We start from the raw sequence: 57,671 nt of genomic DNA on the forward strand, positions 1-57,671 counted from the left end.
GTAGGGTGGATTGGAAATAAATACGTCCACTTTGATGCCTTGAGCTATCACAGGTTCAAGTAAATCTCCATGTAAAAAATGAACGTCTGCACCGAGCGCTTGTTGATTCCGTTTTGCTACCGCAAGTGCTTCTTGTGAGATATCAGTCGCTGTGACAGATAGTGATTTTTTTTCGAGAGCCAGCGTAATCGCAATGGCCCCGCTTCCTGTGCCAACATCAACTGCTTTGAGCGGCTGATCGGGCGGGAAAACGTCACCTGCCAAATCCAGCGCCGCCAGAACAACTTCTTCCGTTTCAGGACGAGGGATGAGAACATGCTTGTTCACCTCGAAAGGACGTCCGTAAAAGAATTCAACACCCGTTAAATGCTGAACAGGAACACCCGCCTTATGCTGTGTCACAAATTTGCTGAACAGTTGATCTTGCTCCTCAGGCAGCGCATCATGAAATCGTGCAAGAAGCTCACTTCTGCTCCAGCCGAGCACATGCATCAACAGGAGTTCTGCTGCATTTTGGTCTCTTCCAGCTTCCGTTAACAAAGAAGAAGCCCATTTAAGGGCTTCGAAGATTGTTCGCTCTTTATTTTGCATCTTGAAGTTTTCTTGCTTGGTCTTCCATAATTAGTGCATCAATGACCTCGTCAAGTTTTCCTTCTAAAATTTGATCAAGCTTTTGAATCGTCAAGCCGATGCGGTGATCTGTTACACGGTTTTGCGGGAAGTTGTACGTACGGATACGCTCTGAACGATCCCCTGTTCCAACCGCAGATTTACGTGTTTGATCGTATTCAGCCTGTGCTTCACGCTGGAATTTATCATAAATTCTCGCACGCAGTACTTTCATGGCTTTTTCTTTGTTTTTAATTTGTGATTTCTCATCCTGACAGGACACAACAACACCTGTTGGAAGGTGAGTTAATCGAACAGCAGACATGGTCGTATTGACACTTTGTCCGCCAGGTCCGCTTGATGCAAATGTATCCACACGGATATCTTTTTCATGGATATCAATTTCAACTTCCTCAGCCTCAGGTAATACAGCGACTGTCGCAGTAGATGTATGGATCCGTCCGCCTGATTCTGTTTCTGGAACACGCTGCACGCGGTGTGCACCATTTTCAAACTTTAGTTTGGAGTATGCGCCTTTCCCGCTGATCATAAAGATGATTTCTTTATAACCGCCTGTGCCAGTGACACTTGCTTCCATGACTTCCGTTTTCCAGCCTTGCATTTCAGCATAACGGCTGTACATACGGTAAAGATTTCCTGCAAAAAGAGCAGCCTCTTCTCCACCCGCTGCACCACGAACCTCCACAATAACGTTCTTATCGTCATTCGGATCTTTCGGGATCAGCAAGATTTTCAGCTCGTCTTCTAAACGTTCCGTTTCTTCTGTGAGCTCTGAAATTTCTTCTTTGACCATGTCGCGCATCTCGGCATCCAGCTTTTCTTCGAGCATTGCTTTTGCATCATTCAGCTGGTCGTATGCCGCACGATATTGTCTATATACCTCAACAGTTTCTTGAATATCGGATTGTTCTTTCGAATATTCACGAAGCTTCTTAGGGTCGTTCACCACTTCAGGGTCACTTAAATATTCATTTAGCTTTTCATAGCGTTCTTCAATTGATTTTAAACGGTCTAACATGGTCTTCACCTCTGTTTTGTGCGTAACAGTCTAATTATAGTATAGCGGGGTATGACAGTCAAAAAAATTTCCAAAACAATTGAATTCCTGCAATTTTTCGCTAGAAAACACGATCTTTGGCGATTGGTTACTTGTTTTGTCTAACGTGAAGGAACAGGTCCTCCTTAAAGAGAATGGTACTTATAATTGAAAAAAGGGAGGGCATTTGCTTTGAATACAAATGAGGTTGCAAAGGAAATTGGTGTTTCTTCAAAGACGATTCAGCGCTGGGTCAAACAGCTCAACATCCCTGTCGCCCGGAATGAACTTGGACATTATGAATTTCATGAAGATATTGTACAGCTGCTCAAAGAGGTCAAACACCAAATGAGTGAAGGTGTGATCCTCCAAGATATTCAACTGCCAATCCATAAGGAAACCGTTCGTCAATCAGCACCTGCTGCCGAAGCTGATATCTCTATACAGCGGATTGAAGCATTAGAAAAACAAGTGAAAACGCTCATTCAGCAGCAATTACATGTCACTGATGTAGAAGATCGCCTGCAAGAGCTTGAACGGAAATTGGCTAAAAAGGCAGATGAAGGTGTATCGTATCAGCTGCTTCAGCACCGCAGAGAAATTGAAGACTTATCCACAAAATTTGACCGCCTTGCCGCAGCCTTGAAACAACCGTCACAAGTTGAAGAAAAAAAGGAAATCGCACACCCCGACATCAAAAAAAAGCGTGTATTCTTCCCTTTGTTTCATTCATTTCGCTAAGAAAGGCTGCCTCGTTTGGCAGCCTTTCTACTATATTATACGGTAAGTGCAATAATGATCGGTAATGTAATGAGTGACATGATGGCACTGATCACAAATGCGGATGCAGTTTCCGCCTCTTGTTTTTCAAATCGTGTTGCGATCATTGCTGCAACAGCTGAACCTGGGAAGGCAACAAGCAATACAGCTTTTGTAATTTCATCAGCCGAAAGACCCATAAGAACAGCAATAAAATACATAAGTAATGGTTGTACTGCTACTTTTAGCAATGCAATACTGAAGGCTGGCAAGCTTAATTTAATTTTGCGGATACCAACAGTGACACCGACTGCGAATAATGCCACACCTGATGTGACGCTGCCAATTTCCTCTAACATTTCATGTCCGATTGCAGGAAGTTTAAATCCTAAAAGAACAAGAATGATACTGGCTAACGGTGCAAGTGCAAGCGGCTCTGATAAACCGTGCAAAATTGCTTTTGTCGTCATTTTTAGGAAGCTTTCGCCTTCTTTGGCTTTTCCTTTTGTTTTTTCACCGACAGTTGATACAATTATTGCAATTGGATCAAGCAGTGCATTTACAACTATTCCGGTAATCGCAATCGGAATTGCAACCTCTTGAGCTCCAAATAAACTGCCCAAGACCGGAATCCCCATAAATGCAAAGGTCGGTTGTGCTGAGTTTAACGAGAAAACAGAAGAATCTGTTAAATCATATTTAAAAGCAAATTTCGTAACTAAAAGGATAATGATATAAAAACCAACGATTCCGAAAATCAATGCAACGAAAAATGGTATTTGACTATAGAATTTATCTTTTGGTGTTGACAGAATACTGGCGATAAAGTGCGCTGGTAAAGCATACTTTGTAACAAGTGTACTTACACCTTTTGCAGATTTAGCGTCATAGCTGCCAAAGTTCCCTGCGAACCAACCCAGCGCGATAACAAAAAAAATCGGTGCTAGGAGGATCAAAATATTTAAAAAGTCCATCTTACTCTTCCTCCTTAAATCCTTTACATGTTTCTGATTTATTGCGGCATTGCTTAGATTACCCGAAGCAATGCCGCGTTACACATTTTATTATGCTCTTACAATTTTTTTATATTCAGGAATCCACATTGCGTCTTTCACAGCTTGTTCGATGTTGTCAGGCGTTCTTCTAGCGACACCATCTTTAATTGCTGCTTTCGCTACTTCAACAGCCACATGAATTGACACTTCTTGCAATTTATCAATACTTGGAAGAAGACCAGCACCTGGCTTCTCATGATCAACCATTTCAGCAATTGCATTCGCAGAAGCAACGAACATGCCTTTTGTGATGATTTTTGATTCTGTTACGATTGAACCAAGACCAAGTCCAGGGAAAACGAACGCATTGTTTGATTGGCCAATTTCATGTTCAATTCCGTTATACTCAACGTTTTCGAACGGGCTTCCTGTTGCAACAAGCGCACGGCCGTCAGTCCATTTGAATAGATCCTCTGGCACTGCTTCAGCAAGCGGTGTCGGGTTAGACATTGGCATGATCACTGGACGCTCTGTATGAGATGCCATTTCTTTAATGATTTCTTCAGTGAATGCGCCGCCTTGACCAGATGTACCGATAAGGATGGTCGGCTTCACTCTGCGAACAGTTTCAGCAAATGAGATTTGTCCTTTTTCATCGCGTGCCCAGCCTTCTACTTCATCAGAAGTACGAAGGTATGGTTTTTGGAAGTCAAGCACTTCATCTTCAAATTGATCTGTTAGCAATCCTCTGTAGTCTAATGTCCAGAATGCATTGTTTGCTTCTTCTTCTGTTAGACCTTCAAGAACCATTGTGTCACGCATTTGATCTGCAATTCCGATACCAGCTGATCCAGCTCCGAAGATAACAACACGGTGATCTTTCAATTGAGTACCAGTTTTCTTGACAGCTGCAAGAACACCCGCTAAAGTAATGGCACCAGTACCTTGAATATCATCGTTGAACGTTAAGATGTTATCGTTGTATTTTTTCATGATGTTACGCGCATTTTTGTTTCCAAGGTCTTCCCAGTGAAGCAATGCTTTCGGGAAGAATTTAAGTGCTGCTTTCACATAAGCATCAATGAATTCTTCGTATTTTTCACCTTGTACACGTTTGTGATGGTTCCCGATGTATAATGGATCATTCAATAATTTTTCATTGTTTGTTCCAACATCTAATACAACTGGAATCACGCGGCTAGGATCAATACCTGCTGCAGCCGTGTAAACAGCTAATTTACCGATTGCGATGTTGATACCACCAACACCCCAGTCACCAATTCCAAGAATACTCTCAGAGTCAGTTGCAACGATGAGGTCAATATCTCCAGCAGTTGCGTGCAAGTTTTCAAATGCTTTCTCGATTCCGTCAATGTCGTCGATTGAAAGATAGACACCATGAGGTCTTCTGTATTCATGGCTGTATTCTTGGATCGCTTCACCAACAGTTGGTGTGTAGACAACTGGAAGCATTTCACGAAGCTTATCTGTTAGAAGCTTGTAGAACAATACTTCGTTACGGTTTTGCAAATCACTTAAGTATACGTTTTGACGAAGGCGATCCGGCTGAGCTAGAAACTGCTTGTACGCTCTCTCCGCTTGCTGTTCTAAAGTTAGAACCGTTGGAGGAAGTAAGCCTTCTAGTCCAAGCTCTTGTCTTTCTTCTTCAGAGAAAGCAACGCCTTTGTTCAACGTTGGAATCGATAATACATCTTTACCTGTCAAAGTGGTTTCGAGGTACCCTTCTTTTGTTTTCTTCACGTTGTTCATCAAAAACTACCCTCTTTCTAAAATATAAATAAAGTGAACTATTAATCCAAAGAACGACTAAGGAGAAAAATCCTTAATCAAAAAAATTATGACAAGAAATCGAACTTTTCGTTTAAATGCTTTACACTACAGTTAGTCATTTTATGCCTGCTTATGACAAAACGCAAGCGTTGAAAATTAGATAATTTAATCGTAGTGTTATTTAATTTATTTAAGTACAAATGATGGGTGTTCAGCCAAAATCTCAAAAAACGAAACACAGCGGCATTTGCTATTTTTTTATTTGTCAAGTGTTGTACCAACATCAAGTCTTGGTACTTCATGGTGATGTCTGCATCGTGCTTCGTATGATTCCTGCGCACCTACTAAAATAATAGGATCATCATAGGATGCGGGTTTACCGTCGATCAAGCGTTGTGTTCTACTCGCTGGGGAGCCGCATACCGAACAAACTGCTTGAAGTTTTGTTACAAGCTCTGCACTTGCCATTAAATGCGGAACAACACCAAATGGCTCTCCTCTGAAGTCTTGATCCAGGCCTGCAACAATGACTCGATAGCCTTGGTCAGCCAATTGAGTGACAATATCAATGATTGTCTCATCAAAAAATTGCACCTCATCAATGCCAATGACATCGGTTTTTTCTGATATGTGCGTTATTATGTCTTTTGGTGAGGCTACTGCAATCCCATCTAATGATGAACCGTTATGTGACACAACTGAGCTTGTACTATATCGGTTATCAATCGATGGTTTGAATATTTTTACTTCTTGTTTGGCAAAGGTGGCCCTTTTGGCTCTCCGAATCAATTCTTCCGACTTTCCAGAAAACATACTGCCGCAGATGACTTCAAGCCAACCGCTTTGTTTCATCACATACATAAGGTCTTCTCCCCCGTTTTAAAGTTCCATCAATCCACGTAAAAAAACAGGCAAGAACGGATTCCTGCCTGTTTATTGTATCTATTATTACTTAAGACCGTATTTTTTGTTAAAGCGGTCAACACGTCCATCAGCAGAAGCGAATTTTTGACGGCCTGTATAGAAAGGATGGCACTCAGAGCAAATCTCGATGCGTACCTCTTCTTTTACTGATCCAGTTTCAAACTCATTTCCACAAGCGCATTTGACTGTAGCTTTTTTGTAGTTAGGATGAATTCCTGTTTTCATCTACTGTCATCTCCTTCCGCCCTGAATCCAATTCGGAAACAGAGTTAATATCTCAGAAATAAATTCTGAAACGCACATGATAAAATTATAACAGTGTGAGTCTATGATTGCAAATGTATTTTTTCAGGGAAGCTATCTTCTTGATGCAGACATATTGGCTTGTTTCCATTCTTGCGTTAAAATATCGAAAAATTCTTGGTTTGTCTTTGTTTTTCTCATTTTGCGCATGAACTTCTCAGCGAAGTCAGGTGTATCTGACATCGATTTTCTCATTGCCCATAGACGATCAAGATGCTCTTTTGGCACAAGCAGTTCTTCTTTTCTCGTACCAGAACGACGAATGTCGATCGCAGGGAAAATTCTTCTTTCGGCCAAAGAACGGTCCAAATGAAGCTCCATGTTTCCAGTTCCTTTAAACTCTTCATAAATCACGTCATCCATACGTGATCCTGTATCAACAAGTGCAGTAGCTAAAATCGTCAAGCTTCCGCCTTCTTCAATGTTACGCGCAGCACCAAAGAAGCGTTTTGGACGGTGGAAAGCCGCAGGATCAATACCGCCTGAAAGCGTTCGGCCGCTTGGCGGAATCACAAGGTTGTATGCACGAGCAAGTCTTGTGATGCTGTCCATTAAAATGATGACATCCTTTTTATGTTCAACAAGACGCATAGCACGCTCTAAGACAAGCTCTGCTACTTTAATGTGGTTTTCCGGTACTTCGTCAAAGGTTGAACTAACAACATCCCCTGCAACAGAACGTTCAATATCTGTTACTTCTTCTGGGCGTTCGTCAATCAAAAGGACAATCAGCTCTGCCTCTGGGTGATTTTCAGAAATGCTGTTGGCAATTTCTTTAAGCAAAATGGTTTTCCCAGCTTTAGGCGGTGCAACGATTAAACCACGCTGCCCAAATCCAACTGGCGCCATCATGTCCATAATTCTAGTAGACAGGTGATTAGGCTGTGTTTCAAGAATCATTTGACGGTCAGGAAATAGCGGTGTGAGTGCAGGAAAGTGAACACGTTCCTTTGCTGATTCTGGGTCGTCCCCATTTACCGCTTCTACATGAAGGAGGCCATAGTAGCGTTCATTCTCTTTTGGAGGTCGTACCTTTCCAGACACTTTATCTCCATTTCGTAAATCAAAGCGCCTGATTTGTGAAGCTGAAATATAAATGTCTTCAGAACTTGGGGAGTAGTTAATCGGTCTTAAGAAACCAAATCCCTCAGACTGAATAATTTCAAGAACCCCTTCCATAAATAAGAGATCCTCTTGCTCAGCGTTCGCCTTTAAGATGGCAAAAATTAATTCTTTTTTTGTTAGTTTGCTGTAATAAGAGATTTTGTATCGCTTTGCTAACTCATACAGCTCTTTTAATTTCATATTTTCCAAAGATGAAATCGATACATCTTTCAATATGGACACCACACTTTTCTAGTCAATGTATTTCTTTACAAATGCATGACCATTGTATTTGATTAGCTTTTAATTCCGTTGTTGTTGGAATGACCTCGCTCTGATGGTAACGCTCCCACTCGTTTTATCGTGAAAGATAGGAACAATGTGAAATAGAGCTTTGTCAACATAGAGAAGGATAATGAGTATATCGTCATGATGCGGCAGTATTTAAACTTGTTGAAGCTTAAAAGAAGTAAATTCGCAGGAAATTTCGCAGCACTCTTTAGTTTTACCTCATTTGCAGAGAATATTCAACTTTTAAAAGAAAATGATATATATTTGACACCTATATGAAAAGCGGGTAATGAATACCCGCTTTCAGATTACGGACGAATGACAAGATTCGGTTTTTTCTTTAAGCTGTGTCTGCCGTCTACGAAACGAACCGTACCTGATTTCGCACGCATGACAACACTATGTGTTGTTCCAACAGAGCCTTTGAATTGAACACCTTTAAGTAATTCGCCGTCCGTTACACCTGTCGCTGCAAAAATGGCGTCATCTCCTTTTACGAGATCTTCCATTCTGAGGACTTTCCCAACATCCAGCCCCATTTTCTCACAGCGTCTCAGTTCTTCTTCACTTTGAGGAAGAAGCTTACCATGAATTTCACCACCAAGTGCCTTTAATGCAACAGCTGAAAGGACACCCTCAGGCGCTCCGCCTGAACCAAATAGAATATCAACACCTGTGTGATCAAATGCTGTATTAATGGCTCCTGCAACGTCACCATCGTCGATCAGTTTAATTCTTGCTCCTGCTTCTCTCAGTTCAGCAATAATTTTCTCATGTCGATCTCTGTTTAAAATCGTTGCAACCACATCTTCAATATCTTTGTTTTTTGCTTTTGCAACAGCGCGAAGATTATCAATGACAGGCGCTTCAATGTCGATGCAGCCTACCGCTTCTGGACCTACTGCGATCTTATCCATGTACATATCAGGTGCATTCAGCAGGTTGCCATGATCTGCAACTGCAATGACAGCTAAGGCATTCCAGCCGCCGCTTGCCACAATGTTTGTTCCTTCTAATGGATCAACAGCGACATCCACGCGAGGTCCATATCCGTTCCCAAGCTTTTCCCCAATATAAAGCATTGGTGCTTCGTCCATTTCTCCTTCGCCAATGACCACTGTTCCCTTCATCGGAATGGTGTCAAATACATCACGCATTGCACTTGTTGCAGCATCATCCGCTTCGTCTTTTAAACCTCTTCCCATCCAACGGGCAGATTTTAATGCGGCTGCTTCTGTCACCCGTACTAGTTCCATCGATAAACTTCTTTCCATTTTTGTCCAAATCTCCTCTCACAGTCAAAGCCTTATGAATTTTGAAGTTCTTCTATTTCTTGGTCATTCAGCTTTTCGCGCCAGATGGTTGCACCCAAGCCTTCAAGCTTCTTCTCAAGCAAACTATATCCTCTGTCTATATGTTCAAGCCCTGTGATTTCGGTCACACCGTCTGCCATTAATCCTGCGACAACAAGACAAGCGCCTGCACGCAGATCACTTGCTTTGACCTTTGCTCCTTGGAGCTGGGTTTGTCCGGTAATAATAGCAGATCTTCCTTCGACCTTCATGTTTGCACCCATTCGACGCAATTCGTCAATGTGCTTAAAGCGTGCTGAGTAGATCGTATCTGTGACCACACTCGTGCCTTTCGCTTTTGTTAACAGCGCCGTCATCGGCTGCTGAAGGTCAGTCGGAAAGCCCGGATACACAAGGGTTTTGATATCGACAGGCTTGAGTCCTTCGTTTCTGCCAACGATCAGCATCTGATCGTTGCTCGTTTCAATGGTGAACCCCATTTCTCTAAGTTTCGCCGTAATTGATTCTAAATGAGTTGGAATCACATTATCAAGTACAACTTCATCTCCCATCGCTGCACCAGCTATTAAAAATGTTCCTGCTTCGATGCGGTCAGGAATGATTGAATGCTTACAGCCATGAAGAGATTCTACACCTTCGATACGAATGACATCAGTCCCCGCACCTTTGATTTTGGCTCCCATGCTTGCAAGCAGTGTCGCTACATCAATAATTTCGGGTTCCTTTGCAGCATTTTCAATCACTGTTTTTCCTTCAGCCAGTACGGCTGCCAGCATGATGTTGATCGTCGCACCTACACTGACAACATCAAGATAAATCCGGGCTCCGACTAATTTTTCAGCGCGCAAATAAATCGCACCCTGCTCGTTTGTCACCTCGGCTCCAAGTGCTTCAAAGCCTTTGATATGCTGATCGATCGGCCTAGGTCCTAAGTGGCATCCTCCTGGCAGTCCAATGACAGCCTGCTTAAATCTGCCCAGCATGGCGCCCATTAAATAATAGGATGCACGCAGTTTCTTCACTTTTCCATTAGGAAGCGGCATACTGATCATGGAAACAGGATTCACAACCATTTCACCTTTTTCAAAAGTGACCTTTCCGCCAATTTCTTCTAACAGATCCCGTAATGTGTCGATATCTGATATATGCGGAAGGCCTTCAATGGTTACTGGAGAATCAGCGAGAATCGTGGCAGGAATCAGTGCCACAGCACTATTTTTCGCACCACTAATATGTACGGTCCCGCGCAAGGGATCACCGCCGGCAATGTTTAACTTTTCCATATTTGTCTCCCTTCTTAAAGAAGATCACTGCTGGAGTTATACTGATTGTGGATGTCGCGCTTTAAAAGGTCTTGTCCAAAATTTAGCCAATATCAAGAGAAAGAATACAGGTTAAACGAAATTTGTCGGAAGAAAAATAATCGAAGCTTTGCGAGGCTGTGATGTTCTCTTCTTTGCACAAAACATTTCTTAGCGTTTATAAGGAAAACTGCGGCAAACGAGAGACGATCCCGCCTGCCACAATCATTTATTTATTCCAGTCTGCTAAAAATTGCTCAATGCCTGCATCCGTTAATGGGTGTTTCGTCAGCTGCTTGATGACTTTCAGCGGCATTGTGCCGATATGAGCACCTCTAAGCGCAGCTTCTGTCACATGCTGCGGATGACGAATAGATGCAGCAATGATTTGTGTATCTAATCCATGAACATCAAAAATAGTTTTCACTTCGCTGATGAGATCAAGACCATTTTGGCCAATGTCATCTAAGCGGCCAAGGAATGGAGAGACATACGTCGCACCAGCTCTAGCTGCAAGAAGTGCCTGGTTTGCACTAAAAATCAAAGTGACGTTTGTTTTAATTCCAAGGTCTGTTAATGCTTTGACAGCTTTAAGGCCATCTGTAGTCATTGGAATTTTAACTGTGATATTCGGTGCGATGGCAGCAAGCTCTTTTCCTTCTTCAATCATTTCCTCTGCTTTTAAGGAAATCACTTCTGCACTGACAGAACCTGATACCACGTCAGTGATTTCGCGAAGGCGGTCGTGGAATGAGACGTCCTTTTCTTTCGCTACTAAACTAGGGTTTGTTGTGACGCCTGCTAAAATGCCAAGCTCGTGCGCCTCTTTAATATCTTCAATATTCGCTGTATCTACGAAAAATAACATAACTGTGCCACTCTCCTATCAATAAATTGTCTGAAATGTAAATTTGATTGCGCTTTCTCAAGATATGGAGAAAACCGCCTGTGACTCAGGCGGCTTTCGGTTCTCATCAAATTATGCTTGGTTAGAAGAACCAAATTCGCGCATTTTGCCGATAACAGTCGCTTTAATTGCGTCACGAGCTGGTCCAAGATATTTACGTGGATCATACTCTTCTGTTTTTGCAGCAAGTGTTTCGCGTACTGCTTTCGCAGAAGCAATTTGGTTTTCAGTGTTTACATTGATTTTTGCTGTACCAAGTGAAATTGCACGCTTGATGTCAGCAGTTGGAATACCTGTTCCGCCGTGAAGAACAAGTGGAAGACCAGTTGTTTTACCAATTTCTTCCATTTCGGCGAAACCAAGGTTTGGTTCACCTTTGTATGGACCATGTACTGAACCTAATGCAGGTGCAAGGCAGTCAATACCAGTGCGTTCTACAAGCTCTTGGCACTCTTTTGGATCAGCATAAATAACGCCTTCAGCGATGACGTCATCTTCTTGCCCACCAACAGTTCCAAGTTCAGCTTCTACAGACACACCATGGAAATGTGCAAGTTCAACGACTTTCGCCGTTGTTTCCACATTCTCATCGAATGGATGGTGAGAAGCATCGATCATGACAGAAGTAAATCCTGCATGAATCGCTTTTGCACAAGATTCAAAGCTTGAACCGTGATCTAAATGAATCGCAACAGGAACTGTTACATTATATTCTTCGATTAACGCTTTAACCATTGCGACAACTGTTTTGAAGCCGCCCATGTAGCGTCCTGCTCCTTCAGATACCCCTAAGATAACAGGAGATTTCTCTTCTTCAGCAGCTTGTAAAATCGCTTGCGTGAATTCTAAGTTATTTAAGTTAAACTGTCCAACAGCGTAACCTTTTTCCTTTGCGTCTTTCAACATTTCTGTCATTGAAACTAAAGGCATGATGAAAAATCCTCCCTATGTAGCTAATTTGCTTGCTAAAAAAAGCTCTCCACCCTAGCATGACCAGAATTTCTCGCCATATGTAAACTTTCAAAGTCAGATCGCTTTCTTCTTCTTTTCTAGAATACCAATTATTCGACAAATCGGCAACAGAATGAATCGATTCAATCATTTCCATCTAGCCATTTGTTTCAAGCGGCAGATATTCTTTAACAGCATCTCGGATTTCATCAATATCAAAAGGCTTAGCAAAGTGCGTCAATGCACCGAGTTCTTTGGATTCTTGGATCATATCTAATTCGCCATAAGCTGTCATAATGATGACACGGATGTCTTCATCAATTAATTTCATTCGTTTTAAAATTTCGATACCATCCATTCCGGGAATTTTCATATCAAGCAGGACAAGGTTCGGTCTATGGTTTTTCACAATATCTAATGCCTGAAGTCCATTGGCAGCTTGAAAGGTTTGATAGCCTTCTTTATGAAACACTTCATTCAATAATATTCTAATACCGTACTGATCATCGACAATTAATATTTTCTCATTCATCTGTTACACCCCATTGCTTTCATTTTTCGCCATAAAAAGAGCTGTTGTTAAATAATTCTGTTTGATTTTCACATTTCCTTTAATTATAATTGTTTACTTTACGACATTTTCTGAGCATTTTTCCTAATATTCTCTTTATATTCTATTATAAAATGATCTGACCGAAGGAGGAAATGAGTCTTGTTAAAAATTTTTACGACCCAGTTATCAGGTATTTTTTCACGTATTGGAGAAAAGCAGGCTGAAGCGATTGAGGACGGTGCACGCCTTCTTGCACAAGCTGTGGTCAGTGGACATGCCGTTTATTTTCACGGAAAGAATGAACTGGCTGCTGTCGCCCTAGAGGCATCTGAAAGCAAGGAGCCGTTTCCCGGTGCGAAGGTACTGCCCCTCGATCAAAAGGAGCGCAGCTTACTTCATCCAAGTGACAGGGTGCTGCTATTTTATTCAGATCCAGAAGATCAAGAAATTCAATCTCTTGTCAAAGAACTGCACGAACAAGGTACGCCCGTTGTTGGTGTAGGCCCGGTACAAAAGGAGCCGTCCACAATTGAAGAGCACTGTGATGTCCACATTGATTTCCAGCTCAAGAAACCGCTTGTGCCCGCTGAAGATGGGACAAGGTCTGGTTATCCAGCTTTAATGACCTGCTTATACGTCTACCACGCTCTATCGTTTACTGTGAAGGAAATCGTTGAGGAATATGCATAAAAAAACTGCCGAGAAGTGATATTCTCGGCAGTTTTTTGTTTTATTTTGATTCAGATGCTTGAAGTGAAGCACCAACGAAATCTCTAAATAACGGCTGTGGTCTTGTCGGTCTTGAAACGAATTCTGGATGGAACTGAGAAGCAAGGAACCAAGGGTGATCCTTCAGCTCGATAATTTCAACAAGACGTCCGTCTGGACTTGTACCAGAAAAGACAAAGCCTGCTGCTTCCATTTGCTGTCTGTATTCGTTATTAAACTCGTAGCGATGACGGTGGCGTTCGTAGACCACTTCGTCATTGTATGCAGCAAATGCTTTTGAGTCTTCATTTAATTTACAAGGGTATAGACCGAGACGAAGTGTTCCGCCTAGATCATCTACATCCTTCTGTTCTGGAAGAAGGTCAATGATTGGGAATGCTGTTTCAGGATCAATTTCCGCTGAATGAGCTCCCTCAAGGCCTAATACGTTTCTCGCGTATTCGATAGATGCCACTTGCATTCCTAAGCAGATTCCGAAGAATGGCACGTTGTTTTCACGGGCATATTGCGTAGCAATGATTTTCCCTTCTACTCCGCGGTCTCCGAAGCCTCCAGGAACAATAATACCGTCAACATCTTGTACGAAATCAGCGATATTCTCTGCTGTCACTTCTTCTGCATTGATCCACTTAATTTGAACATCTGCATCAAACGCATAACCAGCATGACGAAGTGATTCAACGACTGAAATATAAGCATCTTGCAGCTCAACATACTTCCCTACAAGACCAATTGTGACTTGTTTCGAAAGGTTTTGCACTTTATCAACAAGCGCTGTCCACTCCGTCATGTCCGCATCTTGGCAGTCAAGTTTCATATGTTCACATACTAGCTTGTCCAGCCCTTGTTTTTGTAAATCAAGCGGAATGGAGTATAGCGTGTCCGCATCTTGACATTCGATAACAGCTTTTGTATCAATATCACAAAACAGCGCAATTTTGTCCTTCATATCTTGCGTCATTGGCATTTCCGTTCTGACCACGATGACGTTTGGCTGAATACCAAGACTGCGAAGTTCTTTTACACTATGCTGTGTTGGTTTTGTTTTCAATTCACCCGCTGCACGGATGTAAGGAACAAGGGTACAATGAATGTACATCACGTTTTCACGGCCGATGTCACTCTTCATTTGACGAATGGCTTCAAGGAATGGAAGGGATTCGATATCCCCTACTGTTCCGCCGATTTCTGTAATGACCACATCTGCACCCGTTTCTTTTCCGGCACGGTACACGCGGTCTTTGATTTCATTTGTAATGTGGGGAATGACCTGTACTGTTCCACCTAAGTAATCACCGCGGCGCTCTTTCTTCAGAACAGTAGAGTAGATTTTACCAGTTGTGACGTTGCTGTACTTATTTAAGTTAATATCAATGAAACGCTCGTAGTGACCTAAGTCAAGGTCTGTTTCAGCACCATCATCTGTGACAAAAACCTCACCGTGCTGGTATGGACTCATTGTCCCTGGGTCTACGTTGATGTATGGATCGAATTTTTGAATGGTGACATCCATCCCTCTATTTTTCAGAAGGCGGCCTAACGATGCAGCCGTGATTCCTTTTCCAAGTGAGGAAACAACTCCTCCTGTTACAAAAATATACTTTGTCATTTCGTATGCTCCTCTCTTTTTTACCCTTGCATGTCTACACATGCACAGCTTCATCCTTTTTAGAGTGTATCCCTAAATCTCTTGAAAAATAAGAAAGCTCCCTTTCAAATAAATGAAAGGGAGCGTAAATGAACGTATCTTTACGTACTCTTTTTTAGAGAGCCCAAAATACATACTACATAGTTCGCTCTCGAAAGTCAAGACGGTTTTGTCCTGTTTTGAAGACCGGTTTGAGAGGGTTATTTGTCTTCCTCATCATCGTCTAAATCGTCTTCATCAATCTCCGTTAAGCCGTCATCATCTTCATCATCATCTTCGTCGAAGTCTTCAAGATCTTCTTCAATTTCTTCATCATCGTCTAGGTCGAGATCATCGTCGTCTTCAACAAGATCAAGGTCTTCTTCAAGCTCGTCGATTTCTTCTTCCTCTTCGATCTCATCGAAGTCATCTTCAACGACAGCTGCTTTTGATTTTTTCTTTTTCGCTTTTGTTTTCACAGCTGGCTGAACTTCTTCTTCGATTTGATCAACTGGATACCAGCTGCGAAGTCCCCATCTCTGATCACCTAACGAAATAAAGCGGCCATCTATATTTAAGTCTGTATAAAATTGAGCAAGTCGATCATCTAGATCGGATTTTTGTATTCCTTGCAAACGGACAATTTCATCTATTAACTCGGAAAACGTAATTGGTGTTTTACTGTCTCTGAAAATTTCATAAGCAAGTTCAACTAAAGACATTTGTTTGAGCTGTTCCTGTGAGTATTCTTTCAAACTCAAGGTCAGACACTCCCTTTCTATTACATGTATGTATCCATTTATCAGTGAAATAATAAGTACTTATACCTTATTCTTACGACAAACCATACCTCTCATTATAAACAAATTAGGGGAGTTTATGCCACCTTTATTGATGTTAATTTTTGATTTTTCTCACGGGGAGCACCTAGAGTGTGTACGGTATGCTTTTTGTCGTTCAGTTTTTTCTCGTCTATTTTAAAATGGGATGTTCTGTATGAGTGAGACAACGATAGGAATCGTGAATAACATTCCAGCAGACATGAGTACGATTAGTTTTCTGCGGCTGTTTTCTTTTTCTTCCTGCTTTTTTGGAGATTTCGAAAGCTCCGCGGACACCATGATCCAGATCACCATCGTGACGATTGCCAAAATGCCCATAATTGTTGAGTTCATCATCATAACCTCCATATTGATATTTTCCCTAATTTTAACATAACACGATGGTGAGATGGATGAACATTGACAATGCGCTTACATTTGAAAACTGCATGACAAACGAAAACAGACCACCTCACGTTCAGGCGGTCTTTGCTTGTTTTCTACATATCTAGCAGTTTCCTTGAGATGACCAGACGCTGGATTTCCTGAGTTCCTTCATAAATTTGAGTGATTTTCGCATCACGCATGTATCGTTCGACTGGGTAATCCTTTGTGTAGCCGTACCCGCCGAAGATTTGAACCGCTTCTGTCGTCACCTTCATCGCTGTATCACCGGCAAAGAGCTTGGACATGGCAGATTCCTTCCCATACGGAAGGCCTTTCGTTTCGAGCCATGCCGCCTGGTAAGTAAGCAGCCTTGATGCTTCAATCGCTGTTGCCATATCAGCTAGCTTAAAGGCGATCCCTTGCTGCTGAATGATTGGTTTGCCAAATTGTTTACGTTCCTTGGCATAATCAACCGCCGCATCAAGAGCGCCTTGAGCAATCCCAACCGCCTGTGCAGCAATGCCGTTTCTGCCGCCATCGAGTGTCATCATGGCTATTTTGAACCCTTCTCCTTCTTGACCGAGCCGGTTCCTTTCATGAATTCGGCAATCTTCAAATCGAATTTCAGTTGTTGGCGAAGAACGTATGCCCAGTTTACTTTCCTTTTTGCCAACGGAAAAACCAGGTGTCTCTTTTTCTACAATAAAAGCAGTTGTATTTCGAGACGAAGCTTCTTGGTCTGTTACGGCAAACACAATATAATAATCTGCAATGCCCCCATTTGTAATAAAAATTTTCGCCCCGTTCAAGACATATTCACTGCCTGCCTTGACGGCCGTTGTCTTCATTCCGCCAGCATCTGAACCAGAACCGCTCTCAGTAAGTGCGTATGCTCCTATCTTCTGCCCTTCTGCAAGCGGCTTTAAGTAGTTCTCTTTTTGTTCCTTTGTTCCGAATGTATAGATTGGCCATGAAGCAAGAGATGTATGAGCGGACAGGGTGACACCTGTAGAGGCGCACACTCTTGAAAGCTCCTCAACTGCTATGACGTAGGCTAAATAGTCACTGCCAATTCCGCCCACGTCTTCCGGCCAAGGGATACCCGTCAAACCGAGCTCCGCCATTTTGCGAAAAATAGATGGATCATATGTCTCTGTTTCGTCTCGCTTTGCTGCTGTTGGCTCCACTTCATTTTTCGCAAAGTCTCTCACCATTTTTTGAATCATTTCATGTTCATCACTTAATTGGAACTGCATCGTGAACCACCTCGTTTCATATTAGCTGTTTACAGATGACCAGCCTTTGAATTTCACTTGTTCCTTCATAGATTTCACAAATTTTCGCATCACGAAAGTAACGTTCTGCTTGATAGCGATTCGTATAACCATCCATGCCTAGCAAATGGATCGCTTCTGTACTGATCTCTACCGCCGTTTTTGACGCAAATAGCTTTGCCATTGATGCTTCCTTTGTGACCGGTCGATTTGCCTCTTTGAAAGAAGCCGCTTGATAGACGAGCAGTTTGGCCGCCTCAAGCTTCGCCGCCAAATCGCCCAGCCGAATGGTCGTTTCAAGACCTGCTGGATGCTTCTTTAAATAGGTCACTGCCTCGGTTAAAGCGGCTTCTGCAATGCCAAGGCTTTGAGCCGCAATTCCGATTCTCCCTGCATTTAGGCTGGACATGGCAATTTGAAAGCCCTCTCCTTCTGCACCGAGCAGCTGATCTTTTGGAATCCGCACGCCATCAAAATGAAGCGTGACTGTTTTTGAACCGTGCAGTCCCATCTTTTTCTCATCTTTTCCAATCGTAAATCCCGGCGTATCTTTCTCGACAATGAACGCCGATATATTTTTTCTCGCAGAAGCCGGATCAGTCACCGCAAAGACAAGATACAGTTCTGCTTCTCCGCCGCTTGTGATAAAGATTTTCGTCCCATTTAATACATAATCGCCGCCCATCCGCTCTGCTCTTAACTGAATACTGGAGGCATCTGATCCGGCCTTTGGTTCAGTCAGACAAAAGGCGCCCAGCTTCTTCCCGGATGCAAGCGGCGGGACATAGGTTTCTTTTTGTTCCTTCGTTCCAAAAGTCAAAATAGGCATCGTCACAACAGATGTATGAACGGACACAATGACACCGATGGTCGCACTCACTTTCGATAATTCATGGATTGCAATGATATACGTTATAAAATCTGCTCCTAAGCCTTGATACGAAGCTGGTATTGGAATTCCTAGATAGCCTTGCCGTCCCATTTCACTTAAAAGGGTGTTTGGAAACCGGCCTTGTTCCATGGCTTCTACTTCAGGGAATATACGCTGGCGTGCAAATTCTGCTGTCTGTTCTCTCCAGAGACGCTGTTGATCCGTAAGCAAAACATCCATCTTGACTCCCCCTATGAGTGGTCGTGGTATGTGTAAAAACCTCTCTTTGTCTTTTTGCCCAGCCAGCCTGCATTCACGTATTTTTTCAAAAGAGGACAAGGCCGATATTTGCTGTCTCCAAGTCCCTCGTGAAGGGTATTCATAATAAATAAACATGTATCCAGTCCGATGAAATCAGCTAGACGAAGCGGCCCCATTGGATGATTCATCCCAAGTGTCATCACGCCATCAATGCTTTCTGCATCTGCTACGCCTTCATACAGGGTGTAAATAGCTTCATTGATCATTGGCATCAATATGCGATTTGATACAAACCCCGGGAAGTCTTCCACTTCAATTGGGGTTTTGTTTAATGTCTTCGCTGTTTCATAAACAACTTGATATGTGTCATCACTCGTTTGCAGTGCTCGAATGACTTCAACGAGTTTCATGACAGGAACCGGATTCATAAAATGCATGCCAATCACTTTCTCCGGTCTGCTCGTCACAGCTGCTAATTCTGTGATCGACAAGGAAGACGTGTTTGTCGCAAATATGGCCTCAGCCTCTGCAAATTGATCAAGTGTTTCAAAGATTTGTTTTTTCACACTCATTTGTTCTGATGCGGCTTCTATGACTAAATGAGCCTGCTGCATGTCTTTTAAATCTGTGGAAACGGCAAGCCGCTGCGTAATATCTCGGACTGCCTGATGTGCCAGCTTTCCTTTTTCTGCCCGCTTCGTCAGTTGTTTGGTCATGGAGGAGATCGCTCGATGAATCTGCTTTTCTGATACATCATGGAGCAGGACTGTATAGCCCGACTGAGCAAACACTTGGGCAATGCCTGATCCCATTTGACCAGCCCCAACGACCATAACGGTCTCTTCTATACTCATCAATAAACGCCTCCCTTTTCATCTACCTTTATCATGATGGCGTCTCCTTGACCGCCTCCGCTGCAAATCGCCGCAATGCCAATGCCTCCGCCTCTTTGTCTTAATGCATGAATCAATGTCAATATCACGCGTGTTCCGCTTGCCCCAATCGGATGACCGAGTGCAACAGCCCCCCCGTTGATATTCATTTTCCGCCGGTCGATCCCGGTTATTTTTTCACATGCCAAAGCCACAGCTGAAAAGGCCTCATTGATTTCAAACAAATCAATATTCTCTAGGCGCTTTCCTGTTTTCTCTAAAAGCTTCTCGATAGCAAAGGCTGGTGTTTTCGGAAAATCCTTCGCCTCTACAGCAACCTGAGCATGACCGAGAACGACTGCCATTGGCTTTACGTCATGCCGTGCAGCATACGTGTCTTTCATTAAAAGGAGCGCACTTGCACCATCATTGACACCTGGTGCATTTCCAGCGGTGATGGTCCCCTTCTGATCAAAAACAGGCATGAGCTTAGACAGCCGTTCATATGACGTATCACGCCGCGGAGACTCATCTTCTGTGATCAGCCGTTCTCCCGTTTTTATTTTGACGGTGACGGGGGTGATTTCATGTTGAAAAAAGCCGTTTTTTTGCGCTTCGATGGCCCGTTCATGACTTCTGAGTGCCCACAGATCCTGCTCTTCGCGCGTGATGCCGAGCTCCTTTGCAGCCATACTTCCATACTCACCCATATGAACGCCTGTAAACGAACAGGTTAACCCATCTAAAATCATCACATCTTGTACTGCACCATCTCCCATTTTGTAGCCCCACCGCGCTTTTTTTAGCAGATAAGGAGCGTGAGACATGGATTCCATACCGCCCGCTGCGATGACCTCAGCATCTCCGGCTCGAATGATTTGATCTGCTGCAGTCACACTGCGCATTCCGGATGCACAGACTTTATTGATGGTTTGTGTTGGAACAGACCAAGGAAGATCAGCATATCTTGCTGCTTGCCTTGAAGGAATCTGCCCTTGCCCTCCTTGTAAAACACTTCCCATGATGACCTCATCTATTTCATGAGAACCCGAAACTCTTTCCAGTGCAGCCTTGATCGCTATACCGCCTAGTTCTGCGGCAGTCAAACCACTGAGAGCACCGCCTAGTTTTCCAAATGGTGTTCTTGCTCCAGATACAATGACCGTCGTACTCATATATGCCCCTCCCCGTTTGTTACCGCTTACATATCATTTAGGCAGCTGATGAAGCAGCGCCATGGATAAGCCGATGAATATCCTATTCATCGGCCTGTCATGTTTACGACACCTGCTTTCCAGGCTCACCAAACACTGATTTTTCAAGAAGTTCGGCGACATCAAATGTGCCTACCTGCTCCTCTACTTCCTTCGCCTTCGTCCCATCTCCCAGCATCGTTAAGCAATAAGGACACCCTGAGCTGATGATGGACGGCTGTACCTGTAACGCCTGCTCCGTTCGTGCAGTGTTAATCCGCGTACCCGTCTCTTCTTCCATCCACATTAAGCCCCCGCCTGCTCCGCAGCACATACCAGTTTCACGATTGCGCTCCATTTCTTTCAGCGTCACACCAGGAATGGCTTTTAAAATGTCTCTTGGCGGGTCGTACACTTCGTTATATCTGCCTAAGTAGCAAGAGTCGTGGAAGGTAATCACTTCGTTTACTTCATGTACAGGTGTTATTTTCCCTTCTTTCACTAACTCTGCCAGTAATTCTGTATGATGGTACACTTCTGCCTCAAGTCCGAAGTCTGGATATTCATTTTTAAATAAGTTGTAGGCGTGTGGATCAATCGTGACGATCTTTGTGACGCCGTTTTTCTGGAATTCTTCAATGTTTTTTGCAGCAAGCTCTTGGAATAAAAATTCGTTTCCGAGTCTTCTTGGTGTATCACCTGAGTTCTTCTCTTTATTGCCTAGGATCGCAAAGGATACTCCCGCTTCGTTGAGGAGCTTTGCAAAGGCAAGTGCAATCTTTTGGCTACGATTGTCATATGCCCCCATTGAACCAACCCAGAATAAATAATCAAAGGTTTGCTCTGCTTTTTTCAACTCTTTCACTGTCGGCACATGCACATCTTCTCTCAGTTCACGCCAATTTTCTCTTTCTTTCCGGTTCAGCCCCCACGGGTTCCCCTGGCGCTCAATGCTTGTCATGGCACGCTGTGCATCTGCGTCCATTTTTCCTTCCGTCAAGACAAGATATCTGCGCATATCAATAATCTTATCAACGTGTTCATTCATGACAGGGCATTGGTCTTCACAGTTTCGGCACGTCGTACATGCCCAGATTTCTTCTTCTGTAATGACCTCTCCAATAAGAGAAGGATGATATATCGAGCTGGCAGCCGACTCTTCCGCACCTGCTCCTCTCGCCTGCAATGCCAGCTGGTTTCCTGTTGTCTGCTTGAAGGCAAGCTGCGGGACCCAAGGTGTCTTTGATGTAATAGCGGCTCCTTTATTGGTTAAATGATCTCTTAACCTTAAAATCAAATCCATCGGAGACAGCATCTTCCCTGTCCCTGTTGCCGGGCACATATTCGTGCAGCGCCCGCATTCCACACAAGCGTAAAGATCGATGAGCTGAGACTGACGGAAGTCTTCAATTTTCCCCACACCGAAGGTCTCTTGTGTCTCATCTTCAAAATCGATTTTTTGCAGCTTGCCTGGCGGGTCTAATCTGCTGACAAATACGTTCACAGGCCCTGCAATCAGATGGGCGTGCTTTGACTGCGGAACATATACTAAGAATGTCAGCAAAATAAGAAGATGCACCCACCATGCGGCATAAAAAACAATCGCAGCCGCAAGAGGTGAAATTCCGCCCAGCAAGAAAGCAATACCAGAAGCGATTGGCTCAATTGGTGATAGAGAGTGTCCATGCCAGATGATGTTCATGCCGTTCCCAAGTAAGACTGTCAGCATTAAGCCGCCAATAAATAAAAGCACTAGACCTGATTTGAAGCCTCGTTTTAAACGGACAAGCTTCTCCACGTATCTTCTATGGAAAGCCCATACAACGGCCACTAAAATGAGAAGTGTGACAATCTCTTGGAAAAACGTAAAGACGCCGTACACCGGACCTAAAGGAAGCCCGCTGTCTGGAATAAGCCCCTTCAGAATAAAATCAAGGGCTCCGAACTGTACGAGGATAAATCCGTAGAAAAACAGCACGTGAATGATGCCGCTCTTCTTGTCCTTTAACAGCTTCTTTTGCCCAAATACATTGACCCAAACACGCTCTAAACGTTTCTTCATGTCTTGTTGAAACTCTTCTTTTTTACCAAGACGAATATACGCCGCTCGTGTTCGAATGAGATAAACAAACAAATACACTGCGTAAGCGGTCACCGCCGCAAATGCGATCAAGTTGATGATTAAAAGGCTATTCATCTTGCTCCCCCTTTCATTCCCCAAAACCCACTTTGTTCCGTTTCCATGTTGTACCTCTATCATAAATAATGAATGAGTATTCAGTCAATATTTTTTACGCGTTTGGGTACACTATTGAAATATGCAAAAAAGGAGGAAGTTTCATGATCGCATTGATCATCCTACTCGTACTCATTGCCATCGTTTTGCTCGTGATGTTAGACCTTTATATGGGAAGGAAATATTTTTCTACTCACGCATTTGAAAGGTCTTTTGACCAAACAAGCGGCGATGCCGTTTTTTATCATGATGGCGAACCATTTTTCGATCAGCTGCTTACCGATATACAGCAAGCCTCTTCTTCTATTCATATGATGTTCTTTATTGTAAAGAACGACAAGATTGGTCAAAGGGTCTTACAAGCTTTGAAAGCCAAAGCAGAGCAAGGAGTTTCCGTCTTTTTGCTGACCGACCGATTAGGCTCCTATCCGTTTGATCAAAAGGCGATTGACATGCTAGAAAGAAGCGGCATTCAATTTTACTTTTTAAATAAGCCTCGTTTCCCTTTTTTGATTTACCGTCTAAACATGAGAAATCACCGTAAAATAACGGTGATTGATGGGAAAATTGGCTATATTGGCGGATTTAATATAGGTGATGAATATGTCGGGAAGAAAGGCCGGTTTGGCATTTGGAAGGATTATCATTTGCGGATGACTGGACAGGTTGTCGCAGATCTCCAGCATGTATTTCTGAATGATTTGTACCGTTCGTCTGGCATTCATCAGCTGCAATATGAGGTTTTCCCTGCATTGGAACCGGGAACATTACAATGCACAACACGTGCGACTGCCGGCTTTTCTTTAGAAGCTTTATTTCTTCAAGATATTCAGCAGGCGAGGAAACAGATCATCATCTGTACGCCTTATTTTATTCCATCAGCCCCTCTTCTGAAGGCGCTGCTTGATGCACGAAAGCGGGGCGTCACAGTTGAAATCATCCTTCCAATGAAAGCGGATCATCCACTTGTCAAAGAGGCTGGCTTTCATTATTTGAAGGACCTGATTGCCTCTGGATGTCTTGTTTATCGTTTTTATAAAGGGTTTTATCATTCGAAAGCCATTTTGATTGATCACAGCCGCTGTATGATTAGTACCGCGAATTTTGATAAACGCAGCTTGTTTTTAAACGAAGAAGTAGATGTGGCCATTGATGATCCCGCTTTTACTGTACACGTAGAAGAAAAGATTCGGGAGCATATGGAGGTTTCTGAGATCCTGACAGAAGAAACATTGTCAAAGCGTCCGCTTTTCACTCGGCCGCTTGAGTGGGTTGCCGCCATGTTCTCGTATTTTTTATAAAGGAGATGACCTATGCGTTATCGATTTGGTTATGTATCCAATGCCGTCACCTTGTGGGAAGCTTCTCCTGCCAAGTCGCTGACCTTTGCAAGATACAGCAAGCTCGCTAAGGGAGAAAGAAAAGAGGCTTTATTGCGAACAACGAAGGCCAATCTCGTGAATACATTAAGAACGCTTTATTTCGCCATTGCTCATGATATCCCGCTTTACCGTTTTTCAAGCTCGATCGTCCCGCTCGCGACCCATCCAGAGGTGCGCTGGGACTTTGTGACACCTTTTCACAAAGAATTTCTTGAGATCGGCAAGCTGGTGAAACGGCACGGCTTACGGGTCAGTTTTCACCCCAATCAATTCACCTTGTTTACTAGCCCCAAACCTTCCATTACAGAAAATGCCGTCATCGATATAACGTATCATTATCAGATGCTTGAGGCGATGAAGCTCGAAAAGGAAGGCTACATGAACATTCATGTAGGCGGGGCTTATGGCGATAAAGAATCGGCTCTTCAACGCTTTGATGAAAATATCAAACAGCTTCCAGCTCATATCAAAGCGAGAATGACACTTGAGAACGATGACAAAACATATACGTCGCTCGAAACGCTTGGTGTATGTGAAAAGCATGACATTCCGTTTGTTTTTGATTACCATCATCACGTGGCAAATAAAGATGATGATACCGCACTCGATGACATCCTGCCAAGAATGTTCGACACTTGGACAGAGACTGGCATTCCGCCCAAAATCCATTTGTCTTCCCCTAAATCAGAAAAAGCTATACGCAGTCATGCAGATGGAGTAGATATGCATTTTGTCTTACCGCTTTTTCAAGCATTAAAACCGTATGGCCGGGATGTAGATTTCATGATTGAAGCAAAATTAAAGGATCAGGCTCTGCTCCGTCTAGTCGAAGAGCTGTCTGCGATAAGGGGCAATCGGCGGACGGGCGGAGGAACCATTGAGTGGAAATCATAGAGAAAGGTTTATATCTGGGCAAATGGGGGTAACTAAGCTATTGTGAGAAAGTAATTAACAGGAGGATATGAAGATGTCTCAAATCTATTCAATCCGAATCACTGCGAAAGCGTTGAATTTACATAAGCTTATTTCTCTTTATGAAAAGTGCCAGCAGGCTCAGCATCGTTTATATGTGTATTCTAAAAAAACAATGTGCAGCATTAAGAACATCGTAGAGCTTGAAACCTTCAGGCTCACTCATTTAGAATCTGACTACTTAATTGTCGTAGAGGGGAAAAAAGCGCAAGACCTCCTACAGCCATTTGAAAAAGAGAAGGTTTCATAAAGAAGAGCAGCCGCGGGCTGCTCTTTTTCTTATATCCACTCTTTAGTTAACCAAACTTGTTTAGAAGCAGCATCCATTTTCACTTGTGCCCCGATTGGCATCGTAAGCATTGGGTGCGTATGGGCACAGTCAAAATCAGCGATGAGCGGTTTTTTTGTCTCTCCAAGCACCTCAAGTAAAATCTCGTAAGGTTCTTTGCCCGTTCCTTCATCATCAAACAGCTCATGTTTTCCTAAAAGAATCCCTGATACCCGTTCAAACACTCCATTTACTTTCAATAAAGAGAAATTCTTTTCTACAACAGAAGCGGTTTTCATGCAATCTTCAATGAGGAGGATGTCTCCGTTTTGGATGGCTGGCATGAACTCACTTCCCCATATGCCGTACATCGCATTCAAGTTCCCACCGATCAATCTGCCTTCCGCCTGTCCCTCTATGACGCACAACCAATCATTCGGACGCTGCTTTTTGTCACGCGTCTTTTCTTCCCAATTGATTCGTTCGTCTGTCCAAAAAGGCGGTTTTTCAATCTGATAAGGAATGGTTTGATGGGACATCAGGATGTCCTCAAATGACTGATATGTATTATTAACAAACGGTTCAAACTCGCCAAAAGAAGGAACAAGCGCCGGCCCGTAGAAAACAGGCAGTCCCGTTTTTTCGTACGCCGCTAGAAGAATCGCTGTCGCATCTGAATAACCGATCATGATTTTCGGATGTTGTTTCAGCAGGTCAAAATCAAGATAAGGAAGCAAACTATTTGAATTCGTCCCGCCAATCATTGACATGATGCACGCCAAGTCCTCTCCAGCCATCAGCTCATTCAGCTCATCTGCTCGTTCTTTAATTGTACCTGACCGGTAGTGATCCTCTTTCCCGGTTAATGATCCTGGAACCACAATGAATCCTTTTTGCTCAAGCCACTTCTTCGCCCGCTCATACCTAAGAGGCGAGGTCGCTGATGCAGGACTAGAAGGTGAAAATATACCGATCTTATCGCCCTTTTGTAATCGCCGAAGCCCCTTCATTCCATCAGATCCTTCCTACACGCATTTTTTCTATCCTAACAAAAAAAGCCCTTTATCAAAAGGCTACTGAACGAATGAAAATCTTTTCAAAAAAATATTTTAAAAAAGCCAAGTAATACGAGAGTAAAACTAATAATCAATGCTATCGATATTTTGACTTTGCTTAAAAAACTGTCTATAACGTTTACAAAAAGGTGAATGCCAAATAAAATAATCCCAATATAAAAGAATACTGGGTTGATTCCAGCTGGAATGATCAATATAAATAAACCAACAAGAGTCACGTAGTGAATGCTTTTCAGCATGAATGTTTTTGCTGTTTCGCTCAAACAACCCTCTCCTTTTGGATTTAATTTCCTTAAATTATATCAAAATTCCATTTAAATGGTGATTTAAATATTTGCAGGACGAACCTCTTTTTATTATCACATGTAAAAAAATGAGTCTAACTCAATAGCTGAACTCATTTACGCCTTACTATCAATGACCAAACTGCGCTTCATGCAGTCTGCTGTACACGCCGCCCATTTGGATGAGGTCTTGGTGGCGGCCTTGTTCTTGGATGCCTTGCTCTGTCACGACGATGATACGGTCGGCGTGTTTAATTGTTGCCAGGCGGTGGGCAATGACGAGTGTTGTCCTGCCGACAGCCAGTTCGCTCAGTGCATCCTGTATAGCTTTTTCTGTTTCTGTATCAAGTGCTGATGTAGCTTCATCTAAAATAAGAATCGAAGGATTTTTTAGGAACATCCGCGCAATTGACAAGCGCTGCTTTTGACCGCCTGACAATTTGACGCCGCGCTCGCCTATCACCGTATTTAATCCTTCCGGGAAACGCTGAACGAGTTCCTCTAAATGTGCACGACGTACAGCCTCCCAAATCTCTGCATCGCTGGCTTCTAGGTTGCCGTATGCGATGTTTTCTCGAATGGTGCCTGAGAATAAAAAGACATCCTGCTGCACAATGCCGATCTGCTGTCTTAAAGAAGACAGGGTCATCGCTTTTGTACTTACACCATCAATCGTAATCTCCCCTTTATCCACATCATAAAAACGTGGCAGCAAACTGCAAATCGTCGATTTCCCGGCTCCTGAGGGACCAACAAACGCAACGGTTTCTCCTTGTTTGATCTTCAAATCGATATCCTTTAACACATGGCTGTGCTCATCGTAGCCGAATGTTACGTTTCGATATTCAATTTCACCTTTCAGTCCGAATACATCACGAGCTCCCTCTGTATCCTTCACATCTGGCTCTGTTTCAAGTAAATCGACATAGCTTTTAAAGCCCGCAATTCCTTTTGGATACATTTCAATCACTGTGTTGATTTTATCAATCGGTCTGAATAAGACGTTTGTAATGAGAACAAACGCGATAAATCCACCTGCCGTTAATTGACCCTGCAGAACAAACCATGTCCCTGCCAGAAGGACAAACAGTGTCACAAGACGTGTGAGAATGTAACTGATTGAGCCGTTAACCGACATGATTTTATATGAAAGAAGCTTCGCTTTCCGAAAGCGGTTGTTGTTTTCAGCAAAACGCTTTTTCTCAAAATGTTCGTTGGCAAAGGCTTGAACAAGACGAATGCCGCCAATATTGTTTTCAACCCTTGCGTGAAAGTCTCCAATGTCATTGTTCAGCTGTGTAATCGCCTGCGTCATCTTCTTATTAAAATGAAGGGCGAGCCAGATGATGACAGGCATGATCAAGAAGGTTAAAATAGCAAGCTGCCAGTTAATCATCAGCATGACAGCAAAGGCGCCAAGAATCGTCATAATTGCAATAAACAAATCCTCAGGTCCGTGATGAGCCACCTCACCAATGTACATGAGGTCATTTGTCATCCGAGACATAAGCTTACCCGTTTTGTTGTTATCAAAGAACTTAAATGAGAGACGCTGAAAATGATCAAACAGCTTCTTCCTCATATCTGTTTCAATATTGATACCTAACATGTGACCCCAGTACGACACAATAAACTGCATCACCGAGCTGAGTGCATAAATGATAAACAGAGCAAGTGCGGTCCAGGCAATGACCGTCCAATTCCCTGTTGGTAATAATGTATCAATGAAGTAGTTCACGATCAGCGGGAAACCAAGTTCCATTAATCCAACTGCGACAGCGCAAAAGAAATCTAAAAAGAACAGACCGCGATAGGGCCTGTAATAGGCAAAAAAGCGTTTTAGCATATGTAAAAGAACCTCATTTCCTCTATAATTGATAATCATTTTCAATTATAGAGGAATCCTCTTCAAAATACTAGATCAGGAAATGATTTCATTGACTGGAAATCCTCATAATACGCCAGAAAACAACCGGGCAAATGATTCCTTCAACCGCTCTTTTAAGCCTCTTTTATAAAAATGTACAGGACCCATTTGCTCACATTCCTTCATATCTTCCTCATAGTGGGCCATCAATTGCTCAATTGGCTTTTTCGCAGCTGTAAAGACATTGACCTCAAAATTGAGCTGAAAGCTTCTCATATCGACATTGGCGGTGCCGACAGAGGCGAGTTCTCCATCAGCAATCATCACCTTTTGATGCATAAACCCTTTTTGATAGTGATACACCTTGATGCCCTCTTTTAGAAGCTCAGAAAAATAGGATCTTGTGGCATATTGCGTGAGAAATCCGTCATTGATCTCCGGTACCATCACCCTCACATCCACCCCTCTTGTGGCAGCGATTTTGAGCGCCGTGCGAATCGATTCGTTTGGTACAAAGTAAGGTGTGGCAATCCAGACAAATTGTTTCGCATTAGAAATGAGAGCATCATATAAATCACTCATACTTTCTTTCATATCAGGTCCAGTTGGTACAACCTGAATGACATCATCGCCTGTCACAGAATGCGGCGTATGATACTTCGGATCATCAATTAATACTTCATCTGATACATACTCCCAATCCAGCATAAAAACGGAGTAAAGGGTCTGAACAGCCTCACCCTTTAACATAGCATGCGTATCACGCCAAAAGCCGATCTTTTCATCCCGTCCTACGTATTCCTTGCCGACATTTAACCCGCCGACAAACCCTGTCTCTCCATCAATAATGACGATTTTCCGGTGATTTCGGAAATTGAATTTTTGATTAAAGAATCCATATTTTAAAGGTAGAAAAGGAGCGACCTTGACCCCTGCCTGCTTCAAGCGTTTAATATCTTTTCGGGAGAAGCGGATGCTGCCTGCCGCATCATATATGAAACGGACCTCTACCCCTTCTTTCACTTTTTCAATCAAAATCTCCATCATCCGGTGGCCGAGGAAATCGGATTTGAACATGTAATATTCAATATGAATGAACGATTTTGCCTTTTTTAGCTCTTCAAAAATTCTGGGGAACGTCTCCTCCCCATTCTTTAAAATCTCCATATCACTATTTGTGTTCACATGCATGCCTGTTGCTTTTTCTGTGTATTGAAAAAAACCACGCTGATTATCGGTTAAACTTGATTCATCCGGCTTGCTCTCAAGCTCAGAGATTCTGCGTAATTTCTCGCGGTTATACATTCTCTTTGATTTGAATAAATGACCTTTTACATAGAGCTGCCCTGAGAACAGATAGAACATATAGCCAATGATCGGGAAAAAAATGAGCACATATATCCATAACAATGTGTGCTGTGATGTACGGTTCTCCAGCATGAGTGAGATGATACTAAATAAAATAATGGCGATATAAATCGCTGCGTACAGCTGAATACTCCACGCCGGCACAGTCCACCAATACACCACATATGCCCCGAATATCATAAAATATAAAAATAAAAATTCCAGTCTTCTCTTTTTCACATTCTCCGCCCTCATTCTGTCTTTTTCTCTTCCATACCCTTTGCACAGCTTGTATGAAACGCACGACCCATTCCTTTCTCCTAGCCTTTACAGACTTGCGCTATTTATCCGATATAATAGAGAAATATGTGATGGAAAGGAAGATTTGTTTATGCATACACCCTCACTTTTAAAAAAAGGCAGCCATATTCGTGTCATTGCCCCAAGCCGAAGTGCCAGCATTTTATCAAAAGAAGGAATTTCTCAAGCGAAAAAACGTTTAGAGTCTTTAGGTTTCACTGTCTCTTTGGGAAAGCATGTGTTTGAATGTGACCTTCATTCCTCATCGTCTATTGAACACCGCTTGTCTGATCTGCATGAGGCGTTCAAAGATAATGATGTCGATGGTATTTTGACATCCATCGGAGGCTTTAACTGCAATGAGCTTCTGCCTTATATTGATTACGACTTGATCCGTCAGCATCCTAAAGTCCTTTGCGGCTATAGTGACATCACTGCACTTGCCAGCGCCATTACAGCGAAATGTGATATGGTGACATATTCTGGTCCCCATTTCTCAAGCTTTCAAATGGAGCAGGGACAGGAGGAGCAGACCGCTATGTTTCAAGCTTGCTTGATGAACGGCGGCGAACCGTTTGATGTGATTCCTTCGACAAAATGGAGTGATGACGCGTGGTATCTAGATCAAGCGAACAGGCAGTTTCATCCGACGAAATGGAACATATATCAGGAAGGAACAGCTGAAGGCACCTTGTTTGGCGGAAACCTTTGTACACTGAACTTACTGCAAGGGACATCGTTTATGCCGAATGTAAAGGATGCCATCTTATTTGTGGAAGATGATGAGCTGGTGTTCCCTGAAATGTTCGCCAGAGACCTTACCTCCCTCTTGCAGCATGCAGAAACAATCAAAGGGTTGATCATCGGACGCTTTCAGAAGAAATCCAACATGACAGAGGAACATTTAAGATTCATCCTAGATAAGCATCCAATGCTCAAACACATCCCAGTGATTTACGACGTCGATATCGGACATACACAGCCAGTCTTCACTTTCCCGATTGGCGGAAACGTTCAGCTAACGTGTAAAAATGGAGACGTGAAGCTGCGCATTCATTCATAACAAAAAGCACCGCATATTCGGTGCTTCAGCGTGTAGACAAACCCTCGCATTCTTTGTCAGTCCTGCGCGCTGGTGCTCACGAATGTCAAATTCGCTCCGCAAAAGTAGCCGTCCTTCCTAGACTTCAAAGGTTTTCTATCACGCTGAAAAGAAGACAAAGGGCTAAAATCAAGATCATTTTAGCCCTTTGTCAACAATCTGAAACACCGCATATTCGGTGCTTTTTTCTATGCCACCATCTTTTTTAATATTTTTTTAGAAAAAGTGATCCAACCTTCCATCCCCTCCGTTAAGTAGATGTAAAAAGAAAAGAGAGGAGGCAAAAACATGTTCTCTGATGTACTTAGCCAATTATTTGATTCTATCTCTAACATTATCAACACACTTGGATAATTTTCAAAACCCGCTTTCTACTAAAGGATAGCGGGTTTTTACATATTTTGAGTGGATGAGATTGGTTGTTCCATTAAATAAACCTAGAACACTGCCTTCTATGAGCATGTTTCTGTTAAGTTATTTAAACAAACCTAATTGGATGCTATAATCTATTAAAGGAATATATTAACTATTCGAGGAGATATCATGAAAAAACGTTTGATTGGTTTGTTTTTTATTACTCTTTGTATTCTTGGATTAAGTTCCACTCCAAATCGTCTCACTCTTTCTGAAGAAGAATTAGATCAAAAGGTGATACAAGTATTAGACTCGTTATGGAAAGAGCATGGCTTGTTACATTATCAAATCGTTAAGACAGATCCCACAATTTCCATCGGCATCAATACTTCAAAAGATATTTAGCAGGTTTGCAGTCTGTATTAGAAAAGAAACTTCCTAAACAAGCCTTAGAGGATTATGAAATTGAGATTTTCCAGAGAAATAAAAATGATATACACGTTGAATGACAAAAAACCCACTCCTATTTCCGAGTGGGTTTCTGCGTGTTCTTACATCTTCTCCGGAGCCGATACACCAATTAGTTTTAATGCATTCGCAAGCGTGATTTGTGTTGCTTTCATGAGTGAAAGACGTGCTGTTGTTTTTGTTTCGTTTTCTGCGTCAATGACCTTCTCGGCATTGTAGAAGCTGTGAAGGGCTGATGCCAGGTCATAAATATAGTTCGTCACGCGATGTGGAATACGCTTTTCAGCTGCTTCTGCTACAACTTCTGGGAAGCTGCCAATGATTTTCAGAAGATCGTATTCTTTTTCCGATTGAATGTGAGAGAAATCGGCTTTTTCAAGGTTCGGTTCATAGCCTTTTTCTTCACCTTGACGCAGCATGCTGCAAATTCTCGCATGTGCATATTGTGCATAGTACACAGGGTTTTCGTTAGACGTAGAAATCGCTAAATCTAGGTCAAAGTCCATATGTGTCGCCGCACTTCTCATCGCAAAGAAATAACGAGTCGCATCTAAGCCGACTTCTTCAATAAGATCACGCATTGTGACGGCTTTTCCTGTACGCTTACTCATCTTCATCTTTTCGCCGTTTTTGTAAAGATGCACAAGCTGAATGATTTCTACTTCAAGCTTGTCAGCTGGATATCCAAGTGCTTGGATCGCCGCTTTCATCCGAGGAATATAGCCGTGATGGTCCGCTCCCCAAATGTTAATGAGCTGGTCAAAGCCTCTGTCCAATTTGTCTTTATGATATGCGATGTCTGGAAGCAGGTAAGTGAAGCTGCCGTCTTTTTTAATCAGCACACGGTCCTTGTCATCACCAAAATCAGTTGAACGCAGCCATGTTGCGCCGTCTTCTTCAAAGACATAGCCTTTTTCACGAAGTGTTTCCAGCGCTGGTTCGATTTTTCCGTTTTCATATAAAGAGGTTTCTGAATACCATACATCAAATGGCACACGGAAATTCTCAAGGTCTACACGTAATTTCTCTAATTCGTATTTCAAGCCGTATTCACGGAAGAACTTCATCCGCTCTTCTTCCGGTTCATGAACGAAACGGTCACCAAATTCATCCGCAAGCTTTTGTCCGATACCTTTGATGTCTTCTCCTCTGTAGCCGTCTTCAGGCATTTCTTTTTCAAGACCGAGTGCCTCAAAATAACGTACTTCTACAGATAAAGCGAGGTTATTGATTTGATTTCCTGCATCGTTGATATAGTATTCACGGCTCACATCGAACCCTGCTTTATCAAGGATGTTGCAAAGGGAATCTCCTACAGCTGCACCGCGGGCATGTCCAAGGTGAAGGTCACCTGTTGGGTTGGCTGAGACGAATTCGACTTGCACCTTTTGACCGCCGCCTGTATTCGTTTCGCCATAAGCTTCTTTTGCCTCAAGAACAGCTGGAATGAGCTTTGTTAAATACTGATTGTTCATATAAAAGTTAATGAACCCTGGACCTGCGATATCCAGTTTTTCAATGGAAGCTTTCCCTTTATCAAACGCATTGACGATGTCCTCTGCGATTTGACGTGGTGCTTTTTTCGCAATGCGGGCAAGCTGCATCGCCATGTTGGTAGAGTAATCTCCGTGAGTTTTGTCTTTCGGCACTTCTAAAAGGACATCTGGCACCTGGCTTTCATCGGCAAGTCCTGCTTTGACGACTGCCGCTATGATTTCTTCTTTTAACGCATCTTTGACCTGTTCTGCGATATTCATGAACGTAAATCCTCCTTATACGAAATCGATAATGTATGTAAATGCTTTTGATCTTCTCCTGTCAGCATATCGTACGTAATGTGCAGCAGCCCCTTGTCCACATCGAGATCAATACCATGTGTGTGCACATCTAGCTGAAGTGTACCGAATGGCATCGTGTAATGTGTGACGGTCGTTTCTCCAATGAGAAAGCGCTGCTTCATTTGAATAGCCCCTGATCTCATCACAAAAATTTCTTTTTCACTCATTTTCACAACGGTTTTTACTTGACCCATTTCATGTTCTTCATGGTAAGTGAGATACGTTTTGTCATTCTTCTCTTGGTACGTTCCAGTCGTGCGGAATTCGATCGTTTCAGCCGGCTCCGTCTCTGGTTTCATCACTGACTTTACATGAATTGAAATTTGGTTTTGTGTCATTTTGCACTTCCTTTGCTAAGACCCGTTTAACTAAAATAGTATACCATAATCATGATCGCCTATCATCCCATCATTTCTCTTCTTCACGGCGATTAAACTTCGTTTTTCATCTTCAGCCATCCCTTTAGGAAAAAAGAAAAATACAACTGACCACTACGACAAGTCCAGCCTTTACACCTAAGTCTTTTCTTTTCATGAAGTAAAAAAGAGCCTGTATGCCTGAACTTGCCAAAAATGCCTGAAAAAAATCAAATGGTGCGATTTGATCCTTTTTAAAAACCACCTGCATGAATAACGCAATGGCCGTCAGATAGAAAAAGCCTCGATCGTGAAACAGCCCCAGCATCTCTTCCTTTGCTTCCTTCTTTGAAGCAAAAACAGGCGGATCAGCTGCGAGCTCTCGTTTCAATGTGAGAAAGCCTGCCCCTAACACACATAAAGCGAGGAACACCATCAATATTGACGAAAACATGAGCTCCCTCCTTTATTTTTTGACCAATGTAAAAAAAAGAGCTTGTCCACATGAGATGACAAGCTCCTCTATCAACTGATTATTTCACAAATCCAAGCAGCATTTCGCGTAAAAGCTTACTCGCTGTATTCGCTGTTTGGTCAGAGTGATCATATACAGGTGCTACCTCGACTAGGTCTGCCCCAACGACTTTGACGTCAGATCCTGCAATCGCATGAATGGATGCAAGCAGCTCTTTTGATGTAATACCGCCAGCATCTACCGTTCCTGTACCAGGTGCATGAGCTGGGTCAAGTACATCAATATCGATCGTCACATATACTGGACGCCCTTTTAGCTTTGGCAATACTTGCTTCAATGGCTCGAGTACTTCAAATTTAGAAATGTGCATACCCGCTTCTTTTGCCCATTCAAATTCTTCTTTCATTCCAGAACGGATGCCGAAAGAGAATACATTTTCAGCTCCAATCAGTCCTGCAGCTTTACGAATCGGTGTTGAATGTGAAAGCGGCTCACCCTCATATTCCTCACGAAGATCTGTATGTGCGTCCATATGGATGATGGCCAGATCAGGGTATTTCTTATACATCGCACGGAAAACCGGCCAAGACACGAGATGCTCGCCGCCCATTCCTAATGGAAACTTCCCTTTTTCTAAAATGCTGTCGACATACTCTTCAATTAAATCTAAGCTTTTTTGTGCATTCCCAAAAGGAAGTGGGATGTCACCCGCATCAAAGAATGGCACCTCATGCAGCTCACGATCTAAATAAGGGCTGTATTCCTCTAAACCGATCGATACTTCACGAATGCGGTTCGGACCGAAACGTGAACCTGGGCGGTAGCTGACTGTCCAGTCCATCGGCATGCCGTATAAAATGACCTTTGCATCTTCCCATGTCGGATGACTTCCAATAAACACTTTTCCTGAATAAGCCTCGTCGAATCTCATGCAAGATTCCTCCTTTTACGCTTCAAAAAATGCGCAAACCGTCATTTGCGCATGTCCATTTCGCTTGATTTATTTGATTAAGTCGCTCACAAATTTCGGCAGAACGAATGCCGCTTTGTGCAATTCTTTTGTGTAATATTTCGTCTCAATATCAAAGAAACGGCTGTCTTCTACAGCAAGTGGATCATATTTTTTAGAACCGATGGTGAATGTCCAAAGACCGCTTGGATACGTTGGAATATTCGCTGTGTAAAGCTTCGTAATTGGGAAAATTTCTTTTACATCACGCTGTACATTTGTAATCAGCTCAGGTGTGAACCAAGGGTTGTCGGTTTGTGCAACGAAAATACCGTCTTCTTTGAGTGCTTTTGCGATTCCTGCGTAAAATCCTTTAGAGAACAGGTTCACAGCTGGTCCAACTGGCTCAGTAGAGTCAACCATGATCACATCATACTCGTTGTCAGCTTCAGCAATGTGCATAAAACCGTCTCCGACTTTGACATCTACACGAGGATCGTCTAGTTTCCCAGCAATAGAAGGAAGGAATTTCTTCGAGTACTCGATGACCTTTCCGTCAATATCAACAAGTGTCGCTTTTTTCACACTTGGGTGTTTGAGGATCTCACGAATGACACCGCCGTCTCCTCCGCCTACAACAAGAACATTTTCCGGGTTTGGATGAGTGAAAAGAGGAACATGTGCCACCATTTCGTGGTATACAAACTCATCTTTCTCAGACGTCATCACCATGCCGTCTAAAAACAGCATATTGCCAAACTCTTCTGTTTCCACCATTTCTAAATGTTGAAAGTCTGTTTGTTCTGTGTGAAGGGTTTTGTTCACCTTCAATGTAATACCAAAATTCTTCGTTTGCTTCTCTGTATACCAAAGTTCGCTCATTGTTCATCTTCCTCTCATCCAATAATAAACAAACATCTATTGTTAGCGCCTTATATCGGCTTTGACTATATCGATTGTCCAAGAAAAAAGTATAGTGGATTCATATCAAATTGTAAAGAACCGCATGAGTTCTCTTCATTTTTTAAATCGCACCTGCAATCGCTTGTTTAAAACGGTTTTCTTTGTTCCATACTGATAAAAAACCGTCAAAATGGGGGCTTTGCATGGACACAATCATGAGTAATAAAAAAATCCGCATGACCGTGAAAACGATTCGAGCCTGTTTTTTTATTGGCTTGCTCGCTTTTCTATTTGCAGGCACTGTCTTTTTGACGATTCTATTAATAGCTAAATGGCAAGGTCCCCCTTCTGTTCAAGTTCCCCAATCCACGACCATTTATGCAGCCGATGGCTCAAAGCTTGGAGAATCCAGCTTTGGAGAAAAGAGATATTGGGTGCCGCTAAAGGAGATGTCTCCTCATATCAGACAGGCAGTTGTCGCTGTTGAGGATAAAACCTTTTATGAGCATCATGGCTTTGATGTGAAACGGATGGCAGGTGCTGCGATGGCCGATATTCGTGCCATGGCTAAGGTGCAAGGTGCCAGCACGATCACCCAGCAATATGCACGAAACCTTTATTTAGATCATGATAAAACGTGGAAGCGGAAGTGGAATGAAGCCTTTTACACGATTCGTTTAGAACAAAACTATACAAAAGATGAGATTTTAGAAGGATACTTGAACACCATTTATTATGGTCACGGAGCGTACGGTGTGGAAGCAGCGTCCCGTCTGTATTTCGGGAAAAAAGCAAAGAACTTAACCCTCGCTGAATCTGCCCTGCTTGCCGGTATCCCAAAGGGGCCTTCTCTCTATTCCCCTTATGTGAATGAGGAGAAAGCCGGCGCAAGAAAGAATATGATTTTGAGACAAATGCACGAGGATGGCATGATTACGAAAAAAGCAGCCGATGACGCTGCGAAAGAAAAGCTGTCCTATCGCCCTTTGCAAAAGAAGCAGCTGCAAGCAAAGCAAGCCCCATATTTTTATGACGATGTGATTCGAGAGTTGAAACAAAGCTTGGGGTTAACTGAGGAACAGATTGAAACCTATGGGCTTCATATCCAAACGACTCTCAATCCAGAATTACAGAAAATCGCAGAAAAGACGTTAAAAAATACGATGAACTCCAAATCAGAAATCCAAATCGGCTTTGCTGCCATCCATCCTCAAACAGGGCATGTACTTGCCCTCATAGGCGGGAGAGATTATGAGAAAAGTCCATTCAATCGGGTGACACAAGCAAAAAGGCAGCCCGGTTCAACCATGAAACCCCTTCTTTATTACATTGCCTTGCAAAACGGGTTTACACCCGCAACCGTCATGCGCAGTGAGGAAACGGTGTTTGAATTAGATGAACCAGGCAGCGATGCCGCTTATTCACCAAGCAATTATCACGGCTATTACGCCAATGACGGCATTACAATGCTTCAAGCTTTAGCACTGTCTGATAATATTTACGCTGTAAAGACCCATCTATTTTTAGGAATGGAACAGCTTGTACGTGCTGGCAAGACATTTGGAATCAAGGAGAAACTAGATCAAGTACCCTCTCTTGCCCTGGGCACGTCTCCTGTGAAACCCATTGAAATGACGAATGCTTACGCCATGCTGGTCAATGGTGGAAAACGCGTCAAACCAACCTTTATTACGAAAGTAACCGACGCAAAAGGCAATGTGCTTTTTGAAGAGAAACAAAAGCGAGAACAAATCCTCGATGAAAAAGCAGCATTTGTCACCACCGACATGATGTCAGGCATGTTCAATGATCAATTAAACGGCTATACAAGTGTCACTGGCCGCACCATTATAAAGGATCTTACAAGAACATACGGAGGAAAATCTGGGACTACAGGCGCCGACAGCTGGATGATCGGCTTCTCTCCCCAGCTCGTCACAGGTGTATGGACAGGCTATGATAAAGGCCGCACCATTGACTCAGTCGAAGAAACGGCCTATGCGAAAAAAATATGGGCTTCCTTTATGGAATCAGCTCTCTCGAAGCAGCCAGCCTCTTCCTTCATGCCGCCAGACGGTGTCAAAGGGGTATATATTAATCCAAAAACCGGCGACCTCGCAGGTCCAGGATGTGAATCAAAGGTATTCACCTATTTTATAGAAGGAACGGAGCCGACAGGTGTCTGCTATGGTGCTGAGGACAAAGCCTCTGAGCAGGAACCAGTTCAAGATCAAAAGCCAAAGAAATGGTGGGAAAAGTGGCTGAAACGTTAAAAAAGACATGAAAAACCCCGAGATCTGCATCTCGGGATTCTCCATGTCCTAGCTTTAACACCAGTTTACTCAAAAACCGGAGATAATTGGTAGCCATCCGCCAATCTTCACAAAAATTTCACAATTATTCAGGAACAGCCAATCCTTCTTTTAATTCATCTGTTGATGCGTCCCATAGCGCTTGATTATGACCTTTTAAGAAATCAGCCAGCACCTTTTTGGATACGTCATCCATATGACTCACGACGATTTTTCGCTTCATCGATTTATCCATTAAATTCACATGCTCTGGAAGTGACTTATACCCGCGGCGGATCGAACGGTCAACGGTCATTTCACAAGCCGTCACACCTGCATAATAAGGCCCTTCTTCTCTGCGGTCAATCGTCACCCATACGAGCCAATACGGTTTTCCGTTCGGCACTTCTTCTTTTGTTTTCAAAAATTTAATTCCTTTTTCAACGGCACTTCTTGCATGCATAGCACCAATATCAATGACAGCTTCCTTTTCCTCTACATCAATGATAACTGGCGAGATATTATCAAGACTGAGGGCACCTGCCCCAAAGCCTCCATGTCCGTCGGTTGCATCTGTTTTTTTAATGATGTTAAAACCAATTGGTTTCTTCTTTTTACCTTCCATTCTTTAAACCTCCTAAAGCAGCGGCTTCAAAATAAGATTAAACCAGTATATGATTTGATCCCGCATTCCGATCAATGGGCCAAACACAAACTGTCCCAGCGGTGTGATCACGAATATGAGAAAAATAATGATCCCATATTGTTCAAATTGCGTCATTTTCGCCCGGATACGGGGGCTGACGACGTCCTCAATAATCCGATACCCATCCAGCGGCGGAAGCGGCAATAAGTTAAATAGGAACAAGATGACGTTTAAATTAATAAAGATCTGGAAGAAATAATCGATTCCCGGCTCAAAGCGCATGATCCACTCCCCGCCAAATTTCTGAAGAAGCACATACACAAAAAAGCCCAAAAACGCCAGCAACAAGTTACTTAATGGCCCAGCAATGGAGACACAAATCCCTGCTAAACGCGGTTTTTTAAAATGGTAACGATTCACTGGTACAGGTCTCGCCCAGCCAAACCCGGCCACAAAGATCAAAATCGTCCCGAATACATCGAGATGCTTCAGTGGATTTAACGTCAGTCTCCCTTGATTCTTAGCCGTCGGGTCTCCGAATCGGTACGCAACATATGCATGCGCCAGCTCGTGCATCGTAAATGCAACCACAAGCGTAATGGCCACATATGGAATAAGTTCTAATGGATAAACAAGAAATTGGTTCAAAGGCATGAATCCCTCTTTCTTTCTATACAATGATTTACTTCATTCAGTATACTATAAGAAGTCCCTTAAACTAAAGGGAAGCGTAGCATAAAAGGAAAAAGGAGGTTTTCGCCATGCCGATTGTCACCGTTCAAATGCTTGAAGGAAGAACAGACGAGCAGAAAAGAGCACTTGTGGAGAAAGTCACTGATGCCGTTGTTGAAACAACAGGCGCAGGGGTAGAAAAAGTCTCTGTCATTATTGAAGAAATGAAAAAGGAACACTATGCCGTAGCAGGAAAGCGAATGAGCGATCTGTAAGCATAAAAAAAGGACAAGCACATGGGTGTTTGTCCTTTTGTCTGCCATTTTATCTGTACCACGCTTTATTACGGTTCACTTGATTTTTATGAGCCGCATCGAAGAAATCGACTGTGTAAGAATAATCATAATTCATTAGGCAGACAATGCCGCTTCCTTGAGGGTCGTGCGGTAAGCCAAAGTTATGACCGTATTCATGCGTAGCCGCTTTTGCAGTGTTCGCTGTTCCTTGATCAAGGTTAACGGCGAATGCACTTCCGCTTGGTGCACTATTGTAAACATAAGCGATTCCGCCAGCATCAAAGTTTGGATTTGCTGTAAATCCAGTGACAAAGTCATATCCTCTGCCATCAAAGCTGCGCGCAAGGTTAGACAAAATTTGCTCTGCATTTGATCCCGAAGACGTCCAAGATCCTACGGCTTGTACGACAAAGTCCACGTCATGATCACGGTTAAACGTGACATCTGCTTGCTCGATGATGCTGACAATCCGTGTTTGCCAGTCACTATATTTCGCACGATACTGCGCATCAGCGACCGCATAGACAGTGACCTTCTGACTGCCTGTACTTGCTTTTGTTGAAATTGAATCTCCTGTATTGGCCTTAAAGGTTCTCGAGCCTACCTGCTTACCAGACTCATCTAATACCTTTGTTGTCACATCTCGTTCAATTGGAGGTGCTGTCTTCAAATCTTTAAAATCTTTTGCTTTTGGCAACCCCTCACTAATATGGGTTTCGAACGGCGCATGACCATGATCATGACCTGCACTCGCTACTGGTGCTGAAGCTGAACTTACCCCCGGTAACAAACTACCTACCAATAAAAATGACAAAAAGACTGAACGCTTTTTCATTCCTATCCCTCCTTTGTTTTTCACAAAGTTATATATTCACTGAAAATTCACCATTTTCCTTTTATTCAGTCAAAAACAGGGAATTAGATATACAGGAAGAAAGTCGAATTACGTCATTTTCACTAATTTTTCGGATATTTTGACACACATTTCATCGAAAAATAGCGCTTTTGGTCTGGGTCTTACAAAACAAAAAAAGCCCTAAAAGTCGGGCTTTTGTTCAACTAATTCAATTCCTTCAACTGATCAATATAAGCAAGGGCCGCCTCAAATTCTTCGTCCGTATAGCGCTGCTTGCTTTTAATGGTGAAGACCTTTTCCTTCACCTCATCTTCTGGCAGGTTATCAAAATATAAAATCGTTGAGACAAGCTCTAGGAAACGGGATGATTGCTCGTTCATCTGCTGCGTCAGCGCTTTGAGGTCAGGCATGTCCACTTCACACTGATCGAGAAACTCTTTCCCATTGTCCGTCAGCGAATAGCGATATTGATAGTATCCGCCCTTTTTTTCCTTCATTTCGTCCAAGAATCCAAGGTTGCACAGCTCTTCAATTCTGAGCGTCAACTCCTCTGAATAGGGGCCATAAAAATGAAAATCGTATTTCTCGTAAAAAGGCAAATCTAGCTTTTTTGCTATGTAAATCATCTTTTGCAGCTTCTTCCGTCCAACGATTTCCCCTGATTCAGAGAATACCTTCATCAACTTTGCATGCTCTTTCAACAAATTCCCGACATCTCCTTTTTCAGTACTTCCTTATCCCAAACCAAGCAGCTTCATGATCGCCTTTTTTTCTTCAGCTTTTTCCGACATATCTACAATTAAGTCCATCGGGAAATAAAGTTTATGATCGGTTCTTCGTTTACCGGAAATGGCGTCAACAATATCTGACTGTCTCGACAGTTCTTTAATATGACCGCTTTGCGTCAAAAGGTGGATTGGCAGCCTCTCTTCTTCCTCCCCTGGTCTGTAAAAGTCATAGGGCAAGTCAGAAGATGAGTCGACCACTAAATAATAGTCAGGATCAATTCCTGCCTCCTTGAACAAGGCGGTCAGCTTGAAATATTTCGTCATTTCTTCATTTGGATTAAACTCTGTATATTGGAACAATCGGCGGTTCATAAAACGGCGGCACAAATCAGCCAGCACGTGATCTTCTTCATCTTCCCACGCCTGAAAATAAAATAAGACAATGGATTCATCCAGCTTAATATAGTCCTCTGTGGTGACATTCCCCTCAAAGATTGAATAAAAGTGAACGGGGGCATGTGTAAAAATATAACCCGTTTCATGCAGCTCTTTTGCCCGGTGAAGAATTTTCGTTAAAATGACTTCCGCACTGCGTGTCACTGGGTGGAAATAGACTTGCCAGTACATTTGATAGCGGCTCATAATATAATCTTCAACCGCATGCATCCCGCTCTGTTTCATCACAATCTGATCTTCTCTCGGGCGCATTACACGTAAAATACGTTCCATATCAAAGTGGCCGTAGCTGACGCCTGTATAGTAGGCATCACGCTGCAAGTAGTCCATTCGGTCGGCATCAATTTGACTTGAAATCAAACTGACCACCTGTTTGTTTTGATACGTTTTGGCAATGACTTCAGCCACATGCTTCGGGAAATCATCATTCACCCGGCGTAGCACTTCATTGACTTCCGTCTGCCCTAAAATAATATCTCTTGTAAACGATTCATGGTCTAAGTGGAAGACCTTTTCAAAGGAATGAGAAAATGGACCATGTCCGAGGTCATGAAGTAAGGCAGCACTAAGTACAAGCTCGCGCTCTCCTTCATCCCATTCAGGCCGCCCTTTAAACACATCATCCACAATTCGTCTCACAATCTCGTATACACCGAGTGAATGATTGAATCGGCTGTGTTCTGCACCATGAAACGTCAAATAAGTAGTTCCTAGCTGTTTAATCCGTCTCAGGCGCTGAAACTCTCTTGTTCCTATTAAATCCCATATTAATGCATCCCTTACGTGAACATAACGGTGTACAGGATCTTTAAATACCTTTTCCTCAGATAATTTCCCTTTTGGATACGCCATCGTTTCGTCCCTCTTTTTTTAAGACGTGTTTCTATTATATCGGGTAACTTTTCCCGAAAACATCCTTGAATTTGCTGGTGAATGTGTTCTCATAGATTGCACGGACGTAAAAAGCCCGACCTGACAGGGACGGACCTCTTTTTAGGTCGACTGAACACATTCAGTGACATTTATTTGACTTTTTTTTGAACCTTTTCAAGTAATTCATCTTCTGTTGGTGCGGATAATGGGCGATTGTTCACAAACGCAAAAGCCTTTTTTCGTCCTGGACCACAATAGGATTGACAGCCGATCTCAATTTTTGCATCAGGGTCAACCGATTTGAGTCGAGGCAATAACGTCTTTAGGTTCGTCGCATCACAATCGTCACATACGCGAAACTCATTAGCCATGGTCTTACGCTTCCTTTCAATGATGATACTTCATTCTATATGAAACAGTTGGACAGCCAATCGTGAATAATATACCACCCAACATTGTACATCGAAGCGGCTGGACATGCAAGACGCTTTGCCGCCCCAATCACAAGCTTACATAAAAGCTAGTATTTTCCACTATCCTTTTAGCAAACTTGTATAAACCTTCTTGAACTTGGCTAATCTAATACCATCAAATCATATGGGGGTTTAAACACATGTCAAAACAAAGACAAGATGCTTGGTCAGAGGAAAATGATCTCCTCTTGGCAGAAACCGTCTTACGTCACGTCAGAGAGGGCAGCACGCAGCTAAATGCGTTTGAAGAAGTTGGAGATAAACTGAACCGCACCTCAGCGGCATGCGGATTTAGATGGAACGCTGTCGTCAGACATCAATATGAAAAAGCGTTGGCACTTGCCAAAAAACAGCGAAAACAACGGATGCGCGCACTTGGCAATGGCCAGCCTGCGAAAAAACGATTACTTTATCAGCCGCAAGTAGAAGAAACAGTCACTCAAGAGGAATTCTCACAGGAACTGGAGCCTGCAAAGGAAGAAACATTTGCACCAGCAGCTGAAACGGCTGAACAGCTTCAGTTTGTGGATCAAAGCTACAATGAAGAGTTAGCTAGTTTATCACATTTATTGTCACAGGCTGCTCCTGCCCCAAATACCGCAGAGAAAAAGCCGGAAGCAAATCCATTTAGGCAGCATCAAGAATTAACCATCGACGATATCATTGATTTCTTACGCCGTTATGAAGGCGATGGTCAGCAATCCACTGCCTTACGTATGGAAAACAGCCGCTTAAAACGAGAAAACAATGAGCTTTCTCATAAAGTCTCGCAGCTAGAAGCTGAAGTGAAGAAGCTTGAAAAGGATCAGCTCACGATTCAAGAAGATTATGAAACACTCGTGAAAATCATGAACCGTGCAAGAAAACTAGTTTTGTTTGAAGAGGACGATAGTGCCGCACCAACCTTTAAAATGGACCGGAACGGCAACCTCGAAAAAATGGCAGAATAACAAAAAGTGCTCCCCGCCTCGGGAAGCACTTTTTTAAATGCCCAAAAATAGCATCACACTAAAAAGGACATTGATCAAAAACACAAACATAAAAATATACCTGACCTGCCTTACCTGAAAATCACCAAACATAAAAATATAAAGACCTGCAATGCCAAGTGTCAGGACAGGCTGAAGAAATGGCACTAAAAGCGAAATGCCGTAGCCGGCTCCCATGATGACAGGAAGCCATAGTAAATAGAGGTAACCGCCGTTTTTGGATTTCAAGAAACCACTCCCTCTCTTTCTTCTATCTGCTTGATTTCGGGCTGAACAAACTTGAGTCCGGCCATTGTGCGGCCGCGTTTTTGTGATGTCCAGACTGCAATCGCCGGCTGATCTGTGAGAGATTCTGTGTCAATGGTGATCAGCACTTTCTCATGTAATTCAATTGAAGCTTCAGACTCGATTTTGCACCCAGATACACTAATATCATGTATGTTCACCGGCACCTTCTCTTCTAACCGGCCTTCATAGGACAGCGTGCCTGCCACACCTTGCAAAGGTCTTCTCATCCATTTGCGCTGCAAGGCCTTTGGTACCTTCTTTGTTTTTCTTAAAAAGCGGAGAAACGTCCGAACAGCATAGGATTTTTTCTCACGATCTGTTATCGATACATGCTCTCGTGTGAATAAGAAGCGGATCAGTGATAAATACTCTGATTTTTCTGTGTCAGTAAAAGCAACACCAACCATCAGCTTGTCTCCCTCTGGATGGCTCCAAACCACATCACACGCCACACTTTGATCCTCTGAAAAGAACAATTGCATTTGTCCTTGATTTAAAGAAGAAGCTTGATCCAATGGAATAGATAGACGCGCACCTGAATCACTCATATCTAGTAGAAAACAAGCAATCGATTCATCTTGACGATCAGAAAAGAGCTGCCCCTCTTTTTCTATGACAAACCGCTCTGATTTTCGATAACGCGGACGATCAAACGCCACAATCAGTGCCATGAATAGACCTGCACCGTTATAAAGCACCCAAAAAATATTAATCAACGTGAGTTCAGCATTCATCGTCCCATTTACCTTCATATCGTATCCTATTTTCACAAGGACAAGCAATGAGAGCAGCAAGAAGATCAAATGAGGAATCATCGTTTTCAAATGAAAATGTCTCTTGTCCGTTTGAATTCCCTTCGGCGTGACAAGGAATTCAACCCTCTTCTTCAAAAACAGCTCACTTAAAGCTACACCAGCCAGATGGAATGCCATAGAGCTTTCGTAAATATGACTCCAAAACATACTTCTTTTTTGATTCGACACCAGTTTAAACGCTAAATACGAACTAAAGAACGCCGGCAGCCAAAACATAAAAATGGACTGGAAATCGGCCCAGAAACTTTGAATACCAAACAATAAAAACAAAATCGGTGTAAGAATGTAAATCATTTTAAACAAACCGTTAAACCAATACACAATGCCATCTAAATAAAGAACTCGCTGCATAAGCGTTAAGCCGCGAACCTTCAATGGATTAAACTTACGGGCGCACTGAATGTTCCCTCTCGACCACCGGTCTCTCTGCTTTAACAAATCAAGCCAGCTTTCAGGTGCGAGACCGACGGCTAATACTTCTCCGACAGACACAGATTTGAACTTCCCTTGGAGAAGCATTCCGGTCGCCATGTCTTCTGTAATCACTCCAGTAGCAAATCCGCCAATTTCCTCTAAGGCCGTTCTTCTAAATACAGTATTACTCCCGACATACATCACCGCATTGAACCGATCCTTACCAGCCTGGAGGGTTTGCATGAAGAAGTCCTGTTCATTTGGAATTCGATCCTTCGAGAACATATTATATTGGAAAGGGTCTTCGTTATAAAACGCCTGTGGAACTTGAACAAACGCAGTCGCTCCATCATGAAAGTAAGGCACTGTCTTTTCTAAAAAGGCAGGAAGGGGGACCATATCAGCATCAAGTGTGAGAATCAGCTCCCCATTCGTTTGAGACATCGCATGGTTTAAATTACCCGCCTTAGCAAACTTGTTATCTGTTCTTGTCAGATAATGAACGCCAAACTCAGATGCAAGCTGCTCCACAGACTCCCTCTTGCCATCATCACATAAATAAATATGGACGCTGTCTTTTGGATAAGACAGATTCAAACAGCCTGCAACCGTGCGTTTCAGCACTTCAATCGGTTCATTATATGTAGCTATGAAAATATCAACTGTTGGCAGCCTGTCAAGATCACTGATCGTGACTTGTTTCCGATTTGAAGGCTTCCAAACAAGTGTATAAAACACAAGCAGCTGTAAAAATCCAATACATTCACAGGCAACAAGCAAGATGCCCATTATCATATTAAATGTACCTTCATGCGGCAGTGTAAAGAAGAGACGCCAGCAAATATATGCGGCATTTGTTAACACACAGAGCACAATGATGATTTTTTTAACAGTAGAGGCCAGCGGCTGAATACGATACATCACATACAACACAGACAAAACACAAAGCATCAACAGCGGGTAATACGTGGTGAATAATGACAACAAATTTACCTTCTTTCTTACGCCATAAATGACTATCACATATAAAATTCCATAACAAAGGAGGGGATTTTTTCATCACATTGCCCCTCCAAATCTATTCAAGCAGCCAAATCAACTATTATTTCCATAACCTATCTAATTGATTTGAATAAAAATCAATCGCTTTTCGATAACTTAAAATAGCAGGATCTTTTGTCGTTTCAGTTAAACAGTTCAGTAATATTTCCATCGCTTTGCTGTGTTCCTTTAAATTATACAAAGTCATGGCATAGAACGTTTGAATGGCTTTGTTGTCCGGATAAGTTTCCATCCCTTTTAGGAATATCTGTTTTGACTTTTCATATTCTCCTAAAGTTCTGTATGTACTTCCTAACCCTAGTAAAGCGTCTTCTAGTTCTTCTGAAGACAATCCTAACTCAATGGCCCTTTCATAAAAAAAGACAGCTTGCCTTTCCTCTCCTAACAGGTCATAACTCCAGGCACATTGATAATGAATAGAGGCATCGTCTGGATACTCCTCTGCAAGATGAGACAGCAATTCATTTGATTCTTGAAGATGTCCACTTTTTCGAAGTTCAATGGCTTTTTCAAGCTTTGTTTCCATCACTTCACCTCTACTCTTTTCAAGATAAAAAGACTGATATTTACGAAAACACCTTTTCATTCCGCTCAATCATCCGCGTCATATTTTTCTCAAATTCCAGCTGTTCTTCTGCATTCAGGCCCGAGGCTGTCAGCTGATTACTAAGCTTTTGAAGCTCCTCTAGTAATAAACGCATAAGAAGCGTACAATCAATCGGTTCACCAATTAATTCTGATAAGGATGCCATCGTATCCGGCTGTATATCAGGAAATACTGCCTTCACTTCTTGCCGTTTATCCTTTAAGGCGGCATCATAAAAACGGCGGATCAAGTCGGCACGTTCACGCCCGCTTCCATCTGCACACAAATAAATTTGCACAGCGACCCCACCGCGTAATCTACGCTGAGAAATGCCTGCAAATTTCTTTCCATTGATACTTAAATCGTAGCTGCCTGGACAATAAGAGCCGACTATTTCATAGGCTTCAATGTCCACATCATACATCGACAGCATCCGGCTGATCAATTCCACCATCGCATCATATCCGCGGTCAATATCAATGCCCTTCTTTTGTTCCGCAAAGATTAAAGACACATTCAGTACACCTTCATCCAGCACCACAGCAAGACCGCCTGAGTTGCGCACAATCACTCGATATCCCTCTTCCTCAAGCAGCTTTACGCCATCTTGGAGAAATGGAAGTCTTGTATCCTGAATCCCAAGCACAATCGTATTGTGATGCACCCAAGAACGGGCTGTCGCTGGTGAAAGGCCCTTCCCCACCGACGCGCAAAGCGTATCATCCATCGCAAAGGATTGCTTCGGGTCCACATAGAGACCGAGACTCGACTGATCGATGATACGCCATTTTGGCTGTGTCAGTAACTCAATAGGTTCATTTTTCATCTCCTGCATATCCTCTCGTTCATAAACTGTGTTTATTATACCATGGGATGAATGGGGGGAGAATGCAAAAAAGCTCTATAACATTTGGCGTCACAGAGCGTTTCAGTTGGATGATTTGGTTTTCTTGTTCTTGCTTTTCATGATGAAATATACAGAGAAAACTAAAACGATGGGTATCACAACTACGAGACAAGCAGTGATCCATGTATTCCAAGGCAATGTGATCATCTTCTTTATTGGATTACGCTTCTATGTTACAGCCCTCACTCACCCATTAATGTATCCACTTGCTCATAAGAAGATATCTTCTTCCATTCAATTTGCCCCCAATCAGTAAATGGAAAAGAATTTTCAAAATCATTTAATATTTGCTCTCTATTATCTTCATAAAAAATATGGATATCCTCACCTAGTGCCTCAATACACTCATCTAATAAACTCACCTTTTCTATCACTTCTTCTCATTTATTTTGAAAAGAATCTAGTCTCTTTCCAACTCTTATTAGAAGTTTAGTTAACGATACATTCAGGTGAAAATTTCACAAAAACAGAGTTTTTACCATCATCCATCATTCTTTTCAATTCCTTACCTAATGAATAATTTGAATCTGGTTCTGTTTGCAATACAGAAACAATATTTCCACCCTCCCCTTGAGTAAGACAGGTTAATTGTAAATATTCATTGTTATCATAAATAAAAGAAACGATGTAATCATAGAAATTATCTTCTATGTTTTCCTTATTTAATCCCTCCTTAAAAACTCTGACTATGGTTCCAGCCCAAATTCGAGTATCGTCTTCAACATCCTGAATAGATATCCAATCATTCTTCATCATTCTATTACATCCTCTCTACTTAATTTTTAAATTATGACCACCAGATGCATCAGCAGGTTTAGTTTGTTTAAAATCAAAATCAACCTCTCCTTGATGCTTTCCCTTGTTATTTGTTTTTTCAAAACGACCATGCTGTGTATCTACTGAATATAAATCTCCAGTTTTAGGGTCTTTATATACATCCCTGCTATTAATCTTACTTAATTTTGAATCTTTTATTAAGCCATTACTTTTAGCAATTTCTTTTACTTTCATTTTTACAGCTGCGACACGTTCTGCTGGAGGCAATTTCACTAATGATTTTTCAAAATCTTTAGCCCCATTCCTCGCACCTTTAGCACTCTTCTCAACCCTCTTAGCTGCTTTCTCCCCTTTAATAATCTTAAAAACATATTTCCCCACTTTAACAATGTTAGTGCTTGGAACCATGTACACTCCTGATACCAAACGATCCATATCCGCGACTTTATCACCTGTTATCGGATCTCTTCCTGTAATAACCCGAATCGCGTCGTTTATTCCTGTAAATTCAACCGCTGTATTTAAGATATTTTGGGGTTGACCGCCTGTTTTTACATCAGAAATCGGTTTAACGCTCTCAATCGTCACTTTGTTTTTTTCTGATATTCGTAACCGATACAGCATTCCGTCTCGCATGACGTCAACCGTTTTGGCATGTTCGAAGTTGATCTTTTTGTACTCATTTATGTTGTATACTTTTCCATTTAAGGTCAAGGTGGTTTGATTGATTTTACTAGACGGGGTTTCCCGAACAACCGTCTCCACATTCGCCTGTTGTTTCTCTTTCAGTTTCTTCAGCATGATCATCAATGGATTGTCTTTTGGGTTGTCTATTTTACCTTTCAATCCACTGATGGTGCTGCTTATTTTCTCTTCTTTTCCATCTTTGAAAATAGAACCCTTTTGATAGCTCGTGATGTCGATTTTTGGGCCGGTGAACATGGTACTTAAGGTATCTATGTATTGCTTCATTGTTTGAAGGGAGCTTTTGGTTTCATGTAAAGCACTTGTCTGCTCCCTGTCAAATGCATGAAGCAGACCAATGGTTCTTGATGTCTCAAGCCATGCCTTTTGATAGTTTTGCTGTAAAGCTGATTCGTCTACATTTGGCAAATGAACAATATGACCAACTCTGCCGATGGCATGGTTTACCTCTGAAACAATTTCAGAAATCGTACGTTCAGCTTTTTTTAAGCCTTGATCAAGATCATCTTCGATAAACGCTTGTGAGATAAAGCCGTGCTCGTTTGATTCTAGTGCGTGAAGAGCCTGCTTTGTGTTTTTTAATGCAGCGCTATATTCCTCAATGACGGCCTGAAAGAATTGCAGGAAGGGAATATGGCATTCTGTATAAAAGGCGCGGATGGCTTGTCCCGCCTCTCCCTTTAGTGCGCCATCGAGTGAGATGATGTGATTGATTTGTTTTTCTAGGGAACTGATTTGCTGTGACTGCTGCTTTAACGCATTCAGCGTTTGATCTATTCCGTTTATTAGCGCAAAGGCGTCAAGGGTTTTCATTGCGTTCTCCTTTATTTTCTTTTACTGCTGGAAGCAAGCGCCTTGTCCGTTTCAATCATGGTGTTCACCGCTTGTTCTGTTTGTACAAGCTGTTTCTGAAAAATACCTATATAGGATGTACTTAATTCGTTCAGCTGCTGATTGATCTTTTCTAATGTGTCTGCCGTCAGGAGATGATTTCTCCCTTTGATGGTGGTTGGAAGGGCTGCATTCATTTGAGCGCCTGATTGCTTTGCATGCTGTAATACTTGTTTGACCTGGCTGGCATCTATTTTAATTTCTCTCGTCATGTGACTACCCTCTTTTTTCTTCCAGTTGTTTCTGCTTTTCTTTCTCTATTTTTCTTTCAACCGAATGAATTTCATGTTCTAACGAATGGATATCCGATGTTAAATCACTGATTTTCTCATTGATTCGATTTAATAGATTGGTTAGCTGTACACCTTTTATTTCCTGACTGGCGGAAGCCATTTCGTCTCGAATGTCATCAAACGTGTCTGCCAAATGGCCAAACCATGTATGTGATGTCAGGTCTGGATGAGTGATTTTTTTGCTGGCATCTGACAGGGCCCACTTTGCCTCTTTGATTTCTTTTCGGCACATATTGAGTTCGATGATTTGTTCTTTTTTGATAGATATATCTGCCTTTAATGAATACAAGGCTGCTTTATAACCGATGATTGTTCCAGATATGGTCAAACACCTCTATTCCTTAAATAGTCCTCCGTTATGTTACCATTTACTAGCACAAGAGGCATATGATTGAAAGTGAATTTACCAAAAAATGAATCGTACGTATTGGGTTTTAATACCTATTTCTCACACGCAAAAAAGCTGGATTCATTTACTGAATCCAGCTTTTTATTGCTATTTGAGCGATTCACCTGCTGTTGCTGATGGATGATCGCTAAATGCGGTGTCTTTCTTTTCAGGAATATAATTGAGAGAGAAACCGACAAGACTGAAAAAGGCACTTAACACCAATGTTGGGTTTTTGAATAGGTTCGTACTTGCAATGATCATATCTCCCTTTTGCAAAAGAATCCCTAGTATTTGACCGAATACCAACAGGGCTCATGACGTTAAGAACAGGACAAGCAGCACTTTAAATAAAAATTCCATCAATGCTCTCATGTGTTTCTCCTTTCTATACTGGAAGTATTCCCATTCCGATGAGCCAGCCAATTCCTACGATCGGCATATTGTACACATTTGTCATCAAAAAAACAGCCAGCACGAATCTATCGTACTGGCTGCCTTTGTCGAGATCATTATAGTGCTTGAGCTGCTGTGATAAGCGCAAGGTTGTAAACGTCTTCGGCATTACAGCCTCTTGATAGATCGTTTACTGGCTGGTTTAAACCTTGAAGGATAGGACCTACAGCTTCAAAGTTACCTAAGCGCTGTGCAATTTTGTAGCCAATGTTTCCAGCTTCGAGGCTAGGGAAAACAAATACGCTGGCGTCGCCTTTGATGACGGAATCTGGCGCTTTTTTCGCTGCTACTGAAGGAACGAAAGCTGCATCGAATTGGAATTCTCCATCAAGTACAAGCTCAGGTGCCTTTTCTTTTGCAATGCGAACTGCTTCAGATACTTTTTCTGTTTCGTCTGATTTTGCTGAGCCTTTTGTAGAGAAGCTAAGCATTGCCACACGTGGTTCGATATCAAACATTTTTGCTGTGTTTGCACTTTCAATCGCAATTTCAGCTAGATCTTGGCTGTCTGGAGCAATGTTGATTGCACAATCAGCAAACACGTACTGCTCTTCGCCGCGAGCCATGATGAAGACGCCAGATGTTTTCTTTACGCCTTCTTTTGTTTTAATGATTTGAAGTGCTGGACGCACTGTGTCAGCAGTTGAGTGTGCCGCACCGCTCACAAGTCCGTCTGCAAGACCTTTATACACAAGCATTGTACCGAAGTAATTTTCATCTAGTAATGCTTTTCTTGCTTGCTCTTCTGTTGCTTTGCCTTTACGTCTTTCTACGAAAGCTTGTACAAGCTCTTCAAAACCTTCATATGTATGAGGATCATACACGTCAACACCATCAAGTGTAAGACCTAATTCTTTTGCTTTAGCTTCAACTTCTTGTTTTTTACCTACCACAATTGGCTGCAATACTTGGCCATCTGCTAATTTTTGAACGGCTGTTAGAATGCGTTCGTCCATTCCCTCAGGAAAAACGATCTTTACTCCTTTACCTGCAACCTTTTCCTGAACTGTTGAAAAAATATCTGCCACTTCAATACCCTCCTTGATTTTACAAAAAAAGCGTTCTCTTTTAAGCATACTCTTCTTCTACCTAAATTCAAACTACCAACTTATATTATAGCGCTTACAAATTAAATTCTTATTTTTCAAACTAATTTAATCAATTTTGATAAAAGCTGTTTTCTTCGTTCAAGTTTTGATCACATCTCCATTTGGACAAACTATGTTATAGTTGGAACAGATGGAAAACTGTTAATAGGAGTGAAAGAAATGAGCGAACAACATACAACAAATGAAGCAGCTCAAACACTAGATGGCTGGTATGCGCTGCATGATTTTAGAACGATCGACTGGACAGCTTGGAAGCTTTTGACAAGTGATGAGCGCCAAGCCATCATTCATGAGTTCACAGGTCTATTGGAAAAATGGAAAACAGCTGAACAAGATAAGGCTGGGAGCCAAACAATCTATAGTATTGTCGGCCAAAAGGCAGATATTATGCTCATGATTTTACGTCCGACAATGGAAGAACTAGGTGAAATTGAACTCGAATTCAACAAGACACGGCTAGCAGAGTTTACAATTCCAGCTTATTCGTATGTTTCAGTTGTCGAGCTCAGCAACTACTTAGCAGGAAGCGGCGATGGCGGCGACCCTTACGAGAACCCGCATGTACGTGCTCGCTTATATCCAGAGCTTCCTTCTTCTCAATATGTGTGCTTCTATCCAATGGATAAAAGACGTTCTGGCAATGACAACTGGTACATGCTTTCCATGGATGAGCGTAAATCTCTTATGAGAAGCCACGGTTTAATTGGCCGAAGCTATGCTGGGAAAGTAAAACAGATCATTACAGGTTCTGTTGGTTTTGATGATTATGAGTGGGGCGTTACCCTTTTCTCTGATGATGTGCTTCAATTTAAAAAATTGGTTTATGAAATGCGCTTTGATGAAGTCAGTGCACGCTACGGCGAATTTGGTTCCTTCTTTGTTGGAAACCGATTAGCAAACGAGCAGCTGGCGTCTTATTTCCATGTATGATAAAATCTTAAAGCTTCGGATCTCTCCGAAGCTTTTTTATGTATTTGTTTAGAAAGGTGATCACATCATGAAAAACTTCCCCATCGCTATTTTTGCGTTAACGCTCGGTGCGTTTTCGATTGGCATGACTGAATTTGTCATCATGGGACTTTTGCCAAATGTCGCAAACGACCTTCATGTATCAATTTCTGCTTCAGGGCAGCTAATTACTGGATACGCACTTGGTGTCGCAGCTGGCGGACCTATTTTAACGTTATCGACTGGAAAAATGTCGAGGAAACGTCTCCTCATTCTGTTAATGATTCTTTTCGTGGCGGGAAATGCTGCTGCCGCTGTCTCGACCTCTTATGGTCTATTAATGGCCGCCCGTATTTTAACGTCATTTGCTCATGGAACCTTCTTTGGCGTCGGAGCCATTATGGCTGCAAGGCTTGTGCCTAAAGAGAAAAGCGCAAGCGCGATCAGCTTCATGTTTACAGGATTGACAGTAGCCAATGTACTCGGTGTGCCGTTCGGTACCTTTATCGGAAATCAATTCGGCTGGCGTATGTCTTTTCTAGTCATTGCCGTCATTGGTCTCATTTCCTTAATTGGTATCATCAGCTTAGTCCCAAATCAGTCGAAAGAAGAAGTGCTCGATATTCGAAATGAAGTATCCGTTTTGAAAAAACCACAGGTACTCGTTTCCTTTGCAATGACCATCTTTGGTTTTGCTGGTGTATTTACAGCCTTTACGTATATCAGCCCAATCCTGCTGCAAGTCACTGGCTTTCAGGAAAATGGGGTGACGCTCATCCTTGTCCTATTTGGACTTGGGGTTACCATCGGGAATTTAGTTGGCGGAAAGCTTGCTGACTGGAAGCTGATGCCTAGTATTATAGTGACACTGATCCTCCTCATTGCTGTCCTGTTATTGTTTACAGTCACTTCCGAATTCAAAGTGCCTGCCGTGCTGACCATTTTTGTTTGGGGAATCATTTCATTTATTCTTGTTCCTACCTTGCAATACCGCACGATGAACATGGCACATGAGGCACCAACACTCGCATCGACGCTCAGCCATTCTGCCTTTAATATTGGGAATGCCGGCGGTGCAGCGCTTGGCGGTCTTGCTATCGAAATCACACATTTACAGCTTGTTCCGTTATTTGCTGCAGCTGTGACATTTATTGGGCTCATTATTACAATCATGAGCTATCAGTCAGATAGACGAACAACAAGGACCTGAGCCAGGTCCTTGTTCAGATTGTTGACAAAGGGCTAAAATGATTTTTATTTTAGCTCTTTGTCTTCTTTTCAGCGTGATAGAAAACCTTTGCAGTCTAGGAAGGACGGCTACTTTTGCGGAGCGAATTTGACATTCGTGAGCACCGGCACGCAGGCCTGACACCGAATGCGAGGGTTTGTCTACACGCTGAAAGGACCTGAGTCAGGTCCTTTTTTATTTCACCACAGTCATTTCTGGCTCTTCTATTTGTTTCAAGCGTTCCTGAATGGGATGGGAAAAAGAGTGCTCTGACAAGACAATATGGGAGACGGTTTTTGCAAATCCAGACACTTTTTGAATAAAGGCTTCAATTTCTTCAAGAGAAGAAACAGACAGCTTAATGAAAAAGCAAGACTGCCCTGCCACTCGATAAGCAAAAAAGGCGCGTGGATGCTCGTTCATAAAAGCCACAAAACGCTGATATTCCCCATTTAACACTGTAACTTCCAGCAGGCAGTCAATCAGAAGCCCTAATTTTTTATAATTGACCTGAACAGAATACCCTTCGATAATCCCTGCATCCTCTAATTTACGCACTCTTTCTGCTACCGCAGGTGCTGATAAATTCACTCGTTTGGACAATTCCCTCATGGATAAGCGGGCATCTTCTCTCAATTCATTTAAAATATGCATATCTACATCGGTGATTTTCATTCGTACCTCTCCTATCCAAAAATCGTTCCATTTGATAAGTATTTTATGATAATACTTATGATCCGAAATGTAAAATAAAACTAAATAATGGTAGAATTTATTTTAACGGAATTGAATGAAAAAGCAAGTATGGAGGGATCACTTGATGAAAGAATCTTTAGACAGCCAGGCTTCTAAAACATTTCCCATCACACTTGCCATTGCACTCACACTTGGCGTTTTTGCGGCGGGATCGGAAGAGCTGGTGATTTCACCACTGCTGCCTGATTTATCAAACTCCTTTCAGCACTCTCTTGATGTTCTCGCTCTTTCCATCAGCATTTATGGGTTAGCTGTGCTGGTTGGAGCTCCGCTGCTCGTTCCTTTAGGGGACCGGTATTCAAGAGAGCTGTGTTTGATTATCGGGCTGTCTTTCTTTTTAATTGGAACAGTGATGTGTGCTGCTGCCCCAAATCTGACAGTGTTTTTTGCAGGCCGTGCGATTTCTGGGCTGGCGACTGGTGTATTTGTGCCAACAGCCTATGCTCTCGTGGGCGACCGGGTTCCATATGAATATCGCGGCAAAGTGATGGGACTCATTGTATCGAGCTGGTCTCTTTCTCTTGTCCTTGGTGTGCCCATTGGCGCCTTTATTGGTCAAAGTTTGAACTGGCGCTGGACATTTTGGATTTTCGCCATGATGAGTCTCGTTGTCCTGCTGCTCGTCATTCTTGAATCTCGAAAACAAGTCGCAGCAGCTGATCCGAAGGCATCTCAAGCTAGGGAGAAATCAGGCTCTA

Annotated in this window: 61 protein-coding genes (2 of these 61 only partly in view); 13 read left to right on the forward strand and 48 right to left on the reverse strand. The window is 42.5% G+C overall.

Annotation, left to right across the window (positions count from 1 at the left end; all coding sequences use genetic code 11):
• Positions 1 to 591: the 5' portion of a peptide chain release factor N(5)-glutamine methyltransferase gene (gene prmC / locus M1D81_RS17505; protein ID WP_456266196.1), read on the reverse strand. Its footprint begins 294 nt before the window's first position; the window shows 591 of its 885 coding nt (coding positions 1-591); its start codon is at positions 589 to 591; its stop codon lies beyond the left edge, outside the window.
• Positions 581 to 1,648, reverse strand: a complete 1,068-nt coding sequence (gene prfA / locus M1D81_RS17510) for a peptide chain release factor 1 (RefSeq protein WP_024423741.1) — start codon at positions 1,646 to 1,648, stop codon at positions 581 to 583. The genes prmC and prfA overlap by 11 nt, the downstream gene beginning before the upstream one ends.
• Before the next feature lie 210 nt (positions 1,649 to 1,858).
• Between prfA and racA the strand changes: the two genes are divergently transcribed.
• The gene (gene racA / locus M1D81_RS17515) at positions 1,859 to 2,407 is read left to right on the forward strand and encodes a chromosome-anchoring protein RacA (protein ID WP_456266195.1); all 549 of its coding nucleotides are present in this window, start codon (positions 1,859 to 1,861) and stop codon (positions 2,405 to 2,407) included.
• Positions 2,408 to 2,442: 35 nt separating this feature from the next.
• On the opposite strand, the gene M1D81_RS17520 is transcribed toward racA, so the two are convergent.
• From M1D81_RS17520 to M1D81_RS17565, 10 genes are all read right to left on the reverse strand, one after another.
• On the reverse strand, positions 2,443 to 3,399 hold the full coding sequence (locus M1D81_RS17520; RefSeq protein ID WP_024423743.1) for an AEC family transporter: 957 nt from the start codon (positions 3,397 to 3,399) through the stop codon (positions 2,443 to 2,445).
• A 90-nt stretch (positions 3,400 to 3,489) separates the two neighbouring features.
• Positions 3,490 to 5,190 carry an oxaloacetate-decarboxylating malate dehydrogenase gene (gene malS / locus M1D81_RS17525; protein WP_456266194.1) on the reverse strand — a complete coding sequence of 567 codons (1,701 nt, stop codon included), beginning with the start codon at positions 5,188 to 5,190 and terminating at the stop codon, positions 3,490 to 3,492.
• A gap of 279 nt (positions 5,191 to 5,469) precedes the next feature.
• A complete protein-coding gene (locus M1D81_RS17530) occupies positions 5,470 to 6,072 on the reverse strand; it encodes a thymidine kinase (protein WP_456266193.1) in 603 nt (200 codons plus the stop codon).
• An 87-nt stretch (positions 6,073 to 6,159) separates the two neighbouring features.
• Entirely contained in the window at positions 6,160 to 6,360 is a 201-nt protein-coding gene (gene rpmE / locus M1D81_RS17535; RefSeq protein ID WP_003215407.1) for a 50S ribosomal protein L31, read from the reverse strand.
• 132 nt (positions 6,361 to 6,492) lie between these two features.
• Positions 6,493 to 7,776: a transcription termination factor Rho gene (gene rho, locus M1D81_RS17540; RefSeq protein ID WP_008354975.1), complete on the reverse strand. Its 1,284-nt coding sequence runs from the start codon at positions 7,774 to 7,776 to the stop codon at positions 6,493 to 6,495.
• Positions 7,777 to 8,141: 365 nt separating this feature from the next.
• The gene (gene glpX, locus M1D81_RS17545; RefSeq protein WP_012011567.1) at positions 8,142 to 9,107 is read right to left on the reverse strand and encodes a class II fructose-bisphosphatase; all 966 of its coding nucleotides are present in this window, start codon (positions 9,105 to 9,107) and stop codon (positions 8,142 to 8,144) included.
• Between the two features lie 32 nt (positions 9,108 to 9,139).
• Complete coding sequence (locus M1D81_RS17550) at positions 9,140 to 10,429, reverse strand: UDP-N-acetylglucosamine 1-carboxyvinyltransferase (RefSeq protein ID WP_024423746.1); 1,290 nt, start codon at positions 10,427 to 10,429, stop codon at positions 9,140 to 9,142.
• A gap of 247 nt (positions 10,430 to 10,676) precedes the next feature.
• A complete protein-coding gene (gene fsa / locus M1D81_RS17555; protein WP_024426351.1) occupies positions 10,677 to 11,315 on the reverse strand; it encodes a fructose-6-phosphate aldolase in 639 nt (212 codons plus the stop codon).
• A gap of 111 nt (positions 11,316 to 11,426) precedes the next feature.
• Positions 11,427 to 12,284 carry a class II fructose-bisphosphate aldolase gene (locus M1D81_RS17560; protein ID WP_024423748.1) on the reverse strand — a complete coding sequence of 286 codons (858 nt, stop codon included), beginning with the start codon at positions 12,282 to 12,284 and terminating at the stop codon, positions 11,427 to 11,429.
• Positions 12,285 to 12,462: 178 nt separating this feature from the next.
• Positions 12,463 to 12,837 carry a response regulator gene (locus M1D81_RS17565; protein ID WP_003214681.1) on the reverse strand — a complete coding sequence of 125 codons (375 nt, stop codon included), beginning with the start codon at positions 12,835 to 12,837 and terminating at the stop codon, positions 12,463 to 12,465.
• A 180-nt stretch (positions 12,838 to 13,017) separates the two neighbouring features.
• Between M1D81_RS17565 and M1D81_RS17570 the strand changes: the two genes are divergently transcribed.
• Positions 13,018 to 13,548, forward strand: coding sequence for a DUF2529 domain-containing protein (locus M1D81_RS17570; protein WP_456266192.1), 531 nt, complete (start codon positions 13,018 to 13,020; stop codon positions 13,546 to 13,548).
• 40 nt (positions 13,549 to 13,588) lie between these two features.
• Here the strand turns inward: M1D81_RS17570 and pyrG are convergent, their stop codons facing one another.
• The 8 genes from pyrG to M1D81_RS17610 all read right to left on the reverse strand — a co-directional run bounded on the left by pyrG (position 13,589) and on the right by M1D81_RS17610 (position 23,090).
• Positions 13,589 to 15,196 carry a glutamine hydrolyzing CTP synthase gene (gene pyrG, locus M1D81_RS17575; protein ID WP_456266191.1) on the reverse strand — a complete coding sequence of 536 codons (1,608 nt, stop codon included), beginning with the start codon at positions 15,194 to 15,196 and terminating at the stop codon, positions 13,589 to 13,591.
• A 239-nt stretch (positions 15,197 to 15,435) separates the two neighbouring features.
• Positions 15,436 to 15,975 (reverse strand): DNA-directed RNA polymerase subunit delta, encoded by a 540-nt coding sequence (gene rpoE, locus M1D81_RS17580; protein ID WP_024423751.1) that lies wholly within the window; start codon positions 15,973 to 15,975, stop codon positions 15,436 to 15,438.
• 216 nt (positions 15,976 to 16,191) lie between these two features.
• Positions 16,192 to 16,389, reverse strand: a complete 198-nt coding sequence (locus M1D81_RS17585; protein ID WP_197172998.1) for a hypothetical protein — start codon at positions 16,387 to 16,389, stop codon at positions 16,192 to 16,194.
• A 146-nt stretch (positions 16,390 to 16,535) separates the two neighbouring features.
• Positions 16,536 to 17,678: an acyl-CoA dehydrogenase gene (locus M1D81_RS17590; protein WP_087977765.1), complete on the reverse strand. Its 1,143-nt coding sequence runs from the start codon at positions 17,676 to 17,678 to the stop codon at positions 16,536 to 16,538.
• A gap of 16 nt (positions 17,679 to 17,694) precedes the next feature.
• Positions 17,695 to 18,807, reverse strand: a complete 1,113-nt coding sequence (locus M1D81_RS17595) for an acyl-CoA dehydrogenase family protein (RefSeq protein ID WP_456266190.1) — start codon at positions 18,805 to 18,807, stop codon at positions 17,695 to 17,697.
• An 11-nt stretch (positions 18,808 to 18,818) separates the two neighbouring features.
• On the reverse strand, positions 18,819 to 19,682 hold the full coding sequence (locus tag M1D81_RS17600; RefSeq protein ID WP_041108180.1) for a 3-hydroxybutyryl-CoA dehydrogenase: 864 nt from the start codon (positions 19,680 to 19,682) through the stop codon (positions 18,819 to 18,821).
• A complete protein-coding gene (locus M1D81_RS17605; RefSeq protein ID WP_456266189.1) occupies positions 19,682 to 20,875 on the reverse strand; it encodes an acetyl-CoA C-acetyltransferase in 1,194 nt (397 codons plus the stop codon). Before M1D81_RS17605 ends, M1D81_RS17600 begins: the two co-directional genes overlap by 1 nt.
• Positions 20,876 to 20,978: 103 nt before the next feature.
• The gene (locus M1D81_RS17610) at positions 20,979 to 23,090 is read right to left on the reverse strand and encodes a heterodisulfide reductase-related iron-sulfur binding cluster (protein ID WP_456266188.1); all 2,112 of its coding nucleotides are present in this window, start codon (positions 23,088 to 23,090) and stop codon (positions 20,979 to 20,981) included.
• A 143-nt stretch (positions 23,091 to 23,233) separates the two neighbouring features.
• On the opposite strand from M1D81_RS17610, the gene cls (M1D81_RS17615) reads away from it, so the two are divergent.
• From cls (M1D81_RS17615) to M1D81_RS17625, 3 genes are all read left to right on the forward strand, one after another.
• On the forward strand, positions 23,234 to 24,430 hold the full coding sequence (gene cls, locus M1D81_RS17615) for a cardiolipin synthase (protein ID WP_456266187.1): 1,197 nt from the start codon (positions 23,234 to 23,236) through the stop codon (positions 24,428 to 24,430).
• A gap of 12 nt (positions 24,431 to 24,442) precedes the next feature.
• A complete protein-coding gene (uvsE, locus tag M1D81_RS17620) occupies positions 24,443 to 25,405 on the forward strand; it encodes a UV DNA damage repair endonuclease UvsE (RefSeq protein WP_456266186.1) in 963 nt (320 codons plus the stop codon).
• Positions 25,406 to 25,478: 73 nt separating this feature from the next.
• The gene (locus M1D81_RS17625) at positions 25,479 to 25,733 is read left to right on the forward strand and encodes a general stress protein (RefSeq protein ID WP_456266185.1); all 255 of its coding nucleotides are present in this window, start codon (positions 25,479 to 25,481) and stop codon (positions 25,731 to 25,733) included.
• A 29-nt stretch (positions 25,734 to 25,762) separates the two neighbouring features.
• Here the strand turns inward: M1D81_RS17625 and M1D81_RS17630 are convergent, their stop codons facing one another.
• The 4 genes from M1D81_RS17630 to cls (M1D81_RS17645) all read right to left on the reverse strand — a co-directional run bounded on the left by M1D81_RS17630 (position 25,763) and on the right by cls (M1D81_RS17645) (position 30,580).
• Complete coding sequence (locus tag M1D81_RS17630) at positions 25,763 to 26,761, reverse strand: S66 family peptidase (protein ID WP_456266184.1); 999 nt, start codon at positions 26,759 to 26,761, stop codon at positions 25,763 to 25,765.
• Between the two features lie 86 nt (positions 26,762 to 26,847).
• On the reverse strand, positions 26,848 to 27,090 hold the full coding sequence (locus M1D81_RS17635) for a hypothetical protein (RefSeq protein ID WP_456266183.1): 243 nt from the start codon (positions 27,088 to 27,090) through the stop codon (positions 26,848 to 26,850).
• Between the two features lie 151 nt (positions 27,091 to 27,241).
• Entirely contained in the window at positions 27,242 to 28,957 is a 1,716-nt protein-coding gene (locus M1D81_RS17640) for an ABC transporter ATP-binding protein (protein WP_456266182.1), read from the reverse strand.
• Between the two features lie 105 nt (positions 28,958 to 29,062).
• A complete protein-coding gene (gene cls, locus M1D81_RS17645) occupies positions 29,063 to 30,580 on the reverse strand; it encodes a cardiolipin synthase (protein ID WP_456266181.1) in 1,518 nt (505 codons plus the stop codon).
• 136 nt (positions 30,581 to 30,716) lie between these two features.
• Between cls (M1D81_RS17645) and M1D81_RS17650 the strand changes: the two genes are divergently transcribed.
• Complete coding sequence (locus M1D81_RS17650; RefSeq protein ID WP_456266180.1) at positions 30,717 to 31,688, forward strand: S66 family peptidase; 972 nt, start codon at positions 30,717 to 30,719, stop codon at positions 31,686 to 31,688.
• Between the two features lie 582 nt (positions 31,689 to 32,270).
• Complete coding sequence (locus M1D81_RS17655) at positions 32,271 to 32,486, forward strand: hypothetical protein (RefSeq protein WP_456266179.1); 216 nt, start codon at positions 32,271 to 32,273, stop codon at positions 32,484 to 32,486.
• A 146-nt stretch (positions 32,487 to 32,632) separates the two neighbouring features.
• Here M1D81_RS17655 and argS read toward each other — a convergent pair whose 3' ends face one another.
• The 5 genes from argS to speE form a co-directional block, all read right to left on the reverse strand.
• Entirely contained in the window at positions 32,633 to 34,306 is a 1,674-nt protein-coding gene (gene argS / locus M1D81_RS17660; RefSeq protein ID WP_024426363.1) for an arginine--tRNA ligase, read from the reverse strand.
• Entirely contained in the window at positions 34,303 to 34,725 is a 423-nt protein-coding gene (locus tag M1D81_RS17665; protein WP_003215400.1) for a DUF1934 domain-containing protein, read from the reverse strand. The genes argS and M1D81_RS17665 overlap by 4 nt, the downstream gene beginning before the upstream one ends.
• A gap of 124 nt (positions 34,726 to 34,849) precedes the next feature.
• Complete coding sequence (locus M1D81_RS17670; protein ID WP_456266178.1) at positions 34,850 to 35,197, reverse strand: hypothetical protein; 348 nt, start codon at positions 35,195 to 35,197, stop codon at positions 34,850 to 34,852.
• 79 nt (positions 35,198 to 35,276) lie between these two features.
• Positions 35,277 to 36,149 carry an agmatinase gene (speB, locus tag M1D81_RS17675; protein WP_075621567.1) on the reverse strand — a complete coding sequence of 291 codons (873 nt, stop codon included), beginning with the start codon at positions 36,147 to 36,149 and terminating at the stop codon, positions 35,277 to 35,279.
• A 69-nt stretch (positions 36,150 to 36,218) separates the two neighbouring features.
• Positions 36,219 to 37,049: a spermidine synthase gene (gene speE / locus M1D81_RS17680; protein ID WP_025093862.1), complete on the reverse strand. Its 831-nt coding sequence runs from the start codon at positions 37,047 to 37,049 to the stop codon at positions 36,219 to 36,221.
• A 224-nt stretch (positions 37,050 to 37,273) separates the two neighbouring features.
• On the opposite strand from speE, the gene M1D81_RS17685 reads away from it, so the two are divergent.
• Positions 37,274 to 39,343, forward strand: coding sequence for a transglycosylase domain-containing protein (locus M1D81_RS17685; protein WP_456266177.1), 2,070 nt, complete (start codon positions 37,274 to 37,276; stop codon positions 39,341 to 39,343).
• A gap of 124 nt (positions 39,344 to 39,467) precedes the next feature.
• Here M1D81_RS17685 and M1D81_RS17690 read toward each other — a convergent pair whose 3' ends face one another.
• A complete protein-coding gene (locus tag M1D81_RS17690) occupies positions 39,468 to 39,986 on the reverse strand; it encodes a YwhD family protein (RefSeq protein ID WP_024423769.1) in 519 nt (172 codons plus the stop codon).
• A gap of 12 nt (positions 39,987 to 39,998) precedes the next feature.
• Entirely contained in the window at positions 39,999 to 40,655 is a 657-nt protein-coding gene (locus M1D81_RS17695; RefSeq protein ID WP_456267089.1) for a site-2 protease family protein, read from the reverse strand.
• 113 nt (positions 40,656 to 40,768) lie between these two features.
• Here M1D81_RS17695 and M1D81_RS17700 point away from each other — a divergent pair, with 113 nt between their 5' ends.
• The gene (locus M1D81_RS17700) at positions 40,769 to 40,954 is read left to right on the forward strand and encodes a 2-hydroxymuconate tautomerase (protein WP_106029520.1); all 186 of its coding nucleotides are present in this window, start codon (positions 40,769 to 40,771) and stop codon (positions 40,952 to 40,954) included.
• A 49-nt stretch (positions 40,955 to 41,003) separates the two neighbouring features.
• Here M1D81_RS17700 and M1D81_RS17705 read toward each other — a convergent pair whose 3' ends face one another.
• From M1D81_RS17705 to M1D81_RS17720, 4 genes are all read right to left on the reverse strand, one after another.
• Positions 41,004 to 41,810, reverse strand: coding sequence for a zinc-dependent metalloprotease (locus M1D81_RS17705; RefSeq protein ID WP_087977781.1), 807 nt, complete (start codon positions 41,808 to 41,810; stop codon positions 41,004 to 41,006).
• Positions 41,811 to 42,034: 224 nt separating this feature from the next.
• Positions 42,035 to 42,535 carry a YwgA family protein gene (locus tag M1D81_RS17710; RefSeq protein WP_024426378.1) on the reverse strand — a complete coding sequence of 167 codons (501 nt, stop codon included), beginning with the start codon at positions 42,533 to 42,535 and terminating at the stop codon, positions 42,035 to 42,037.
• Between the two features lie 30 nt (positions 42,536 to 42,565).
• Positions 42,566 to 43,867, reverse strand: coding sequence for an HD domain-containing protein (locus M1D81_RS17715; RefSeq protein WP_400519214.1), 1,302 nt, complete (start codon positions 43,865 to 43,867; stop codon positions 42,566 to 42,568).
• A 170-nt stretch (positions 43,868 to 44,037) separates the two neighbouring features.
• On the reverse strand, positions 44,038 to 44,259 hold the full coding sequence (locus M1D81_RS17720; RefSeq protein WP_003215259.1) for a DUF1450 domain-containing protein: 222 nt from the start codon (positions 44,257 to 44,259) through the stop codon (positions 44,038 to 44,040).
• Between the two features lie 242 nt (positions 44,260 to 44,501).
• On the opposite strand from M1D81_RS17720, the gene M1D81_RS17725 reads away from it, so the two are divergent.
• Positions 44,502 to 45,311 carry an RsfA family transcriptional regulator gene (locus tag M1D81_RS17725; RefSeq protein WP_024423774.1) on the forward strand — a complete coding sequence of 270 codons (810 nt, stop codon included), beginning with the start codon at positions 44,502 to 44,504 and terminating at the stop codon, positions 45,309 to 45,311.
• 33 nt (positions 45,312 to 45,344) lie between these two features.
• Here M1D81_RS17725 and M1D81_RS17730 read toward each other — a convergent pair whose 3' ends face one another.
• From M1D81_RS17730 to pta, 12 genes are all read right to left on the reverse strand, one after another.
• Positions 45,345 to 45,578 carry a DUF5970 family protein gene (locus M1D81_RS17730; protein WP_024426379.1) on the reverse strand — a complete coding sequence of 78 codons (234 nt, stop codon included), beginning with the start codon at positions 45,576 to 45,578 and terminating at the stop codon, positions 45,345 to 45,347.
• Positions 45,575 to 47,851 carry a glycosyltransferase gene (locus tag M1D81_RS17735; protein ID WP_456266175.1) on the reverse strand — a complete coding sequence of 759 codons (2,277 nt, stop codon included), beginning with the start codon at positions 47,849 to 47,851 and terminating at the stop codon, positions 45,575 to 45,577. The genes M1D81_RS17730 and M1D81_RS17735 overlap by 4 nt, the downstream gene beginning before the upstream one ends.
• 118 nt (positions 47,852 to 47,969) lie before the next feature.
• The gene (locus M1D81_RS17740) at positions 47,970 to 48,455 is read right to left on the reverse strand and encodes a tetratricopeptide repeat protein (RefSeq protein WP_024426381.1); all 486 of its coding nucleotides are present in this window, start codon (positions 48,453 to 48,455) and stop codon (positions 47,970 to 47,972) included.
• Between the two features lie 40 nt (positions 48,456 to 48,495).
• Entirely contained in the window at positions 48,496 to 49,341 is an 846-nt protein-coding gene (locus M1D81_RS17745; RefSeq protein WP_326149000.1) for a lipoate--protein ligase family protein, read from the reverse strand.
• 263 nt (positions 49,342 to 49,604) lie between these two features.
• Entirely contained in the window at positions 49,605 to 49,784 is a 180-nt protein-coding gene (locus M1D81_RS17750; protein WP_456266174.1) for a CDI toxin immunity protein, read from the reverse strand.
• Between the two features lie 67 nt (positions 49,785 to 49,851).
• The gene (locus M1D81_RS17755) at positions 49,852 to 50,178 is read right to left on the reverse strand and encodes a hypothetical protein (RefSeq protein ID WP_456266173.1); all 327 of its coding nucleotides are present in this window, start codon (positions 50,176 to 50,178) and stop codon (positions 49,852 to 49,854) included.
• 15 nt (positions 50,179 to 50,193) lie between these two features.
• Positions 50,194 to 51,717: a T7SS effector LXG polymorphic toxin gene (locus M1D81_RS17760; RefSeq protein ID WP_456266172.1), complete on the reverse strand. Its 1,524-nt coding sequence runs from the start codon at positions 51,715 to 51,717 to the stop codon at positions 50,194 to 50,196.
• A gap of 11 nt (positions 51,718 to 51,728) precedes the next feature.
• Positions 51,729 to 52,007, reverse strand: a complete 279-nt coding sequence (locus tag M1D81_RS17765; RefSeq protein ID WP_456266171.1) for a YwqI/YxiC family protein — start codon at positions 52,005 to 52,007, stop codon at positions 51,729 to 51,731.
• Between the two features lie 4 nt (positions 52,008 to 52,011).
• The gene (locus M1D81_RS17770; RefSeq protein WP_456267088.1) at positions 52,012 to 52,410 is read right to left on the reverse strand and encodes a YwqH-like family protein; all 399 of its coding nucleotides are present in this window, start codon (positions 52,408 to 52,410) and stop codon (positions 52,012 to 52,014) included.
• A gap of 174 nt (positions 52,411 to 52,584) precedes the next feature.
• Positions 52,585 to 52,740 carry a hypothetical protein gene (locus M1D81_RS17775; RefSeq protein ID WP_456266170.1) on the reverse strand — a complete coding sequence of 52 codons (156 nt, stop codon included), beginning with the start codon at positions 52,738 to 52,740 and terminating at the stop codon, positions 52,585 to 52,587.
• A 124-nt stretch (positions 52,741 to 52,864) separates the two neighbouring features.
• Entirely contained in the window at positions 52,865 to 53,041 is a 177-nt protein-coding gene (locus M1D81_RS17780; protein WP_176365002.1) for a hypothetical protein, read from the reverse strand.
• Entirely contained in the window at positions 52,989 to 53,960 is a 972-nt protein-coding gene (gene pta, locus M1D81_RS17785; RefSeq protein ID WP_456266169.1) for a phosphate acetyltransferase, read from the reverse strand. Before pta ends, M1D81_RS17780 begins: the two co-directional genes overlap by 53 nt.
• Positions 53,961 to 54,200: 240 nt before the next feature.
• Between pta and hemQ the strand changes: the two genes are divergently transcribed.
• Together hemQ and M1D81_RS17795 are read left to right on the forward strand one after the other, a co-directional pair.
• Positions 54,201 to 54,971: a hydrogen peroxide-dependent heme synthase gene (hemQ, locus tag M1D81_RS17790; RefSeq protein WP_342499802.1), complete on the forward strand. Its 771-nt coding sequence runs from the start codon at positions 54,201 to 54,203 to the stop codon at positions 54,969 to 54,971.
• Positions 54,972 to 55,038: 67 nt separating this feature from the next.
• Positions 55,039 to 56,199 carry an MFS transporter gene (locus M1D81_RS17795; protein ID WP_456266168.1) on the forward strand — a complete coding sequence of 387 codons (1,161 nt, stop codon included), beginning with the start codon at positions 55,039 to 55,041 and terminating at the stop codon, positions 56,197 to 56,199.
• A gap of 213 nt (positions 56,200 to 56,412) precedes the next feature.
• On the opposite strand, the gene M1D81_RS17800 is transcribed toward M1D81_RS17795, so the two are convergent.
• A complete protein-coding gene (locus M1D81_RS17800; protein ID WP_456266167.1) occupies positions 56,413 to 56,892 on the reverse strand; it encodes an Lrp/AsnC family transcriptional regulator in 480 nt (159 codons plus the stop codon).
• Between the two features lie 145 nt (positions 56,893 to 57,037).
• Between M1D81_RS17800 and M1D81_RS17805 the strand changes: the two genes are divergently transcribed.
• Positions 57,038 to 57,671, forward strand: the 5' portion of a protein-coding gene (locus M1D81_RS17805) for an MFS transporter (protein ID WP_456266166.1). The gene runs 569 nt beyond the window's last position; only the first 634 of its 1,203 coding nucleotides appear in the window; it begins with the start codon at positions 57,038 to 57,040; the stop codon falls past the right edge of the window.

Source organism: Bacillus sp. JZ105, assembly GCF_053903125.1.

Excerpts from the sequence above, each read along its gene's own strand:
- prfA (WP_024423741.1), bottom strand. The coding sequence starts at position 1,648 with ATGTTAGACCGTTTAAAATCAATTGAAGAACGCTATGAAAAGCTAAAT.
- M1D81_RS17520 (WP_024423743.1), bottom strand. The coding sequence starts at position 3,399 with ATGGACTTTTTAAATATTTTGATCCTCCTAGCACCGATTTTTTTTGTT.
- malS (WP_456266194.1), bottom strand. The coding sequence starts at position 5,190 with ATGAACAACGTGAAGAAAACAAAAGAAGGGTACCTCGAAACCACTTTG.
- M1D81_RS17530 (WP_456266193.1), bottom strand. The coding sequence starts at position 6,072 with ATGTATGTGATGAAACAAAGCGGTTGGCTTGAAGTCATCTGCGGCAGT.
- rpmE (WP_003215407.1), bottom strand. The coding sequence starts at position 6,360 with ATGAAAACAGGAATTCATCCTAACTACAAAAAAGCTACAGTCAAATGC.
- glpX (WP_012011567.1), bottom strand. The coding sequence starts at position 9,107 with ATGGAAAGAAGTTTATCGATGGAACTAGTACGGGTGACAGAAGCAGCC.
- M1D81_RS17550 (WP_024423746.1), bottom strand. The coding sequence starts at position 10,429 with ATGGAAAAGTTAAACATTGCCGGCGGTGATCCCTTGCGCGGGACCGTA.
- fsa (WP_024426351.1), bottom strand. The coding sequence starts at position 11,315 with ATGTTATTTTTCGTAGATACAGCGAATATTGAAGATATTAAAGAGGCG.
- M1D81_RS17560 (WP_024423748.1), bottom strand. The coding sequence starts at position 12,284 with ATGCCTTTAGTTTCAATGACAGAAATGTTGAAAGACGCAAAGGAAAAA.
- M1D81_RS17565 (WP_003214681.1), bottom strand. The coding sequence starts at position 12,837 with ATGAATGAGAAAATATTAATTGTCGATGATCAGTACGGTATTAGAATA.
- pyrG (WP_456266191.1), bottom strand. The coding sequence starts at position 15,196 with ATGACAAAGTATATTTTTGTAACAGGAGGAGTTGTTTCCTCACTTGGA.
- M1D81_RS17585 (WP_197172998.1), bottom strand. The coding sequence starts at position 16,389 with ATGAACTCAACAATTATGGGCATTTTGGCAATCGTCACGATGGTGATC.
- M1D81_RS17590 (WP_087977765.1), bottom strand. The coding sequence starts at position 17,678 with ATGCAGTTCCAATTAAGTGATGAACATGAAATGATTCAAAAAATGGTG.
- M1D81_RS17595 (WP_456266190.1), bottom strand. The coding sequence starts at position 18,807 with ATGGATGTTTTGCTTACGGATCAACAGCGTCTCTGGAGAGAACAGACA.
- M1D81_RS17600 (WP_041108180.1), bottom strand. The coding sequence starts at position 19,682 with ATGAGTATAGAAGAGACCGTTATGGTCGTTGGGGCTGGTCAAATGGGA.
- M1D81_RS17605 (WP_456266189.1), bottom strand. The coding sequence starts at position 20,875 with ATGAGTACGACGGTCATTGTATCTGGAGCAAGAACACCATTTGGAAAA.
- M1D81_RS17610 (WP_456266188.1), bottom strand. The coding sequence starts at position 23,090 with ATGAATAGCCTTTTAATCATCAACTTGATCGCATTTGCGGCGGTGACC.
- cls (WP_456266187.1), top strand. The coding sequence starts at position 23,234 with ATGATCGCATTGATCATCCTACTCGTACTCATTGCCATCGTTTTGCTC.
- uvsE (WP_456266186.1), top strand. The coding sequence starts at position 24,443 with ATGCGTTATCGATTTGGTTATGTATCCAATGCCGTCACCTTGTGGGAA.
- M1D81_RS17625 (WP_456266185.1), top strand. The coding sequence starts at position 25,479 with ATGTCTCAAATCTATTCAATCCGAATCACTGCGAAAGCGTTGAATTTA.
- M1D81_RS17630 (WP_456266184.1), bottom strand. The coding sequence starts at position 26,761 with ATGAAGGGGCTTCGGCGATTACAAAAGGGCGATAAGATCGGTATATTT.
- M1D81_RS17640 (WP_456266182.1), bottom strand. The coding sequence starts at position 28,957 with ATGCTAAAACGCTTTTTTGCCTATTACAGGCCCTATCGCGGTCTGTTC.
- cls (WP_456266181.1), bottom strand. The coding sequence starts at position 30,580 with ATGAGGGCGGAGAATGTGAAAAAGAGAAGACTGGAATTTTTATTTTTA.
- M1D81_RS17650 (WP_456266180.1), top strand. The coding sequence starts at position 30,717 with ATGCATACACCCTCACTTTTAAAAAAAGGCAGCCATATTCGTGTCATT.
- M1D81_RS17655 (WP_456266179.1), top strand. The coding sequence starts at position 32,271 with ATGAAAAAACGTTTGATTGGTTTGTTTTTTATTACTCTTTGTATTCTT.
- argS (WP_024426363.1), bottom strand. The coding sequence starts at position 34,306 with ATGAATATCGCAGAACAGGTCAAAGATGCGTTAAAAGAAGAAATCATA.
- M1D81_RS17665 (WP_003215400.1), bottom strand. The coding sequence starts at position 34,725 with ATGACACAAAACCAAATTTCAATTCATGTAAAGTCAGTGATGAAACCA.
- M1D81_RS17670 (WP_456266178.1), bottom strand. The coding sequence starts at position 35,197 with ATGTTTTCGTCAATATTGATGGTGTTCCTCGCTTTATGTGTGTTAGGG.
- speB (WP_075621567.1), bottom strand. The coding sequence starts at position 36,149 with ATGAGATTCGACGAGGCTTATTCAGGAAAAGTGTTTATTGGAAGTCAT.
- speE (WP_025093862.1), bottom strand. The coding sequence starts at position 37,049 with ATGAGCGAACTTTGGTATACAGAGAAGCAAACGAAGAATTTTGGTATT.
- M1D81_RS17685 (WP_456266177.1), top strand. The coding sequence starts at position 37,274 with ATGGACACAATCATGAGTAATAAAAAAATCCGCATGACCGTGAAAACG.
- M1D81_RS17690 (WP_024423769.1), bottom strand. The coding sequence starts at position 39,986 with ATGGAAGGTAAAAAGAAGAAACCAATTGGTTTTAACATCATTAAAAAA.
- M1D81_RS17700 (WP_106029520.1), top strand. The coding sequence starts at position 40,769 with ATGCCGATTGTCACCGTTCAAATGCTTGAAGGAAGAACAGACGAGCAG.
- M1D81_RS17705 (WP_087977781.1), bottom strand. The coding sequence starts at position 41,810 with ATGAAAAAGCGTTCAGTCTTTTTGTCATTTTTATTGGTAGGTAGTTTG.
- M1D81_RS17715 (WP_400519214.1), bottom strand. The coding sequence starts at position 43,867 with ATGGCGTATCCAAAAGGGAAATTATCTGAGGAAAAGGTATTTAAAGAT.
- M1D81_RS17720 (WP_003215259.1), bottom strand. The coding sequence starts at position 44,259 with ATGGCTAATGAGTTTCGCGTATGTGACGATTGTGATGCGACGAACCTA.
- M1D81_RS17725 (WP_024423774.1), top strand. The coding sequence starts at position 44,502 with ATGTCAAAACAAAGACAAGATGCTTGGTCAGAGGAAAATGATCTCCTC.
- M1D81_RS17740 (WP_024426381.1), bottom strand. The coding sequence starts at position 48,455 with ATGGAAACAAAGCTTGAAAAAGCCATTGAACTTCGAAAAAGTGGACAT.
- M1D81_RS17745 (WP_326149000.1), bottom strand. The coding sequence starts at position 49,341 with ATGAAAAATGAACCTATTGAGTTACTGACACAGCCAAAATGGCGTATC.
- M1D81_RS17755 (WP_456266173.1), bottom strand. The coding sequence starts at position 50,178 with ATGATGAAGAATGATTGGATATCTATTCAGGATGTTGAAGACGATACT.
- M1D81_RS17760 (WP_456266172.1), bottom strand. The coding sequence starts at position 51,717 with ATGAAAACCCTTGACGCCTTTGCGCTAATAAACGGAATAGATCAAACG.
- M1D81_RS17765 (WP_456266171.1), bottom strand. The coding sequence starts at position 52,007 with ATGACGAGAGAAATTAAAATAGATGCCAGCCAGGTCAAACAAGTATTA.
- M1D81_RS17775 (WP_456266170.1), bottom strand. The coding sequence starts at position 52,740 with ATGATCATTGCAAGTACGAACCTATTCAAAAACCCAACATTGGTGTTA.
- M1D81_RS17780 (WP_176365002.1), bottom strand. The coding sequence starts at position 53,041 with ATGCCGAAGACGTTTACAACCTTGCGCTTATCACAGCAGCTCAAGCAC.
- hemQ (WP_342499802.1), top strand. The coding sequence starts at position 54,201 with ATGAGCGAACAACATACAACAAATGAAGCAGCTCAAACACTAGATGGC.
- M1D81_RS17795 (WP_456266168.1), top strand. The coding sequence starts at position 55,039 with ATGAAAAACTTCCCCATCGCTATTTTTGCGTTAACGCTCGGTGCGTTT.
- M1D81_RS17800 (WP_456266167.1), bottom strand. The coding sequence starts at position 56,892 with ATGAAAATCACCGATGTAGATATGCATATTTTAAATGAATTGAGAGAA.